Origin of the sequence: Mesorhizobium sp. B3-1-7, from assembly GCF_006439385.1 — a bacterium.
Taxonomy (GTDB): domain Bacteria; phylum Pseudomonadota; class Alphaproteobacteria; order Rhizobiales; family Rhizobiaceae; genus Mesorhizobium.
The window spans coordinates 1-57034 of sequence record NZ_VFTL01000014.1; the positions used below are offsets into that span (position 1 = coordinate 1).

Consider the following 57034-nt stretch of genomic DNA (forward strand, 5'->3'; position numbering starts at 1 on the left):
TTGTGGCCAAACTGAACTGGGACAGCGGCCGTCTAATGCAGAGAAGGTATACGCAAGCGGGACAACAGTGCCGCCAGTTCGGCCTGCCGGCACGTCCCCGTTTTCGCAAAGACAGCCCGCAGCTGCGTTCGGGCAGTCTCCCGGCTGCCCAATTTTGCGCTCGCTGTGCGAATGCCTTCTCCGGATGCCAATTGCGAGGCTAGGCGGGCTTCCGCTCTTGTCAGCTTGAAAGTCAGCCTCAGCAATTGCTCATTTAGAACCGGTTCGGTCATAAGATTTGTGAAATACAGCAGAATGTCGCCTCCACTGAACAGATCATGCCCTAGTGCAGTCATGGGCATCATCTCCGCTATGAGCCAGGGGGAACCCTGGCGTGCAATGACGACAGGTTTGGACCGAACCGACACAACCGAAACGGCGGCTCTGAGGAAGCCCTGAAGACGGGCGTCACTCGGCTGATCGATCGCGCGGATTCGGCCGCGTCGGACAACGAGGTCGGAGCCGAACAGGGCCGCTGCGCGTTCGTTAAACCGCCTCACGCATCCACGACTGTCTAGCAGCACTGCGCCACAATTGAGCCGATCAAGAGTAGCTAGGCTCGGACCGACAGACAGTTCCCCGAACTTCTCTGCTGCACTGATGACCCGGCTCAAGTCCGGCGCCACCCTCAGGAAATGGTCAGCTTCGCTCGGGTAGAACGGTCCGATATGAGCATCGCGGTACAGCGACACACACCATTTGCGGTTGTTCACCACTGTGCCGACGGAGGCCCACCATTCTCGGTGTCCAGGACGGGCGATCTCTCGATAATAAGGCAGAACCTTCCGCTCCTCCGGAGTTGTGATTTCGTCCTCTTCCGATCGACCATCGGGTTGACGCGCTGAGATGATGTGCTTCGTTCCACGCCGCGCTGCACAAACAGGACAGGCACGAGGCCGACTGTTCGCTGTCGCGGTAAGCTTAACAATGTCGATGTCGGCCGCGGCGGAGCCGGTTGCCTCGGTGGATCTCGAACTGGTTCTTAGCGTCGACGTATCTTCTTCAATGAGCGAGGCGGAACAACGGCTGCAGCGGCAAGGCCATATCGAAGCGTTCCAGGATGCCAAAGTTTGGCAGTCAATCAAATCCGGCCGGCGCGGCAGAATCGGCATAACCTATGTCGAATGGGCAGGCCCGAACCACCAGAGCGTGCGCATTCCATGGACTATTCTAGAAGGGCCCGAAGATGCCGCCGCCTTCGTCCAGGCGCTGCGGGCCCAACCAATCGTCAGAGGGCTCGGCACATCAATCTCGGGGGCGCTTCTGTTGGCGGGCAAGCTGCTGGCGGGTGGGCCCGCAGGCGATCGCCAAGTCATCGATGTTTCTGGAGACGGGCCCAACAATGCCGGTCTACCTCTGCAACCGGTGCACGACGCGCTCATAGCCGACGGCGTGACCATCAATGGACTGGTGATCTCGCTGCACCACACGACACGCTCGATAGCTTTGGGCCGGGCTTTGTTGAGTTCTATTATGAGAGCTGTGTTATTGGCGGTTCCGGGACGTTCATTGTCACCGTCGCGAGCACAGCCGACTTTGCAAACGCGATCCGAAGCAAGCTCGTGAATGAAATTGCGGGCTTGCCCGCAAGCGCACACGCTGCAGCTTATAAGGTTCACTTAGGACCGCTTGTCGATTGCGACACGGTCGGAGAGGCACCTGGACGATAATGAGCCCCTATCGGATATTTCGCAGCCACCCATTTGTCACGGGCGTAACCAAACGGGAGCCGGAAGGCTTCACCCGTGCGCATACGCCTCGAGTCGGGCCCAAAATCGGCGCTCGATCCCCACGGGCCGCTGACGATCACACGCCGTAGGTGCGATCCTTCGGCAGGAGAGCAAGGGCTTTGCTCCTCTCTTTCCGTTATCAACCGGTCGCTGAAAATCCGGCCCTTCTCGGACTCTCCTTCGGGAGAGTCCACTGCTCTCCTGACCAATGTGAAAAGGGCGTACAAAGTGGAGGCACCGAAATGTCCGTAAGCGCAAACAAGTCAGTTCGGTGCTGGAGCAGGTTCGTGGCCCTGAGACCGGTTCAACAGGGGCGGCCGAAGGAGCATCAGCATAGCGCCGCCGTAAGGCGGGATGCGGGACCGACAGCCCCGGCGAAGGGCGCCATATGATGACGACCAGTCCGGTTCCAGCGATACTGGTTTCGATGTGATCGATACCAAATGAAATCGGGTGAGAAATGCCGCGGAATCGTGCGTCGCGAAGCCAATTTCTGGATGCTGATGGCATCTAAAAGCCAAATACGATAGCCTCAACTCACCCATTGCAGCGAAGCCGGAACTGGCAGCTGGATGAGTGGGGGGAAAGGCGGTAGCGCTCTCCCGCTACCATTTCCCTACATTTTGGCTTTCGCGCACGCGGTCAGCCCTTGCGTTCCTGCAGGATGTTTCCGCCGTCCACGACGAGAACGGCGCCGTTGACATAACTGGCTGCGTCGGATGCCAGGAACAGCACGGCGGCCGCGACTTCCGCGGGGCTGCCGGCGCGGCCTAGCGGCGTGTTCCGGGCAGCGACAAGTTCCTCCGGCGTCGAGGCGCCCGTCGCGATCCACCCCGGCGCCACGGCATTGACGGTGACGCCGCTGCGGCCGACCTCCAGGGCAAGCGCATGCGTCAGGCCGACCATGCCGGCCTTGGCAGCGGAATAGGCGGCCTCGCCTTCATTGGATACGTAAGGCCCCGTCACCGAGGCCATGTTGACGACGCGCCCATGGCCGCGCTGCACCATGCCGGCCAGAAATCCGCGCGTGCTCAAAAAGGCGGTTTTCAGGCTGACATCGATGCCGCGGTCCCATTCGCTTTCGCTGAGATCGAGAAACCGCCGCTGCAACGCCGGCTGGGCGACGGTGCCCATCCCGGCATTGTTGACGAGGATATCGATTTCGCCGGTTTCGGCACGTAACCGCTCGACATCGCCGGAGAGCGTCAGGTCGGCCATGAAAGCGCGGACATCGAGCCCCTCCCCCCGCAGTTCCGCCGCTCGTTGCTCGACGCGTTTGGACGAAGCGGTGATGGTGACCGAAACACCTGCCTCGCCCAACGCACGCGCGATCGCGATACCGATGCCGTCGGCGGCGCCCGCGCCGGTCACCAGCGCCTTGCGGGATTTGCGAAACACGACCATTTGCCCTCCAGGATGCAGGTGCCGACATGCCGGCGCGGCCAATCACGCCCGCGATGAGCCGTACCGGTTCAATAACCGGCGGTGACGCCGAAATCGATCGAAAGCGCTGCCCCGGTGATCGGCGCCGCGCCCGGCTGGCAAAGATAGTGGATGAAGGAAGCAATCTCCTCCACCTGGATGAACCTTGCTCTGTCCCCTTGCGGATAGTGCCCGAGAAGCCGGCGCTTGTAGCCGTCGGGGTCGTCTGCGCCATAGGTTTTGGCCTGATATTCGATCATCGGCGTTGCCGTGTCGCCGGGGCAGACGGCATTGACCCTGATGCCTTGCGGGGCGAGCTCCAGCGCGAGAGCCTTGGTCAAAAGCACCAGCCCGCCCTTCGAGGCGCAATAGACGGCCGCCCCATTGTTGCCGACAATGCCGGCGTCGGAGGCAATGTTGACGATCACGCCTTGCGCGGCCGACAGATGCGGAATGGCGGCCGAGATCAGGAAGAACGCGCCCTTGAGATTGACGTCCAGCACCAGGTCCCACTGCTCCTCCTCGACCTCGCTTGCCGGCCCCTCCAGCCAGACGCCGGCGGCGTTGACGAGGATGTCGATGGCGCCGCCCCATTCCTTGGCCTTGCCCACCACCTCGCGGCAGGCGTCGACGGAGCGGATGTCGAGCGGCAAACCGATCACGTCCGCCCCGGTCGCGGCAATCTTCGCCACGGCGGCGTCGAGCTTGGGGCCGGCAAGATCGGCGAGCGCGATCCGCTCGCCGTCAGCGGCGAAGCGCAGTCCGGTCGCCAGACCCATTCCCCCGGCGCCGCCGGCGATGAGGATCGTCCTGCCAGCCATTCGATAACCTCCATGCAACGCAGCCCGGCAAAGGCAACCACGTCATTGGGCCATGTCGCATGGACCAGCCAGGCAAAACAATGATCTCAGCGCGCCGTGCCGCGCGCGATCATCCCAGCTCGAGCGTCGTGACGCCGAAAACCGTCGAGGGGGCGTTGCCGGGCTTGCCGCCCTTGTACATGCGTGTCGTCGTAAAGCCCGGAACCAAGCCGGCGGCTTGAAGCATGGCGGTGAATTGAACCTGGCCGGCCGGCACGTCGATATGCAATTCCTCGCCGGCCGTTGCGTCCGGGAGGTCCGCCACCATCGCCAGGGCCACGTCCGTCGCGTCGGCGAACAGCGGCCCGATCTTGAAACCCTCCCGGCATCGGCGCGCCACGCCGTAACCGGCGATACCGTCGGATCCGGCTGAGAGCAGCGCAATCCGCGGCTGCCGTAGCCACTCGCCAAGGAAGGCCTCGCGCGGCGCCGGGAAGCACTGGCGATCATAGGCGAACATCTCGGCCATGTCGCCAACCGTCACCGGCCGCATGTCGCCACCACCGGGCAAGCCGGCGGGGCGGCCGCTGTGGCGGACGGTCTCATAGGCTGGCACGAAGCCCATGCGCTGGTAGTTGGCCCGCTGCTCGACTACCCCGTCGAGACCGATGATGCGGTTGCCGAGGCGCGCCATGCCCGCGTCCCAGACCGCTTTGCCATGGCCTTCGCCACGCCGGTCGAGCCGGCATATGTAGAGGCCGATGAAGCCGAAGCCCGAGCCGTACGCGACAGCCGAAATGCCGGCCACCATCTCGCCGCCGACAAAAGCGCCGATGAATCCATCCGGATCGGCCGCCCGAAACGCCGTGGCATCGTGTATGCCCGGATTCCAGCCCTCCCTCGCCGCCCAGTCGACAAGCGTTTCCACTTCGCTGGCGGTCAGGGTCCGGATTGTTCTCGGCATCGTTTCACTCTGTGGCATGGGCTGCGCCATGGCCGGCCATCAACCGTCACGATAGGCCGCCGGCCGCGGGCTGCAAAGGCCGCGCGGATTATCGGCCGACGCCAGCCGCCCCCCCGCGGCCCCGATGGCGCGGAACCTGTGCCTGCTTGGCGGGACTCGTCGATTCAACGCAGGGCCGCGGCCCGGCTATTATCGGGACGGCTTTCCCGAACCGGTGCAAAGAGTTAGCAAGGAATGCACCACTTATTCGATCGTTGTTCCAATAGGCAACTGGACACAATCGGCGAAGACTGGGAATCTTCATTTGTCGTTGCTTGGAATCGCATGGAGTGCCGCAGGAAATGCCGCTGAGTGCCGCAGAGATCGCCCGTCATCCAGCAGCGCTTCGCGGTGTCCAGGAACAGGCCAAGGCGCTCATCCATATCTACGAAACGAGCCCGCGGCTAGCCGCCGTGTTTGCCACCCAGCAGCGTTGGCTGCTCGGCCATGTCGGCTTGGCGCTGCATTTCCGGCGCGATCCCGAAGACCGCCGCACCGAAATGACGATGGCACGTTTCATCGAGGTCGTACGCCGCAATTCGGTGGCCAGCCGCAACACCGCCGAGGCGTTCGTCAAGGAGATGCTGCACTACGACATCGCCGAATATATTTCGGCCAGCGGCGATGGCCGCGCCCACCCCATGCGGGTCACGGCGGGCACCATCGAGACTTTCACCGGCTGGATTTACGCGCATCTGACGACGCTCGACCGCATAGACGGCGGAACCCGGCTGGCGGCCTTCCTCGAGCGGCCCGAAATGCTGCCTGTCTTGCAGCCGCTGATCGCCGACGGATTGCTCGCCAGCGACGGCGTGCGGGAGCCCGGAAAGACTTTTTCGTTATTTATCTGGCTGAACAACGGCGGTATCGTCATGGACTGGCTGATGTGTGGCATCGATCCGGAGGACGTCCATCTCGACAAGATACCGACCGGCGTTATCTCGGTCAGCGAATTCGCGCACTGGCTGAAGCTCTCACGCACGCATCTGGCGCGCAAACTCCATGATGCCGAGGCGCTCGGCAGCATCGGCTGGGTCGGCCAGCGCGGTCATTCCGTGATGTGGGTTTCGAGGGCTTTCTTCGACGAGTACATGGCCGTCCAGGCAGCCAAGCTCGCCGTCGTCGACGAGGCCTTCGAAGCCTGTATCTCAGCTCCGCAACGCCGCTGACAGCCGGAGATCGGCGCAACTCGCGCAAAACCGGCCCGCTACTGGCAGGCGCCAGCCAAAACTGCTATCCGCAACTTGCGAGCATGACAGCATCTTTGGGTGGAAGCTGGGAGGGTGCGTTGACCTATGAAGACATTGCCGGTCACCCGGCATTGCCCGCTTGCGTGCGCGCGCAAGCCATGGCGATGCAGCAGGCCTATCAAGGAAACCCGCGAGCCTCCTCGGTCTTTGCCACCCAGCAACGCTGGCTGATGGCGCATATCGGTCTTGCCCTGCATTTCCGCCGGGATCCCAGCGACTATCGAAAGGAACTGACCGCGGCGCGTTTTGCCGACGTTACCGTTCAGCATGCGGTGGCAAGCCGAAACACGGCTCATGCCTTCATCAAGGAAATGCAGCACTATAATTTCCTCGAGACCGGGCCGACGGCCGATGACGGCCGCATTCGCCCCCTGCAACTGCCCGCCATGACCCTGGAGCCGTTGATCGGCTGGATCCAGATCCATCTGAGCACGCTCGATGCCCTTGACGGCGGGAACCGGCTGGAAACCTTCCAGGCAAGGCCGCAGATGCTTGCCAAGCTGCAGCCGCTGATCGCGGACGGCCTGATTTCCTCCGTGCCGGTGCGCGAGCCGCAACAGACTTTCTCGCTGTTCACCTGGCTCAACAATGGCGGCGTCGTCATGGACTGGCTGATCTCCGGCGTCGACCCGCGGAATGCCGGCCAGGAGCGCATCCCGACGGGCGTCCTCTCCATCGGCGACTTCGCCAAATGGCTGAAGCTGTCGCGCACCCACCTTGCGCGCAAGTTGCGCGACGCCGAGGCGCTCGGCAGCGTCGGCTGGCTCGGGCAGCGCGGCCATTCCGTCATGTGGATCTCGAACGAATTCTACGGCGAATACCTCGCCGCGCAGGCGGTCAAGCTCGCCATCATCGACGCGGCTTTCGCCGCCACCGCGACGCAAGGGATGGGTTGACCGCTTCTATCCGGCCTTCAGGATGGCGGAAAAACGCGGATCGAAGGCCCGGCTGATCGGCTCTGCCGCGGCGCCCACCGCGATCGCCCAGGGATCGGTGGTGCCGAGTTGCAGTCGAGGCAGGCGCCGGACGGGACGATCCGCGATCGACGGCAGCAGCGGATGCATGGCTTGAAGCAGGAGCCGGGCCAGCGCCTCGGGCGCGCTGCTGGTGAGGATGACGGTTTGCGGATCGAAGATCGTCTCGATCAGATGCACGCTCCAGCGCAGGTCGGACGCGGCTTTCTCGACCCAGCCCATGACCCGCGGATCCCGCGCAAGCGCCAGCGCGCCGAGCGTCTCGTAGAGACCCCTCTCGGTGGGGTCGAGGCCAAGATGCTGGTAGAGCGAGGCCAGCGATGCACGGTGTTCGAGCGGCGTGGAACCGGGGCCGGCCGGCGCAAGCAACGCCATGCCGATCTCGCCCGCATTGCCGTTGCCGCCGCTATAGAGTTCCCCGTTGAGAATCAGCCCGGCGGCTATGCCGTAACCGACATAAAGGCAGACGGCGTGATCGACGCCATGCGCCGCGCCGACGATCCGCTCCGCAGTCGCGCAGGCCGCCGCGTCGTTCTGCAGGCCGACATTGAGCCCAGTGCCGGCCGCAAGCGCCTGCACTAGGGGAAATTGCTGCCAGGCCGGCATCATCCATTTGTTGTCGGGGTTCTTCAGCCCGAACGGTCCCGGCATGGCGACGCCCAACCCGACCAGCCGCCGCTCGGACTGGGCAAACAAGGAAGCCAGCTCGCGCCTGACGCGGTCGACGAGGCCGAGGATGATCTTGACGCCCGCCGAAGGCTCGTCGAGCGGCAGCCCCGCCTCGGCGCGCGCGATCACCTTGCCGACGAGGTCGACCACCACGACGCGCGTCAAATGCCGGTCGATCTGCAGCCCGATGGCGAAGGCTCCCTCGGGAACCAGCCGGTAGGGTGTGAAGGGCTGCCCCCTGCCCTTGCGCACCGCATCCAGCGCGACAACCAGCCCGTCGCGCTCGAGATCCTCGATGATGTTGGAAACCGCCTGCTTGGTAAGCTGCGTCGCCCGCGCCAGGTCGGCGCGCGAAAGCGCGCCGTTGAGCCGCAGCGCCTCGATCATGACGCGGCGGTTATGCGCGCTGGTACCCTCCTGGTTGGTGCCGCTTTTGGCACGGATCGGGCTGATGTCGTGCACCGCGTTTCCCCTCTTGACTCCATTAAAGGATTGATCGACTAATTAAGTCAAGCGAATTGACTTAATAGGTGAGACCCCTGCTGCTCTACAAAAAGACGGCAAAAGCTTTTGGGCTCCGCCGCAGGCCGTTGGGGACGGATCCGGTCAGACGCGATGCGAATTTGGGGAAGCGGCGCAGTCCTGGCCGCCCACTCGCAGTTGTCGAAAATGGGAGAAAGACAAATGCTGAAATCGATCGGTAAGACACTTCTGGGCGCGGTGTTCGTCGGCGGACTGCTCGTCCCGCACGCCTTTGCTGAAACCACCTTGAACGCGCTCTTCATGGCCCAGGCCGCCTATAGCGAGGCCGACGTGCGCTCGATGACGGAGGCCTTCACCAAGGCCAATCCGGACATCAAGGTCAATCTCGAATTCGTCCCCTATGAAGGCCTGCACGACAAGACCGTGCTCGCCCAAGGATCCGGCGGCGGCTACGACGTGGTGCTGTTCGACGTCATCTGGCCGGCCGAATATGCGACCAACAAGGTGCTGGTCGACGTGTCGTCGAAGATCACCGACGACATGAAGAAGGGCGTGCTGCCCGGCGCCTGGACCACCGTCCAGTATGACGGCAAGTACTATGGCATGCCGTGGATCCTCGACACCAAGTATTTGTTCTACAATAAGGAAATCCTCGAAAAGGCCGGCATCAAGGCGCCACCAAAGACCTGGGAAGAACTCGGCCAGCAGGCCAAGGTCATCCAGGACAAGGGCCTGCTGAAGACGCCGATCGCCTGGAGTTGGTCGCAGGCCGAAGCCGCCGTTTGTGACTACACCACGCTGGTCAGCGCCTATGGCGGCGACTTCCTCAAGGACGGCAAGCCCGACTTCCAGAACGGCGGCGGCCTATCGGCGCTGAAATACATGGTCGACAGCTACAAGTCGGGCCTGACCAATCCGAATTCGAAGGAATTCCTGGAAGAAGACGTCCGCAAGGTGTTCGAGAACGGCGATGCCGCTTTCGCGCTGAACTGGACCTACATGTACAACATGGCCAACGATCCGAAGGACTCCAAGGTCGCGGGCAAGGTCGGCGTGGTGCCGGCGCCGGGCGTTGCCGGCACCAGCGAGGTCTCGGCCGTCAATGGCTCGATGGGCCTTGGCATCACCGCGGTGTCGAAGCACCAGGACGAAGCCTGGAAATACATCGAGTTCATGACCTCGCAGGCGACGCAGAACCAGTATGCCAAGCTCTCGCTGCCGATCTGGGCCTCGTCCTATGACGATCCGACCGTCACCAAGGGCCAGGAAGAACTGATCGCCGCCGCCAAGCTCGGTCTCGCCGCGATGTATCCGCGCCCGACCACGCCGAAATATCAGCAGCTGTCGACGGCACTGCAGCAGGCGATCCAGGAATCGCTGCTCGGCCAGACGGCGCCGGAAGACGCGCTCAAGACCGCTGCCGAAAACAGCGGCCTCTGATCCGGCGTTCCCCGACGGGCGGGCGGCCTCATACAGGAGCGCCGCCCGTGCTATTTCTGACCGGATGAAGGAAGAGAGGCGCCATGTCAGGCACCTGGATGACGACTCGCGCGTGGCTGTTGATGCTGCCGCTTCTGGTGATCATGGTCGCCGTCATCGGCTGGCCGTTAGTCGATACGGTCAGACTCTCCTTCACCGACGCCCAGCTGGTCGGCACGGCTGGCAATTACGTCGGCTTCGACAACTACACCAAGATGCTGACGAGCTCGAACTTCAGCCGCACGTTGGTCACAACCACCTGGTTTGCGGTCATCTCGGTCGCCGCCGAGATGGTGATCGGCGTGCTTGCGGCTCTTCTGCTCAATCAGGAATTCCGTGGCCGCGCGGTCTTGCGCGGGCTGATGATCCTGCCATGGGCGCTGCCCACCGTCGTCAACGCGACGCTCTGGCGGCTGATCTACAATCCCGAATATGGCGCGCTGAACGCAGCCTTGACGCAACTCCATCTCCTCGATGACTATCGCTCGTGGCTGGGTGAGCCCGGCACGGCGCTCGCGGCGCTGATTGTTGCCGACTGCTGGAAGAATTTTCCGCTTGTCGCGCTGATCGCGCTCGCCGCCCTGCAAGCGGTGCCGCGCGACATCACCGCAGCGGCGCTTGTCGATGGCGCCGGCCCGTTCAACCGCTTTCGTTTCGTCATCCTGCCCTATCTCGCCGGTCCGCTGATGGTGGCGCTGGTGCTGCGCACCATCGAGGCCTTCAAGGTCTTCGACATCATCTGGGTCATGACCCGCGGCGGCCCGGCCAACAGCACCCGCTCGCTGTCGATCCTCGTCTATCAGGAGGCCTTCTCCTTCCAGCGCGCCGGCTCCGGCGCATCGCTGGCGCTGATCGTCACCTTGCTCGTCACCGTGCTCGCCGTCGCCTATGCGACGCTGGTCAGGAAGACCGCGGGGAGTGCCGCCTGATGGAACGCAAGAGCCCGGTCTTCACCGCTTTCATCTATGTCTGCGCGATCCTGCTCGCCGCCGTGATCCTGGCGCCGCTTGCCTGGCTCTTCGTCATGAGCATATCGCCGGCGGCCGATCTTGCCGCCAAGCCGCTGCGCTGGTGGCCGCAGGCGGCCGACTTCTCCCGTTACGCGCAGCTCCTGTCGACCGCCGAAAACAGCGCCGGCGCCGCCTTCACCGCTTCGCTGCGCAACAGCCTGGAAGTCGCCGGCATGGCGACGCTTGCCGCTATCGTCCTTGCCGTGCCGGCCGGCTGGGCTGTCTCACGCACGCCTTCGGTAGGCTGGTCGCTGTCGATGGTGATCGCCACCTATATGCTGCCGCCGGTGGCGCTCTCCGTGCCGCTTTACATGGGCTTGTCCTACCTCGGCCTGCTCAACAACGTCTTCGGCCTCGCGCTGATCTATCTGACGATCCTCGCGCCCTTCACCACCTGGCTGATGAAATCGGGTTTCGATTCCATCCCGCGCGAGATCGAGGCCGCGGCGATGATCGACGGGGCCGGGCTGCTCCAGACGTGGCGCATCATCACCTTGCCGCTGGCGGCGCCCGTCGTGGCGACATCGGCGCTGTTTGCCGTGCTGCTTGCCTGGGACGAGTTCTTCTATGCCCTCCTCTTCACCTCGGACCAGCGGGCAAAGACCCTGACGGTCGCCATCGCCGATCTCGCCGGCGGTCGCGTTTCCGACTACGGACTGATCGCCACCGCCGGCGTGCTCGCGGCCTTGCCGCCGGTGCTGATCGGCCTCGTCATGCAACGCGCGCTGATCTCGGGCCTCACCAGCGGCGGAGTGAAAGGATAATCATGACTGCAGAGAAGAAACGCCCGGCAGGGCTTGTCGCAATCGACCGCGAAATGGCGCGTCAGCGTGGGGATGCGCTTGCCTCGTTCGAGAGCAATCGAAAGGCCGCCGCCGAGGTCGCCGCCTCGATCAGGAAGAACGGCAGGCTCGTCCTGCTCGGCATGGGCGCCTCGCATGCCGTCGCGCGCGCGGTCGAGCCGCTCTATCGCGCGCATGGCATCGATGCCATCGCGCTGCCCTTGTCGGAGCAGCTTGGACAGCCGCTTCCGCTTACAGGCCGGACCGTGCTCGTCACCTCGCAATCCGGTGAAAGCGCCGAAGTCCTGCGCTGGTTCTCCGAAACGGATCCGCAGGCTGACACCTTCGGCCTGACGCTGGAGGCCGGTTCCTTCCTCGGCCGTACGGTGCCTTGCCTCGTCGGCGCCGGCGGCTCCGAGCTTGCCTTTGCCGCGACCCGCAGCCTGACCGTGACCTTCGCCCTGCACCTCGCCATTCTCGCCGCGCTCGGCGAGGACCCCGCCGCCGCGCTCGCGGTGCTCAAGGCGACGGAGACGGTCGAGACCGATGCCGCGCTCGAGGCGCTGAGCACGGTCGCGACCGTCGTGACCTCCGGCCGCAGGCTGCAGGGCGTGGCTGAAGCCCTTGCGCTCGGCTTCACCGAATTGTCGCGCCTGCCTTGTTTCTCGCTCGAAGGCGGTCAGCTGCGCCACGGGCCAATGGAGATGCTGGGTCCAAGCATTGGCGTCGTGCTTTTCCGCGGCGATGACCCGACCGCCGACCTCGTCACCACGATGGCCCTGTCCGTCGTCGAGACCGGCGCGCCGCTGATCGTATTCGACGCTTCGGGCAAACCGCCGATCGCGGGTGCCGCGACACTCGCCTTCAAGCCCGCCACGGGCTTGGCGGCGATCTTTGCCATGCTGCCGGTTGCGCAACGCCTGATGATCGCCTTCGCCGATTCCCGCGTCGAGAATGCCGGAACGCCGGTGCGCACCACCAAGATCACCAGGAGCGAGTAATGCGGCCGCTCGTGGTGATCGGCAACGTCAATGTCGACCTGATCGTCGGCCCGGTCGCGCCATGGCCGAAAGCGGGCACGGAGACTGTCGTCGATCACGACGACCTGCGCGTCGGCGGCCAGGCCGGCAACACCGCGCTTGCCTGGCAGGCGCTGGGCATCGACTTCGAGATCGCCGCCAACATCGGTGACGACCAGTTCGGGCGCTGGCTGCGCGAGGCCTTCGGATACCGGGCGCAGAATTGGCCGGTTCGTCCCGAAGGCACGACATTGTCGGTCGGCATGACCCATCCCGATGGCGAGCGCACCTTCTTCACCACGCGCGGCCACCTGCCCCGGTTCAGCCTGGCTGACGTGCTCTCCGTGCTGGACGGCAATCGGCTTGCTGGCGGCTACGCGCTGCTCTGCGGCTCTTTCCTCACCGACGACCTGACGCGCGATTACGATGCTTTCTTCGACTGGGCCGAAGCGCATGGCATCGCCGTTGCGCTCGACACAGGCTGGCCGATCGACGGCTGGACGCAAGCGAACTGCACCGCCGCGCGCGGCTGGCTGTCGCGCTGCGCCCTGGCCCTCTTCAACGAAGTCGAGACGACCACGCTAGCCGGCCTGGCAAGTCCATCGGAAGCCGCGCGCAAGATCCGCGACGGCATGCGGGACGAAGCGACGGTCGTCGTCAAGCGCGGGCCGGACGGCGCGATCGCCATCGGCGCCGACGGCGAGCTCATTCAAGTGCCGGCACCTCGAGTCGCCGTCATCGACACGATCGGCGCCGGCGATGTCTTCAACGCCGCCTTCCTGGCGGCACTGGCACAGGGGCAATCGTTGGTGAAGTGCCTGTCCGCCGCCATCCAGGTGGCCTCGCGCGCCATCTCAACCTTGCCCCGCGATTATCGCGGACCGATCCAGTTCGAGGATGCTGTTCATGAGCGCGCTTGAAATTCGCGATGTCCGCAAGAATTACGGCAGCGTCGAGACGCTGAAAGGCATCGACATCGCGCTCGAAAATGGCGAGTTCCTGGTGCTGCTCGGTTCGTCGGGTTGCGGCAAGTCCACTTTGCTCAACATCATCGCCGGTCTCGCCGAGGCAACCAGCGGCGATGTGCTGATCGGCGGCAGGTCGGTGCTTGGCGTGCATCCGAAAAACCGCGACATCGCCATGGTCTTCCAGTCCTACGCGCTCTATCCGAACCTCACCGTCAGCCGCAACATCGGCTTCGGCCTTGAAATGCGCAAAGTCCCCGCCGCCGAGCGCGACAAGGCGGTGCGCGAGGCGGCAAGATTGCTGCGGATCGAGAACCTGCTCGACCGCAAGCCCGGCCAGCTCTCCGGCGGCCAGCGCCAGCGCGTCGCCATCGGCCGCGCTTTGGTGCGCAAGCCGCAGGTCTTCCTATTCGACGAGCCGCTCTCCAATCTTGACGCCAAGCTGCGGCTGGAAATGCGCACCGAACTGAAGCGCCTGCATGAGATGCTGCGCACCACGGTCGTCTACGTCACCCATGACCAGATCGAGGCGATGACGCTGGCGACCCGCATCGCCGTCATGCGCGACGGCCGCATCGAACAGCTGGGCACGCCGGAAGAAATCTACAACCACCCGGCGACGCTCTATGTCGCGGGCTTCGTCGGCGCGCCGTCGATGAACATGCTGGAAGCGACCGTCGAGGACGGCAAGCTGGCGATTGCAGGCACCGATGCGCGGCTGGCGATTCCGGCTCGCTACGCCGAGGCGGCCCGCAACAGTGCATCAGTTGTGGTCGGCATCAGGCCGGAAGCGCTCCGCCTTGGACCGGGCAGCGGCGCCGAACTGTCGCTGCCGGTGGAGATTGACGTCGTCGAACTGACCGGCCCCGAACAGGTCACCACCGCCCGGGTCGGCGCGCAAAGGCTGACGGCGACCTTGCCGCCGCAAGCCCGTGTCGCCAAGGGCCAGCCATGCGCGTTCGTCTTCGATGCGGACGCGCTCCGCCTCTTCGATCCGGCCACCGGCAAGGCTTTCTGACCAATCGCCCGCCTTCCGCCTGCATGGCCTGATCGATAGGCGGGCCGGGTCAGCTCGCGGGTGAGGGCTGACCCGTCGCTCGTCCTCAATCGATGTCGAACGACACACCCTGCGCCAGCGGCAGCGCCTTGGAGAAGTTCACCGTGTTGGTGGCGCGGCGCATGTAGGCCTTCCAGGCGTCCGAGCCGCTCTCGCGACCGCCGCCCGTCTCCTTCTCGCCACCGAACGCCCCGCCGATCTCGGCGCCCGAGGTGCCGATGTTGACGTTGGCGATGCCGCAATCCGAACCGTCGACGCCCAGGAACCGCTCCGATTCCTGCAGGTCACGGGTGAAGATCGACGACGACAGGCCCGCCGCCACCGCATTGTGCAGGTCGAGCGCCTCGTCGAAATCGGAATATTTCATCACATAGAGGATCGGCGCGAAGGTCTCTTCCGTCACCGGCGAAACCTGCTTCGGCATCTCGACCAGCGCCGGATGCGCGTAATAGGCGTCCGGATGGCCGTTCTCGACGCGCGCGCCGCCGGTCACCTTGCCGCCATGCGCCTCAGCTTCCTTCAGCGCCTTCTGCATGTTGTCGAAGGCGGCCTTGTCGATCAGCGGGCCGACCAGCGCCTTGCCTTCCAGCGGATTGCCGACCGAGACGGACTGATAGGCCTTCTTCAGCCGCGGCAAGAGCGCGTCATAGACGCTGTCATGCACGAACAGGCGTCTGAGCGTCGTGCAGCGCTGGCCGGCCGTGCCCATGGCGCCGAAGGCGATGGCGCGCAGCGCCATGTCGAGATCGGCGGTGGGCGTCACGATGCCGGCATTGTTGCCGCCGAGCTCCAGCACGGCACGGGCAAAACGCTTGGCGAGCCTAGGACCGACCTCCCGGCCCATGCGCGTCGAGCCGGTAGCCGAGACCAGCGGCACCTTGGGATGGTCGACCAGCACCTCGCCGGCGACGCGGTCGCCGATCAGCACCTGCAGCAGCCCTGCCGGCGCATCCTTGCCGAAACGCTTGACGGCGCGCTTGAAGATCGCCTCGCAGGCAAGTGCGGTCAGCGGGGTCTTTTCCGACGGCTTCCACACCACCGCATCGCCGCAGACGAAGGCAAGGGCTGCATTCCACGACCACACCGCGACCGGGAAGTTGAAGGCAGAGATCACGCCGACGACGCCGAGCGGATGCCAGGTCTCCATCATGCGGTGTCCGGGACGCTCGGTGGCGATCGTCAGGCCATAGAGCTGGCGCGAAAGGCCTACGGCGAAGTCGCAGATGTCGATCATTTCCTGCACTTCGCCGAGACCCTCGGACGGGATCTTGCCGACCTCGATCGACACCAGGCGGCCGAGCTCGTCCTTATGCGCGCGCAATTCCTCGCCGAGCAGACGCGCCAGTTCGCCCCGCTTCGGCCCCGGCACCAGCCGCCAGTCCTGGAAGGCCTTGTGTGCGGCATCGATGGCCTTGCCGGCATCGGCCGCCGAAATCGACTTCAGCGCCGCGATCTGCTCGCCCGTCACCGGGCTGCGCACGATCAGGTCGCCCCCCGAAAGCGCATCCCCGGCGACGCCCAGTTTCTCAAGAAGTGAAGCGGTTTCCTTCGCTAACGTCATTTTTGTCCCTTTCATATCCCGCCGCTCATAGGGCGGGCGTGGAAGCTATGCGCCACGTCCGTGCCGTCGGGCACAGCCGGGCGCTTTCATGGCGTGGCATTACGCGTTTCGGGGGAAAACCGCTACCCCGGTATGGTCCAAGGCCGGATTGCGAAATTGGGCCAGACGGCGAAGCCGGATCAGCGCGCTTTTTGGAAGGAAGACTTCTCAGTGCTTTCCTTGATCAGCCGGTCGATATGCATGCGGATATGCGCCGCCTCGGCCGCGGTGTTGGCCAGGGCGATGGCGCGGTCGAAGGCGACACGCGCCTCGTCATTGCGCCCAAGCTGCATCAGCAGCCCGCCCCTCAGCCCGAAGAAGTGGAAATAGCCCGACAGCCGCTCTTCCAGCGGCTCGATCATGGCAAGTGCGGCTTCCGGGCCGCGCATCTTGCTGACCGCGACCGCGCGGTTCAGCGTCACAACGGGCGAGGGCTGCATCTGCTCCAGCAGACCGTAGAGCAGGTCGATCTCGGTCCAGTCTGTATCTTCCGCCGTCGCCGCCCGCGCATGCAGCGCCGCGATCGCCGCCTGAACCTGGTAGGGGCCGGGCTTGCGGTGGCGCAGCGCCTTGTCGACCAGCGCCAGGCCCTCGTCGATCATCTTGCGGCTCCATAACGAGCGGTCCTGGTCCTCGAGCAGGACGATCTCGCCATTCTCGTCGAAACGCGCCGGCGCCCGCGCGTGCTGCAGCAGAAGCAGCGCGGTCAGCCCCATGATCTCCGGCTCGGCCTGGAAGAGCCTGAGCAGCAGACGGGCAAGCCGGATCGCCTCCTCGCAGAGCGGCGCGCGGGCTGGCGCCTCGCCGCCATTGGTCGAATAGCCTTCGTTGAAGATCAGATAGATCATCGCGGCGACAGCGGCGAGCCGCTCCGAGCGCTCGACCGCGCCCGGCGTCTCGAACGGCACGCCGGCGTCGGCAATGCGCGCCTTGGCGCGGGTGATGCGCTGTTCCATGGCGCTCTCGCCGACCAGAAAGGCGCGCGCGATCTGCTTGACGGTGAGGCCGGACACGATGCGCAGCGCCACCGCGATCTGCTGCGTCGCCGGCAGATCCGGATGGCAGCAGATGAACAGAAGCCGCAGGATATCGTCGCGATAATGCGCGCCGTCCAGCCGCTCGGCCATATCGCCTTCGGCATCCTCGAGATCGGAAATCTGGTCCTCTTCCGGCATCGGCGCCTGCTTGGCGCGCTTGCGCACGGCGTCGATGCCGCTGTTGCGTCCGACGAAGATCAGCCAAGCGACGGGATCGCGCGGCGGACCGTTCTTCGGCCAGTTCTTGAGTGCCCTCAGGCAAGCATCCTGGAAAGCCTCCTCCGCGGCGTCGAGGTCGCGGAAGTAGCGCAGCAGCGCGCCCATCGCCTGCGGACGGGCGTTGCTGATTGCGGTGCTTATCCAGGCAAGCTCCGTCATACCGCTACCTTTGTCGGATTGAAGATCGAAACCGGCCGGATCTCGTAGGAGCCGCCGCTTGGATTGACCTCGGAAAGCTCGCGCGCGAATTCGACGGCTTCGTCGAGATCGTCGCATTCGAGCGTGTAGAAGCCGAGGAACTGTTCCTTGGTTTCGGCGAACGGGCCGTCCAGCACGACCGCCTCGCCCTTGACCTTTCTCAGCGTGGTCGCCGCGGTCGTCGGCAGAAGGCGCGCCACGGGGCCGAGCCGGCCCGCCTTGGCGTATTTGTCCTGCACGTTGAGGAGCTTTGCCATGACCTCGTCGTCCTGTTCCTTGCTCCAGGAGCAGACGACGTCTTCGGAAGCGTAGCAGAGGATGGCGTAGAGCATGGTGCGTCCTTTCCGCATCAAAGGACGCGACACTAGGACCCTTCCCGACACAAGGTCGATAAAAAAAATTATCGAGGGATCCCGGACTTGGCTGCCTTCGCGCCTGCCTGTCAGGCGCCGCGCGCCTGCAGCCATCTGAGCACCAGCGTTTCTTCCTCGTCGAGGCCGGATATCCGGCGTTTGCGCTTGTTGGCTCCGGCCATTTCGTCAAGCAAGCGCCCTTTGCTCCATGCCTCGAACACCAGCGGATGGATGTAGCATTTGCGGCAGACGGCACGGGTATTGCCCAACCGTTCGGCGACCTTGTCGACGACACTGTTGATCATCCGTTTTTGCTGCGTCTTGCTTTCCGGCAGCTCGGTCCCGGCAAACAGCGACGCCGCATGGATCGTGCCGCCCCAGGTGCGGAAATGCTTTGAGCTGAAATCGGCGCCGGATGCCTCGCGAATGTAGCGGTTGACGTCCTCCGAGCGCACCGGGCACCGGTCGCCATTCTCATCGAGATATTGGAACAGCTTCTGCCCGGGCAGGTCCTGGGCGCCGCGCACGATCTTGGCGATGCGGCGATCGACCAGCTTCAGCTTCCATTCCTTGCCCGACTTGCCCTTGAACGCGAAGCGCAGGCTGGAGCCCGTGATCTCGACATGGCGGTCGCGCAGCGTGGTCAGCCCGAAACTCTTGTTGTCCCGCGCATAGGCGGCGTTGCCGATGCGGATAAGGGTGTTGTCGAGCAACCAGACCACCGAGGCGACGACGCGCTCCATGGGCAGACCGTGGCGGCGCAGGTCCGCATCGATCTGCAGCCGCAGCGCGGGCAGGCCTTCGGCGAAGGCGACGAGGCTGGAATATTTGACGCCGTCGCGCTCCTCGGTCCATTGCGGGTGATAACGGTACTGTTTGCGGCCGCGCTGATCCCGGCCTGTCGCCTGGATATGGCCGTCCGGATCGGGCGAGATCCACACATCCGTCCAGGCCGGCGGAATGACGATCGCCTTGATGCGGGCAAGGGTCTGCGCGCTGACCGCGCGTCCGTTCGGACCGGCATAGGAAAATCCCTTGCCTTTTCTCAATCGTCGGACGCCGGGATCGGCATCGCTCACATAGCTGAGCGACGCGCGCTCGGCCGAATCTTGCGCACCGTTCCTTCGAGTCTCCTCGTTCCGCGTTGAACGGTCCGAGGACAATTGTGAATGCTGCAACATGCCGGCTCCGCGAATTATCCGTAGATAAAGCCGCTCGCCGATGACTGGTTCCGGATGCAAACGGCAGCGCACATCATCGACGCCGTCGCGTCAGGCTGCCACCGGGATGACGTCGACCGCCTGCTCGCCGACTTGACCACCGGTCGTTTTCAAGACGCCGACGATCGGCGCAACGTCGGAATAGTCGCGGCCGTAGCCGACGGTGATATGGTCGTTGCTCGCCCGCATGCCGTTGGTCGGGTCGAACTCCTGCCAGCCGGCGTCGCGTCCGCACCAGGCCTTGACCCAGGCATGCATGGCGTCCGCGCCTTCAAGCCGCGGCTTGCCCTTCGGCGGGATCGTGCGCAGGAAGCCGCTGACATAGCCGGCCGGGATGCCAAGCCCGCGCAGGCCGGCGATCATGATATGCGAGAAATCCTGACAGACGCCGCGTTTCAGCGCAAAGGCGTCGCTGGCCCGGGTCTGCACGGTCGTCGCCTTGCCGTCATAGGTGAAGTCGCGATGAATGCGGTTGCAGAGATCGACCGCCGTGGCGACGGTTGACCCCGACAAACTGTCCCGCGCATAGGCCGTGATTGCCGCGTCGATGCCTACATGATCGCTGGCAGCGAGGAAATGATGCGGCGCGGACGGCGAGAGTGAGCGCACCAGATCCAGCTCCGACCTCAGCCCGTTTATATCGGGCGAGACATCGAGACCCGGCTCGGGCCGCGAGACCGAAACGCGCGCGCTCATTCGGATGTCGAGCGTCTCATGCGCGTCGCGAAAGGCGATCGATGTGACGTTGTTGCCGAAGAAATCGGAAAAATCGGCACGTTCGGCCGGCGACGGCTGGAAGGACAGCGAGGCCGCGATCACGCGCTGCACGCCGGCGATCGTCTGCGGCATGACGCGCACCTGGTGCCGTCCGCCGCCGGCGGCGGCGGCATAGTCGTAATGCAGATGGAGTTTGATGTCGTAGTGCATTAAAGCAATTCCAGCAAAAGTGCGCAGTGGTTTTGCGTCCGGAATTGCGCAAAAACAAAGAGATAGAGCATTGGAGGCGATCCTTTTCGCTGGAAATGCTCTAACCGAAATAGCCTCTGGCGAGGCTGTTGTAGAGAGCGCCGATCTGGCCGGCCAAGTCGTCGAGCACCTTGGCGCTCATATCCGACGGCTCCATGACGGCGATTGCCGTGTTGAGCTGCAGGATTTCCTTGGCGGCGGGCGACATATGCCCCTCGCCGCCGATCGAAGGCAGCATGGCGATCTCGGCCTTCAGCCGCTCGAGCTGGAACAGGATCGAGCGTGGGTTGAGCGGGTCGAGCGCGAGCAGGTCGATCACCGTGCGCCGCCCGGCCTGCACCGGATACTGCCGGCGATGGGTCATGACGCTGTCGCCGATCTCCAGCATCATGTCGAGCGCCCCTTCCGGCGCCCCATTCCTTGTCAGCCGGCTGAGCGTGCCGGCGATCTGGATGCCGCGCTCCAGCCTGCGGCCGATCTCCAGGAAGCGCCAGCCGGTGAAGCGGTACATGTTCTCGTGCAGCAGGCCGGAAAAGCCGGCGAGCTTGCGCAGCATCACCGTCATCGCCCGCGTCGCGTCGTCTCCGGGCGCGACCGTCTCCGCGAATTTGTGGATGGTCTTCGACAGATCCTTCAGCGCCAGCCAGCCGTCGGGAGAGAAGCGGTCGCGAATCTGGCCGGCGCTGTAGACCGCGCTGTCCAAAGTGCCGATCAACCCTGGCGGTATCGCCGTTTCGGCCTCGATGCCGAACGGCTCGAGATAGTCCCTGATATCGGCGAGCAGCGGCATGTCCGGATCGGAGGTCTCGGCAAGCCGCACGTGATAGGCGCGCAGCACGCGCACCGTATCTTCGGAGCGCTCGATATAGCGCCCGAGCCAGGTCAGGTTCTCCGCTGCGCGGCTGGGCAGGCTGCCCGGCATGGTGCGCGTGAATCCGTCATGCTCCTGCGGCAAGAGCGTCTCGCGCTCGACCGGCCTGTCGCTGACCACCCAGACATCGGCCGCCTGGCCGCCGCGCTGCATGGCGATCGCCGTCGGGTCGAGCGAGAAGCCGACGCGGGCGAAGCCGCCGGGCATCACCGTCCAGCCTTCCGGTGTGCGCGCCAGATAGACGCGCAGACTGGCGGGGCGCGGCTCAAGCACACCGCCGACGAACACCGGCGTGGTCGAGAGTGTCACCGCTTCCTGGCCGACAAAGCCGGCGCCGTCGGCTTCGATCCGCGCGACAAGCTCCGCCCGTTCCCCCGCCGAAAGCGCCGAACCGAGGCTGGTCGCGCCATCGTCCTCGAAGGCGAGCCGCGTCGACAGCGCCGGGCCGACCACCATATGGTCGATGTTGGCAAGCACGTGGTCGCGTTCGTTCTGCTGCCCGCACCACCAAGTGGCAACGTTCGGCAACGACAGATCTTCAGCTTGCAGTTCCCGCGCGATCCTGGGCAGGAAGGAAAGCAAGGCCCGCGTTTCCACCAGGCCGGAACCCAGCGCATTGACAGCCGAAACGGCGCCGCGCCGGATCGCCTCGACCAGCCCGGGCGTGCCGATCTGCGAGTCCGGCCTGAGCTCCAGCGGATCGGCGAAGGCCGCGTCGAGCCGCCGCCACAGGACGCCGATCGGCAGCAGGCCTGAAACCGTTCGCACCATCAGCCTGCCGCCGGATACGGTCAGGTCCTCGCCTTCGAGCAGCATGATGCCGAGATAGCGGGCGATATAGGCATGCTCGTAATAGGTTTCGTTGAGTGGTCCCGGCGTCAGGATGGCGACACGGCCGCCCGATTCCCTCGCCATGCCGTTCAGCGCATCGCGGAAACGGCGGAAGAAGCCGGCCAGCCGATGCACATGCATCTCGCCATAGATATCCGACAGCGCGCGCGTGGTGGCGACGCGGTTCTCCAGCGCGAAGCCGGCGCCGGACGGCGCCTGGGCGCGATCGCCCAGCACCCACCAGCGCCCGTCCGGGCCACGGCCGAGCTCGAAGGCGACCATATGCAGGAAATGCCCGCTGGCCGGCCGGACGCCTGCGACGGGGCGCAGATATTCGGAGCTCGCCGCGATCAGCCCGGCAGGCAGGATCCCCTTCTCGATCAGCCGGTTCGGCCCATAGATGTCGGCCAGGATGGCCTCGAACAGGTCGGCGCGCTGGACGAGGCCGGCACTGATCTCGGCCCATTCCTTCTCGTCGATCAGCAGCGGGACATGCGCGAGCGGCCATTCCCGCTCATTGGCCCCTGCCTGCTCATAGACGCGGTAATAGACGCCGGCGTCGCGCAGATACTGGTCGGCGCGGGCAAACCGCTGCCCAAGCCGTTCCGCGCCCAGATCGTCGAGCGCGTCGATGAAGAAGCGCCAGGCCGGACGCGGGCTGCCCGACGCGTCGACCATCTCGTCGACGACGCCTTCGATCGGCCGGTAGCGCTCCAGCAGGCCCTGCGCCCGCGGCCTGCCGCCTGCCCGTCTCTGATTCCCCTTGGCCATTGTCGATCAGAATCTCGCCGGCCGCCTGAGGTCAAGGGTCATGGGAAACTCTTCAGAAGCTTCTTCGTTACGCAGCACATAACCGCCCGGCGTATGACCGCGCGGTTCGAATCGGGCAAGCCGCCGCGCTTCGGCCTCGTTGCCGTTGACCGGGAAGGTGTCATAGCTGCGCCCGCCCGGATGCGCGACATGGTAGACACAGCCGCCGACCGCGCGGCCTGACCAGCGATCATAGATGTCGAAGACCAGCGGCGTGTTGACCGGCAGCGCCGGATGCAGGCCGGAGGCCGGCTGCCAGGCCTTGAAGCGCACGCCAGCCACCGCGGCCTCGCGGTTGTCTGTGACTTTCATCGGCACGATGCGGCCGTTGCAGACGATGGCGTGGCGCTCCGGATTGAGGCCTTCGGTCCGCACCTGCAGTCGCTCGACCGAGGAGTCGACAAACCGGACAGTGCCGCCGATGGCGCCCTGCTCGCCCATCACGTGCCAGGGCTCCAGCGCCTGCCGCAATTCCAGCTTGACGCCGGCTTGGCTTACCTCGCCGCAGAACGGGAAGCGGAATTCGAGCTGGGCCGCGAACCATTCGGGGCGGAAGTCGAAGCCGTTCAGCTTCAAATCCTCCAGCACGTCGAGGAAATCCGCCCAGACATGATGCGGCAGCATGAAGCGGTCGTGCAGCGAGGTGCCCCAGCGCGCGAAACGGCCGTCGAGCGGGTTCTTCCAGGCGCGCGCGATGATGGCGCGGACCAGCAATTGCTGCGCGAGCGACATGCGCGCATTGGGCGGCATCTCAAAACCGCGGAACTCGACCAGCCCCAGCCGCCCGGTAGGCCCATCCGGCGAGAACAATTTGTCGATGCAGATTTCCGAACGATGCGTGTTGCCGGTGACATCGGTCAAAAGGTTGCGGAACAGCCGGTCGACCAGCCACGGCAAAGGCGCCGCGCCCTTGTCGGGATACGGCACCTGCGCCAACGCGATTTCCAGCTCATAAAGTGAATCGTGCCGCGCTTCGTCGATGCGCGGCGCCTGGCTGGTCGGGCCGATGAACAGGCCGGAAAACAGGTAGGACAGGGACGGGTGCCGCTGCCATTGCAGCACCAGGCTCTTCAACAGGTCCGGCCGGCGCAGGAACGGGCTGTCGTTCGGCGTCGCGCCGCCAACCACGACATGGTTGCCGCCGCCGGTGCCGGTGTGGCGTCCGTCGATCATGAACTTGTCGGTGCCGAGCCGCGACTGCCGCGCCTCCTCATAGATTGCCGTGGTCGTCGCCACGCAATCCCGCCAGTTGGCGGCTGGGTGGATGTTGACCTCGATGACGCCCGGGTCGGGCGCGACGCGGATGACGTTGAGGCGCGGATCCTGCGGCGGGGCGTAACCCTCGATATGCACCGGCAGGCCGATGGTCTTGGCCGCGTTCTCGGCCGCCGCCACCAGTTCGAGATAGTCTTCCAGCGCCTCGACCGGCGGCATGAACACGCACAGCCGCCCGTCGCGTGGCTCGACCGAAAGCGCGGTGCGCACCGCGCCACCGATCTCCGTGATCTCCTGCTCGACGCGATCCTGCTGGCCGGTCGCGGCGGTGAAGGACACGGCCTGCTGGCGGCGCGCCATTTCGTCGGCGCCTTCAGGCTCCGCCGTGGCGGCCCCCGGCAAGATAGCCTCGCGCGCCGGCAGCGGCCCACGCGGCAGCGACGGATCGACCGGCACAATATAGGGGAACTGCGCCGGCGGCACGTAAGGCAGCGTGCCGAGCGGCAGGCGGTAGCCGACCGGGGAATCGCCCGGCACCAGGAACAGGCGGCCGCGCCGCGTCTTCCATTTCTCCGAGCGCCAGCGCTGTCCGGCGGCCTGGCTGTTCCAGCGCTGCACCGGCAGCACGTAGCCCGACGGCTTGGTCAGCCCGCGCTCGAAGACGCGCGCCATGCGGCTGCGCTCTTCCGGGTCTTCCAGCTTGGAATTGGACGGATCGACATTGTCCGGCAGCTTGCCTTCCTTGAGCAGCCATTCGCCAGGATCCTCATAGGCCTCGCTGACCATCGCCCTGTCGATGCCGAGCTCGCCGGCGATCGCCTTGAGCAGGCTCTCGGCCTGCTGCGGCCCGACCTTCGCGTCACTCTTTTCGCGTGCGATCAGCGACGGGTCGCTCCATACCGGCTCACCGTCGGCGCGCCAGTAGAGCGAGAAGGTCCAGCGCGGCAGGCTCTCGCCCGGATACCACTTGCCCTGGCCGTAATGCAGGAAGCCGCCCGGCGCGAAGCGCTCGCGCAGCCGGCGGATGAGCTGGTCCGCCTTGTCGCGTTTGGATGGACCGACGGCCGCCGTGTTCCATTCCGCGGATTCGAAATCGTCGATCGACACGAAGGTCGGCTCGCCGCCCATGGTGAGCCGCACGTCGCCGTCTTTCAGCACCGCGTCAACCTTTTCGCCCAATCGATCGAGCGCCTGCCAGCTTTCGTCCGAGAATGGCTTGGTGATGCGCGGATGCTCGGCGATGCGGTCGACGCGCATGTCGAAGCCGAATTCGACATTGGCGAAGCTCGCCATGCCGGAAATCGGCGCGGCGTTGCGAAAATGCGGCGTTGCGGCGAGCGGCACATGGCTTTCTCCGGTGAGCAGGCCGGAAGTCGGGTCGAAACCGATCCAGCCGGCGCCCGGAATATAAACCTCGCACCAGGCATGCAGGTCGGTGAAGTCGACAGCGGTTCCCGGCGGTCCGTCGAGCGAGACGAGATCGGGCTTCAACTGGATCAGATAGCCGGAGACGAAGCGCGCGGCGACGCCCAGATTGCGCAGTATCTGCACCAGGAGCCAGCTCGAATCCCGGCACGAGCCCTTGCCGGCGGCCAACGTCTCCTCGGGCGAATAAACACCCGTCTCCATGCGCACGATATAGGCGACCTCGCGCTGCAGCCTTGCATTGAGGTCGACGAGGAAATTGACGGTGTTTGCCGGGCTGCGGTCGATTGTCCGAAGGAATGCCGACAACAGCGGCCCGGTCGGCTCCGGTTTCCGGTAGATGGCGAGGTCTTCCCTGATCTCTTCCGGATAATCGAACGGAAAGGTCTCGGCGCTCTCCTCGACGAAGAAGTCGAACGGATTGTAGACCGTCATGTCGGCGACGAGGTCGACCTCGATCTTCAGTTCCGTCACCGGCTCCGGAAAGACGAAGCGGGCGAGGAAGTTGCCGTAGGGATCCTGCTGCAAGTTGACGAAGTGGTTTGCCGGCTCGACCTTCAGCGAATGGCTGAGCACCTTGGTGCGCGAATGCGGCGCCGGCTGCAGCCTGATCACCTGGGGACCGAGCACCACCGGCCGGTCATATTTGTAATGGGTCAGGTGATGGACGGCTGCCAGAATTGCCATGGTGCCCCGGAGCTCGGCGTTTCAGTCGCCGAACCCTGGCATAAATGCTGGCCATTCTCCAAGCAGAGATGTTGCGCTGCACCTAATTTAAGCAGCGTTGCCAGCTTAGAAAAACGCCTGGATACCCGTCTGCGCCCTTCCGAGGATCAGCGCATGCACGTCATGCGTGCCCTCATAGGTATTGACCGTCTCCAGGTTCTGCGCGTGGCGCATCACATGGTAGCCGATCTGGATGCCGTTGCCGCCATGCATGTCGCGCGCCTGACGGGCGATATCGAGCGCCTTGCCGCAATTGTTGCGCTTGACGATCGAGATCATCTCCGGCGCCATCTTGCCTTCGTCCATCAGCCGGCCGACGCGCAACGAGCCCTGCAGGCCGAGCGCGATCTCGGTCTGCATATCGGCGAGTTTCTTCTGGAACAGCTGCGTGCCGGCAAGCGGCTTGCCGAACTGTTTTCTGTCGAGGCCGTATTGCCGCGCCCGGTGCCAGCAATCCTCGGCGGCGCCCATCGCGCCCCAGGAGATGCCGTAGCGTGCCCGGTTGAGGCAGCCGAACGGACCGCCGAGGCCCTTGGCGTTGGGCAGCAGCGCTTCCTCGCCGACCTCGACGCCTTCCATCACCACTTCGCCGGTGATCGAGGCGCGGAGGCTGAGCTTGCCGCCGATCTTCGGCGCGGAAAGCCCTTTCAGGCCCTTTTCCAACACGAAGCCGCGGATCTCGTCCTTGCCGTTATCGCCCTTCAGCTTCGCCCAGACGACGAACACGTCGGCGATCGGCGCGTTGGATATCCACATCTTGGAGCCGGAGAGCCTGTAGCCATTCGCGGTCTTCTCGGCGCGCGTCTTCATGCCGCCCGGATCGGAGCCGGCATCCGGCTCGGTGAGGCCGAAGCAGCCGATCCACTCGCCCGACGCTAGCTTCGGCAGGTATTTCTTGCGCTGCGCTTCCGAGCCATAGGCATGGATCGGATACATGACCAGCGAGGACTGCACGCTCATCATCGAGCGATAACCCGAGTCGACGCGTTCAACTTCCCGCGCGACCAATCCGTAGGTCACGTATCCGGCGCCAAGCCCGCCATACTCTTCCGGAATGGTGATGCCGAGCAGGCCCGCCTCGCCCATCTCGCGGAAGATCGACGGATCGGTCTTCTCGTCGGCATAGGCTTCCTCGATGCGCGGCGCCAGCTTGTCGGCGGCGAAGGCGGCAGCGCCGTCGCGCACCATGCGCTCGTCCTCGGAAAGCTGGTCCTCGATGAGGAAAGGATCGTTCCACACGAAGGCATTCTTCTCGGCGGCCATGACTCGCTCCCGGTATTTTTTGATGTGCCCGGCTTATCCGCCCGTGCCAGCGAAAAATCAAACAAAATTGCATCACGGATCAATGAGCGTTAGTAATAGATCATGAGTGTCCAGCGCCGCCTTCTACCCAATACCGCCGCTCTTGCCGCCTTCGAGGCAGTGGCGCGTCTTGGCTCCTTCACCGCAGCCGCCCGCGAACTCGATCTGACGCAAGGTGCCATCAGCCGGCAGATCAGCTTGTTGGAAGAGCAGTTCGGCCGTCGGCTTTTCGAACGCGACAGCCGCAATGTCCGGCTATCGGCCGCGGGCGAGATCTATGCCGAAGCGGTGCGCTCGGCGCTTGGCCAGTTGCGCGACGCAGCACTTGGATTGATGAGCAATCGGCATAGCGGTGTCCTCAATGTTGCGATCCTGCCAACCTTCGGCACGCGCTGGCTGATGCCGCTGATCCCGGATTTCGTCGCCCGCCACCCGGACATCATCATCAACTTCGCCACCCGCATCGGACGGTTCGATTTCGCCCGCGAACGCTTGGACGCCGCGATTCATCACGGCATGCCGGACTGGCCGGAGGCAGACTGCACGCTTTTGGTGCGCGAAACCGTGATGCCTGTGGTTTCGCCCGAATTCCTGGCCAGCCGCGCCATCGCCAAGCCGGCCGATATCGGCCGCACGCCGCTGCTGCATATGGCAACGCGCCCCGGCGCCTGGAGCGAATGGTTCGAGCATGAGGGGCTCGAGGCGCCGACCGGTCCCGGCATGCAGTTCGAGCAGTTCGGCACCGTCGCCCAAGCCTGCATGGCCGGGCTCGGCGTCGCGCTGTTGCCGGAAATCCTGATCGCCGGCGAACTGCAGCGCGGCCAGCTGGTGCCAGCGCCAGGCCGGCCGATGCAAAGCCGCAGCGCCTATTATCTCGTCGTGCCGCACGACAAGCGCGGCTATCCGCCGGTCGCCAGCTTTCGCGACTGGCTGTTGGGTCAGATCGGCAAGGAGCCGGCTGTCCTGGCGTGGTAGCTACTTGCGCTTCATCGCCTCGGCCAATGCCGCGCCGAACGCGCCCTGCGCCGGCCGTTCCGGCTGCCGCTGCGGCACCGGCGAACGCGGTGGCGATTTGCCGCCGCCATTGTCGCGTGGGCCTCTCGGCGCTCCGCCCTCGCCCCCATCCTTGCGCATCGATAGCGCGATGCGCTTGCGCTTGATGTCGACATCGACGACGCGCACTTTCACCACGTCGCCAGCCTTGACCACCTCATGCGCGTCCTTGATGAAACGGTCGGCCAATTGCGAGACGTGCACCAGACCGTCCTGGTGCACGCCGATGTCGACGAAGGCGCCGAAGGCCGCGACATTGGTGACGGTGCCTTCCAGCAGCATGCCGGGCTTCAAATCCTTGATGTCGTCGACGCCTTCCGCGAAGGTCGCGGTCTTGAAGCCTGGGCGCGGGTCGCGTCCGGGTTTTTCCAGCTCGGCGATGATATCGCGCACCGTCGGCAAGCCGAAGCGCTCGTCGACGAAGACGCGCGGGTCGAGCGCCTTGAGCGCTGCGCTGTCGCCCATCAGGGCGCGCACGTCGCGGCCGCAGGCGGCAACGATCTTCTTGGCAACCCCATAGGCTTCCGGGTGAACCGACGAGGCGTCGAGCGGCTCGCTGCCATTGGCAATACGCAGGAAGCCGGCGGATTGTTCGAACGCGCGAGGTCCGAGCCGCGCCACCTTGAGCAGGTCCTTGCGGTTGGCAAACGGCCCGGTCGTGTCGCGATGCGCGACGATCGCTTCAGCAAGCGATGGGCCAAGGCCTGAAACGCGTGCCAGCAGCGGCGCCGACGCCGTATTGAGGTCGACGCCGACGGCGTTCACCGCGTCCTCGACCACCGCTTCCAGGGAACGGCCGAGCCGGTATTGGTCGACATCGTGCTGATATTGGCCGACGCCGATCGACTTCGGCTCGATCTTGACCAACTCGGCCAACGGATCCTGCAGGCGCCTGGCGATGGACACCGCGCCGCGCAGCGAGACATCCAGGCCCGGGAATTCCGCCGCTGCCGTGGCCGAAGCGGAATAGACCGAGGCGCCGGCCTCGCTGACGATGACCTTGAGCGGCTTCGGTCCGGCACCGGCCGGCAGGTCCGCCAGCATGTCGGCAACCAGCTTTTCGGTCTCGCGGCTGCCGGTGCCGTTGCCGATCGAGATCAGCTCCACCTTGTGCTGGCGGATGAGGGCGGCAAGTTCGGCCTGCGTGCCGCGCACGTCGTTCTTCGGCGGGAACGGATAGACAGTCGTTGTCGCCACCAGCTTGCCGGTGCCGTCGACAACCGCCACCTTGACCCCGGTGCGGATGCCTGGGTCGAGCCCCATGGTCGGCCGCGAGCCGGCGGGCGCGGCCAGCAGCAGGTCCTTCAGGTTGCGGGCAAAGACATGGATCGCCTCTTCCTCGGCCCGCTCGCGCAGGTCGCGCATCAGATCGAGCGTCAGATGCAGCGACAGTTTTATCCGCCATGTCCAGCCGGCCACGTCCATCAGCCATTTGTCGCCGGGCCGGCTGCCGCCGATCGCATAGGCATTGGCGATCATGCGCTCGACCGGCTTGACCGGCGATTGATCGTCGGCATCGACCTCGATGTCGAGCGACAGCACTTCCTCGTTGCGACCGCGCAGCATCGCCAGGGCGCGGTGGCTTGGCACATTCGCCCAGCGCTCGACATGGTCGAAATAGTCGGAGAATTTAGCGCCCGCTTCCTGCTTGCCGTCGACGACTTTTGCGCGCAGGAAGGCGCGTTCCTTCATATAGGCGCGCAGCTTGCCGACCAGATCGGCATTTTCGGCGAACTGCTCCGACAGGATGTCGCGCGCGCCTTCGAGCGCCGCCTTGGCGTCGGCCACCTCGTCCGTGACATAGGCGAGCGCAAGCTCGGCCGGCACCGCCGAACGGTCGGCCAGGATCGCCTCGGCGAGCGGCCCAAGCCCACGCTCCTTGGCGATTTCAGCCTTGGTGCGCCGCTTCGGCTTATAGGGCAGATAGATGTCCTCGAGCTCCGCCTTTGTGGCGGCCGCGGCGATCTTGGCTTCCAGCTCCTCGGTCAGCTTGCCCTGCTCTCGGATCGAGCTGACGATCGTCTCGCGCCGTGCGTCGAGCTCGCGCAGATAGCCGAGCCGCTCGGAAAGGTCGCGCAATTGGGTGTCGTCGAGCCCGCCGGTGACCTCCTTGCGGTAACGCGCCACGAACGGCACCGTCGCGCCCTCGTCGAGCAGCCCGATTGCCGCCGCGGCCTGCTCCGGCCGCGCGCCGATCTCGGCCGCGATGATTGCTGCGATGCGCTTGATGTCCGATGCCATGCTGGTTCCTGCAGAAAAGAGCGGCGACCATAGGCCGGGATGCCGGCCGCGCCAACCGCGCCGGCTTCATCCAGCAAGGAAGGTCCACAGGAAAGACGCTGAGCCCGGCCGCCAGGCCGGATCAAGCTATTCGGCTCAACGCCGCGAGGAATGCCACAATGTCCTCGTCCAGCTTGTCGTCCACTGGCTCCGGCTGCGACGACATCTTGGCGATGACCACTTCCGCCTTCGGATTGACGTAGAGCCACTGGCCGTGGATGCCGATGCCGCAGAAGGCGCCGCTGTCATTGCCGGTCTGGTACCATTTGTTGCGGTAGCGCCCCTTCGGGAACAGGAACGCCATCGTGCCGCGCTGCCAGGCTTCATGGCTGCCGCCGGTGGCGACCGTGTCGCGCACCCAGGCTTCCGGGACGATGCGGCGGCCGTTCACCGTGCCGCCCTGCCGCATCATCTCGCCGATACGGGCAAGGTCGCGCGGCGTCATCGACATGCCGCCGGCGGTGCGCGCCGTGCCTTCCATGTCGACCGTCACCGACATTTCGCTTGCGGCACCGAGCGGCTGCCACAGTTTTTCGCTGAGCAATTGGCTGACGCGCATGCCGGAAGCGCGCTCGACCAGGATGCCGAGCACATCGGAATTGGGTGAGCGGTAGCGATAGGTCTGCCCGTGCGGCTCGGCAAGGCGCTGGATCGTCATCAGGAACGCCGCGAGGCTCTCCGACCCGCCGCCGGGGTTCCACAACGTCGAGCGGCGGTAGCGGGCGAAAGCGCTCTCCGGATCGAGATAGGCTTCCTCGAAATCGAGGCTGACCGTCATGTCGAGCACGTTGCGCGCGCTGGCATCGCCATAGGCCGAGCCCCTGGCTTCGGGAATGTATTCTGTAACCGGCGCGCTGGGGTCGAACACTCCTTCGCCCTCCAATATGCCCGCCAGGATCGCCGTCACCGACTTGCTGATCGAAAAGATGATGTGGCGGGCTCCGAACGGCATATGCGGCGCCGACCAGTCGCCGACCAGCTTGCCCGCCTTGAGGATCGTCAGCCCGTCCGTGTCGGAACGCTTCAGGAAGCTCTCGACGGTTTCGCTGCCGCCGGCGAGCGGTATCTTTTCCTCAAGCAATGCGCCGAGCGATTTCGCCTGCTCCTCGCCGCGGGGCGCCGCCGCGACATGCGCGCTTGGCACCAGTTCGCCGACATTCTGGAAGGACCATCGGTTGAACGGTGCCAGCCGCCAGGTTTCGAGCCGCACATCCTTGCGGGCAAAGCCGTACTGGGCCTCGAACGCGGTCTTGCCGGTCATGACACTCTCCCGGATTTTACTTGCGGTTTCAGGCCAGAGCGGCGGCGATGGCGTGCACCGCCTTCTGCGTCGCCACCGAATAGGCGGAGTTGACGAAATCCGGATAGGTCGAAAGCTTCACCACGACCATCCTGTGTTCCCAGCTCATATGGATCAATTGGCCGAACACGCCGCGGCACATCAGCGAGCGCGAGCGCGAATCCTCGATCCAGAACTGGTTGCGGTAGCTGCCGTCCGGCAGGCTCGGGCTGAAATTCGGCCCATGCTTGCCGATGCGCGTCGTCTCGATCCACTCGGCCGGGATCACGCCGCCGCCATTGTCGAGGATCAGTTGTCCGAAGCGGCCATAGTCGCGCAGCGTCGCGTTGAAGCCGCCATCGGCCAGCGCGTAGCCGGCGCTGTCGACGGTGAAGCAGGCGCTCTCGTCGGCGCCGAGCTTCTGCCAGAGTTCTTCCGAGACGAGCTGCGCCAGGCGCTTGCCGCTCACCCGTTCCATGATGAAGGCGAGCACGTCGGTCTCGATCGAACGGTATTCGAAGGCCTCGCCATGCGGGCGCACTCTGCCCTTCAGCCGCAGGATCAGCTCGAACAGGTGCGACGGCCACGCGAAGTCCGGATCGCTGCCCGGCGGGATCGGCTTCCAGCCGGTCGCGACATCGACCTGGCCGATCTCGGAATATCGGTCGGTGTATTCCTCGGAAAAGCGCACGCCCGTCGTCATGTCGAGCACGTGCTGCACGGTGGCGCCGCCCCAGCCGGTCTCGCCGAGTTCCGGCAGATAATCGGTGACCAGCTTGCCCGGATCGATCAGGCCGCGCCCGACCAGGATGCCGCACACCGCGCCGGTGACCGACTTCGCCATCGATTGCGACAGATGCAGCGTGCGCTCGTCCATGCCGTTGAAATAGCGCTCATAGGCGATCTTGCCGTCCTTCAGCACCAGGAAACCGTCGGCATAGGTTTCGTCGAGCAAGCCGGCGAGCGTCGTCGGCGCTCCGTTGCTGTCGCCCACCGGCAGGTCGTCGAGATCCACCTCCGCGCGCTCGAGGCGATGGCGATGGCCGCTGCCGCGCCAGACCTCGACCGTCGGCAGGAATTCGCGGATGTGCTGGAAGGCCCAGCGGTTCCACGGCGGCCGGTCCCAATCGAGCTTCGGCGGCACCAGCTTCGGCGGCGAGCCATGCATGATCGGCGGCCGCGGCTCGGAGTTGCGATAAGACGTCATAGTGTCCTCCCGGCAGACACAAGAAAGGGAGGCCGGAGCCTCCCCTCCTTCATGCGTTCCGGCAAAATTATTTGCGCAGGTTGGTCCAGATCTTGTTGTAGATCTCCACCACGTCCGGCGAGCACGGCGGCACGAATTCCGGCGTCGGCGAGCCGGCCGGAGGGCTGATTTCCGGCGAGTTGGCGAATTCCGTAGGCAGGAATTTGTGGCTGCCGGCGATGCCATTGTCGTAGCCGGCGAACTCCGAGATCAACGCCGCGTTTTCGGGCGCCATGACGAAGTCCTGGAACAGCTTGGCGTTGTCGAGGTTCTTGGCGCCCTTCAGCACCGCGACATTGTCCATCCAGCCTTCGATGCCTTCCTTCGGATAGGCGTACTTGATCGCCGGTATCTTCTGGCGCGAGCGGTAGCTGGCGCCGTTCCACTGCTCCGACACGATGACGTCGCCGGAGGTGATCTTGGTGATGGTATCATAGCTGAAGGTCTTCCACGACGGCTTGGCGGCCATCAGTATGTCGTTGACCTTCTTCAGGTTGGCCTTGTCGGCGCCGCAGCGCGGCACGCCGGCATAGCGCTCGGCCGCGTGCATGACGGTGTTGACGTCGTCGAGCACATTGATCTGGCCCTTGAGCTCGTCCGGCGGGTTGAACAGGATCGCCAGCGTATTGATGTCGCCCTTGAACTTGTCCATGTTGACCGAGAACGCCGTCGTGCCGAACTGCCACGGCGCGGTGTAGTGCCGGCCGGAGTCCCAATAGACGTCGACGAAGCGCGGATCGATGTTCTTGCCGTTCGGCATCGCGTTGGGCTCGGTCTTTTCGAGCAGGCCCTCTTCGACCATGATCTTCACGGTGTAGTCCGACGGCACGACGATGTCGTAACCGGAATTGCCGGCACGCACCTTGGACAGCATGGTTTCGTTGGAATCGTAGTCGTCCAGCGTCACCTTGACATTGTACTGCTTCTCGAACTTTTCGATCAGCTTCGGGTTGGTGTAGTCGCCCCAGTTGTAGATATGCAGTTCGCCGTCGGCGAGCGCTGGCACTGCCGATAGCAGAACGGCCGCGGAAACGGCCGCCATCAGTTTTGCAGACATTTTATGTTCTCCTTGCCTTCCCATTGTTGTGTTGGAGCCCGTGGTCATTTTGCGCGCCGTCGCGCGATCAGGAACGAGACCGAGACGAACAGGATCGACACCAGGAGCAGGATGGTGGAGATGGCGTTGATCTCGGGCGTCATCGGTCGTCGGATCTGGTTCCAGATATAGAGGGGCAGCGTCGTCTGGCCGGGGCCGGCGACGAGCTGCGTGATGGTGAAATCGTCGAAGGAAACGATGAAGGCAAGTGCCGCGCCCGACATGATGCCGGGGACCAGCAGCGGTAGCGTGATGCGCCTGAACGCATTCCACGGCGTCGCATAGAGGTCCGCCGCCGCATATTCCAGCGTCAGGTCCATGTCCTCCAGCCGCGCCCTGATCGGCATATAGGCGAAGGGGATGCAGAACACGGTGTGGGCGAGGATCAGATTGCCGATGCCGAAATTGAGCCCGAGCGTGCCGGCGATCAACGCGAAGAAGGAAAGCGTCGCCACCGCCGTGATGATCTCCGGCACCATCAGCGGCAGGTTGATGACCATGAAAGCGGCCGCCAAGCCGCGCCACGGTTTCACCCGCGTCATGCCGATGGCTGCAAGCGTCGCGCAGATCGTCGAAACGATCGTCGCGGTCACCGAGATGATCAGCGTGTTGCGCGCCGCGCTGTGGAACTCCTCGTTGCGCAGCGCGCTGCCGTACCAGTTGAGCGTGACGCCTTCCCAATGCGTGACCAGCGAGCCGCTGTTGAACGAGAAGATCATCAGGATCAGCACCGGCACGTAGAGCACCAGCAGGCAGATGATGGCGATCGAGCGGAAGCCCGGCTGGTCCTTGATGTCCATGACGCGGGGCTCAGCCATGCTGCACTTTCCCCGACGTGTTGCGGACATAGAAGAACAGCGCGACCAGCACCGCCGCCATCAGGATCAGCGCCTGCGCGCAGCCGAGCGGCCAGTTGCGCCCCGAGCCGAATTGCTGCGCGATGAGATCGCCGATCATCAGGTGCACGCCGCCGCCCAGGATCAGCGGCGTCACATAGGCGCCGAGCGCCGGGATGAAGACGAGCAGGCAGCCGGCGATGATGCCGGGCTTCGACATCGGGATGATCACCCGCCACAGCACCTGCCGGCGCGTCGCGTAAAGATCATACGCGGCTTCGATCAGCCGGAAGTCGAGTTTCTCCAGGCTCGAATAGAGCGGCAGCACCATGAACGGCAGGAAGGCGTAGAGCAGGCCAAGCTGGATGGCGAAATTGGTGTAGAGCATCGTGATCGGCTTATCGATCACGCCGAGCGCCAGCAGCGCGTTGTTGATCAGGCCCTCGTCGCGGATGATGAACATGATCGCCAGCGTGCGGACCAGAAGGTTCGACCAGAACGGGATGGTGATCAGAAGCACCCACCAGTTGCGCTGCGCCGGCGGCCGGGTGGCCATGAAATAGGCGGTCGGGAAACCGAGCAGCAGGCAGATCACCGTCGTCACCACCGCGAACAGGAAGGAGCGCAGGTAGATGATCAGGAAATCCGACGTGAACTGCAGCGTGTCGTCGAAAATGTCCCGTTGGAACAGGAAGTTCAGATAGGCATCGGTCGAGAACTGCCACTGCACGCCGCCATAGGGCGCGGCGACCAGGAACGAATAGACGCAGATGATGAGGAGCGGCAGCACGCCGAATATGCCGATGATGATCAGCGCTGGCAGCGACAGCAGCCGGTTGCGCCGCGCGCTGGTTTTCACCGCCTGGGCTTCGAACAACGCGGCGTTGGAGAGCGTGGTCGGGGAGAGCGTGGCTGTCGTCATCAGTCTTTCAGGACGCGGGCGGCGTCCTCCTCGAACTGGATGCCGACCTTCGCGCCGGTCTCGTAGGTGACCGGCGCCGAGCGGCTGTTCTGGTGGCGCACGATGAAGTTCTCGCCGCCGTCGAGCTTGACATGATAATGCGTGTCGGTGCCGAAATAGACGATGTTGGAGAGCGTCCCGGCGACCGTGCCCTTGGCCGGATCGGGTACCAGGTCGGCGTGCTCGGGCCGCACCACCAGCGTCACCTCGCCGGTCGGATCGAAGCCTTCCGGATAGCCCGCGGCGATCGTCGCGTTGCTGGCGAACTTGACCGTCGCCACGCCGGGCTTTTTCGACACCACAGTGCCAGGCAGGAAATTGGTTTCGCCGATGAAGTCGGCAACGAAGCGTTCGGCCGGCCGGTCGTAGATGTCGCGCGGCGTGCCGACCTGCAGGATCTTGCCGGCCGACATGACCGCAATGCGGTCGGACATGGTCAGCGCTTCTTCCTGGTCATGGGTGACGAAGATGAAGGTGATGCCGGTTTCGTTCTGCAGCCGCTTCAATTCGATCTGCATTTCCTTGCGCAGCTTGTAGTCCAGAGCAGAAAGCGGCTCGTCGAGCAAAAGCACCTTCGGCTGCGGCGCCAGCGCCCGGGCCAGCGCCACGCGCTGCTGCTGGCCGCCCGAAATCTGGCTGGTGCGGCGCGCCTTCAGCGCCTCCATCTTGACCAGCTTCAGCATCTGGGCGACGCGCGCTTCGGTCTCTCCTTTCGGCTTGCCGAGCATTTCCAGCCCGAAGCCGATATTCTGCGCCACCGTCATGTGCGGGAAGAGCGCGTAGCTTTGGAAGACAGTGTTGACCGGGCGCTTGAAGGGCGGCAGCGGCGCGATGTCGCGCCCGTGCAGCAGTATCTCGCCGGCGGTCGGGAAATCGAAGCCGGCAATCAATCTCAGCAGCGTCGTCTTTCCGCATCCGGACGGGCCGAGCAAAGTGAAAAACTCGTTTTCGCGGATCGACACCGACACCGTGTCGAGAGCGGCTACCTGGTTTTCGCCGGTGCCAAAGACCTTGCGAACACCGCGAACTTCAATCGCGTTCTTACCCGGTTGTTCCGGCACGATTACCCCATTGAGAGAGCCTGCTCTTGTCGGCAGGTGTGTTCCTGTTTGATTGTCACCACAAGCCGGTCGGCTTGGCAACTGCGGAGCAGTGACTCGATCCGAGTCCCTATTCAATTAAGCAATTCCTATGCCATCGTTAGGCTTGGTAGGTGATCTTGCCCCCGCAGATGGTGGTCACCGGACGCACGGTGTGCAGCGCTTCCGGCGCGGTCGCCTCGATATCAGCCGACAAAACGACGATATCGGCGAGATATCCGGTTTTGAGGCGACCCTTGCGATCTTCCATGAACTCCGCATAGGCGCCCTCGACGGTGTAGCCCTCGATTGCTTCCTGCAAGGAGAAGCTCTGGTCCGGCATGCCTTCTGCCCAAGGCTTGCGCATCACTGCCGCCTGGATGGACAGGATCGGATCGACCGGCGAAACCGGCCAGTCGGACGCGAACACGACGCGCGCGCCGGCATTTTTCAGCGTGCGCCAGGCATAGCTCAGCGCCCACTTGTCGCGGCCGATGCGCGAGATCGTCGGCTCCATCGGGAAGTTCAGCGCGCCCGGCGGATGCGCCGGCTGCATCGACGCCAGAACGCCGAGTTCGGCGAAGCGCGGCACGTCGGAGGCCGTGATCACCTCGATATGCTCGATGCGATGGCGGCTGTCGCGCCTGCCGTTCTTCTTCAGCGCCGCCTGGTAGCCGTCGAGCACCGCCCTCACCGCGCCGTCGCCGATCGAATGCACGGCGATCTGCAGGCCGCGCCTGTCGGTCTCGACCGCCACTTCGGCGAAATGCTCCGGCGAAAACAGTGGTTCGCCGCGCCATCCGGGACGGTCGGCATAGTCGTCGACCATCACCGCCGTCCAGGAATCCAGCACGCCGTCATAGAAGACCTTGACCATGCCGGACGACAGCCATTCCGAATTGTAGCTCGCGGCCATCCGCGAGGCTTTTTCCAGCATGTCCAGCTTCATGAAATTCTTGAAGTGGAACGGGATCTTGGTGCGGCAAAGCAGCCGTCCCTCTTTTTCCAGCCCGGCCAGCAGCTCGAGCTGGTAGAGATTGCCGTCCATGTTCTGGATCGAGGTGATGCCATGCTTGGCGCACCATTCAAGGCCGCGATGCATCAGGTCGCGATCGGCCGCCAGTTCCTTCGCCGAAGGATAAGGATCCGGCTCGGCGCCCTCGAGGCCAAGCCGCGTCCGGTTTGCCCCGTAATGGTCGAGGAGCGGCCCGAAGGCCTCGCCTTCGCGCAGCTCGCCCGCGGCAAGTCCGTCGGCGCCCATGACGATCTCGTTGCCCTGTCCGACCAGCCTGCCCTGCAGCAGCCCGGCCTCTTCCAGCGCCTTGGTGTTCGCCCACATCGTGTGGTGGTCCGAAGCCGACATGGCGAAGGGACGGTCGGGAATGATGCGGTCGAGATCGTGGCGCGTCACCGGCTCCGGCAGGATCGCGTAGTCGACGCCGGCCCCGATCAGGAGCCTGGCGTCCGGGCGCCTGGCGGCGAAATCCTGGATCGCATCGCGCAGCGCGTCGAAGCCGTGCACGCCCGCCAGATGCAGGTTATCGAGCTCGGCCGCGCCGCCGAAGAGATGCATATGCGCTTCGATGAAGCCTGGCAGGACGGAGCCGCCCTGGGCGTCGACAACCTTTGTCGCCGGCCCCTTGAGCTCTTCGATGGAAGCGCGGTCGCCGATGGCAATTATGACGCCGTCCTTGACGGCAACAGCCTCGGCGGCGGGATTGTCATCGTCCATGGTCAGCACTCGGCCGTTGACGACCACCAGATCCGCACCACCATCCGCAACCGACATCGCGACTCCACATTTTGCTGAGGGATCGACAACGCCACGTCCGACGAGCCGCCGCTCCACCGGGCGACGCCGTGAACAAAAGCCGATGCCGATGCGCCGTCTTCGAAATTCCCCTTGTTATCGTGGAAGACAGCGTGGATAAAGAATGCGACTGTTTATTCGCGTTTGTCAACAGCCGGAATCTGGAATGTATAGTGGACTGCACCGCGCGCCGATGGTGAGGCCGAGCGGGGAACGGGGGCAACGAGCAGTGAAGCGCAGTCTCGACCGCAAGACCAAGATAGCGCTCGAACCGCGCAAGCAGCCGCGGCAGCAACGGTCAAGCAAGGTGGTCGACAGGATTCTCGACGCGGCGCTGATCCTGACGCGCGAGCAAGGAACCAGAACGCCGACGACGCTCGCCATCGCGCAGCGCGCGGGCTTGTCGGTCGGTTCGGTTTATCAGTACTTTCCCAACAAGGAGGCCATTCTTCTGGACCTGGCCCGGCGCTGGCTGTCGTCTTTTCCTGAGGTCATCCAGAAGCGCATCGACGTCCCCCGGCCAACCGACCGCGACGAATTTCGGCGCGAAGTGCGCAAGCTCTTCATCGACACGTCCAGGCTCTATCTCGACAACGCCACGTTGATGCCGGTGATCGAGGCCATATCCGGCAATGCCGACCTGAGGCCGATCCAGGACGAATATGACAAGGAGATCATCGCCCTCTACGCCGCCTGGCTGCAGCATGTGAATCCGGCTCTCGAAGACAAGATCGCCAGCCGGCTCGGCGTGCTGATGATGGAAGTCGGCCATGTCTGCCGGCTTGTCGGGCTGAAGAAGGACCGCAGGACATTCGACCTCATCGAGGACGATGTGGAGGCCATGTGGCTCGCTCTGGTGACCCCCCATCTCAATCTCGACTGAATTTCGCACCTCCAACTGATTTCGCACTTCCAGGGGAATTTCTATGAAAACTGTCTATTCGCCGCTTCATGCCGGCCATTCAGGCCAGATGGAACTGGTCACATCGGCGATCGTGCCGGGTTTCGAGAAACCGTCGCGGGCCGAATTCATCAGGGCGCGGGTGGAGAGCGAGAATCTCGGGCCGATCATCGGACCTACCGAGCACGACCTAGCCGCCGCCAAACGCGTGCATGAATCCCATTACATCGACTTCCTGCCGACGGTGTGGCCGCAATGGGTTGCCGCCGGCTTCAAGGGCTCGGCCATGGGCTTCACCTGGCCGACGCGCGGCCTGCGCGGCGACGTGCCGCCGAAGCGCGTCGATGCCTTGCTCGGCTATTATTCCTTCGACGCCGGCGCCACCTTCGTCGAAGGCACCTGGGCGGCGATCAAGTCCTCCTATGACGTCGCGCTGACCGCCGCCGCACTGGTCAAGGGCGGCGAGCGCACCGCCTTCGCGCTCTGCCGCCCGCCCGGCCATCACGCCGGCGCCGCCTTCATGGGCGGCTACTGCTTCATCAACAACGCCGCCGTCGTCGCCCAGTGGTATCGCGACCAGGGCGCCAAACGCGTCTCGATCCTCGATGTCGACTACCATCACGGCAACGGCACGCAGGAGATCTTCTACCGCCGCGGCGACATCCAGGTCCTCAACCTGCATGGCGACCCGATGGTCGAGTATCCCTTCTTCCTCGGTCATGCCGACGAGCGCGGCGAAGGCGAAGGCGAAGGTTTCAACGTCAATTACCCGATGCCCTTCGGCACCAACTGGGACGACTGGAGCGCGTCGCTGGAGGACGCCTGCGCCAGGCTCGCGGCCTACGCCCCCGATGTCGTCATCGTCTCGCTCGGCGTCGACACTTTCGAGAAGGATCCGATCAGCCAGTTCAAGCTGAAGAGCGAGGACTATCCCAAGATCGGCCGCCGCATCGCCAGGCTCGGCCTGCCCACGCTGTTCGTCATGGAGGGCGGCTACGCCGTCGAAGAGATCGGCATCAACGCCGTCGGCGTGCTGACCGGCTTCGAGGATCGCTAATGCGTGTCGCGCAAAAGTGTGCAGCGGTTTTGCGCTAACGACATGCATGAAAACAAAGCCTTAAAGCGCGTCGCCTGAATCCGTTTCAGCGCGACGCGCTTTAAGCCAATCCCCTTGAAGGAGATACGCCCTTGGATGCAACCGGGAGCGTATTTTTGCGACCCCCGCCGCGAAATCATCGGCTCAATTCGACTGTGAAATCACCGCCAAGTAACGCGAAGACCGGCTGCTGAGTCGCAAAGCGAGTCCACCGGATTCGATTTTGTCAAATCGCGTTTGATGTCGGATTCATCTGCGGGTAGATTAGACCCGAATCAGCCGGTCCATGGGGGGCGCGGCGACCACCCAAAGTCTCAAGTTCCGGCGCCAGGCTGGTACCAGACGCGGACGGTTTCGCGTTCCCTAGAGGGATTCGGCGCGGTTGGGCGCCGTTCGCGCCCGTGGGTGTGTCTTCGTAAACGTGACGCGTTTCGGGTCCGGCCGCTGGTTTTGCCAGCACCGGGCACAAGGATCGATTCCGGCAAGAATCCAAGAATTAAAATGAGCAGTTCCGCCGCGCTTCTCCAACCCGACGCTTCAGGCTCGCGCCTGACATCGCGCGGCGATCTCACCAGTTTCTTCATGCAGCTTGCCGCCGATATCGGCGCCGACAGCTACATGCTGGTCGCCATCGTGCACGACCAGGACCGCAACGATGCGCGCATCGTCTCCTCGAACTGGATCTTCGACGGCATAGAGCTGATCGGCAAAAGGCTGATTGCCAACCTGGCGCTGGGCCCCTTGACCGTGGCGCCGGGCGTACGCCCGAAGCCGCTGGTGGCGGCGCACGCGCCCGATGCCGGCGCATTGCTGACCGGCGAGGAAGCCCGCCTGCTCGACGTGCTCGGCCACGCCGAAATCTATTCGTTGCGGCTCAATGTCGGCCGGCAGCGCCTGTTCGTGCTGTTCTCAGCCGCCGAGGCGGGCAAGATCGACCTGGCCGCCCTGATGAAGGCGCAGATCAAATGCTGCTACGCGCTTTCCAGCATTCCGCAGCTGATCGCCGCGGCGTCCATGCAGGATCCGCTGTCGGACCGCGAGCGCGAATGCCTGTTCTGGGTTTCGGAAGGCAAGACCACCGACGAGGTGGCCGTCATCCTCGGTGTCTCGTCGAACACCGTCAACAGCTACATCACGCACGCCATCCAGAAGTTCGCGGCCAGCAACCGCGCGATGGCGATCGCGACCGCGATCAGGAGCGGCATCATTTGAAGCACGCACAGGTCAAAGAGGCCGCCGCGGCCCTTTTCAACGATCAATGCAATCCGTTCGGCGCCTTCTCGCTCGGCTCGGAGACCCATCACGCGGTCACCATTCCGGATGCCGTGCGTCGCTGCCGCTGGATCGCCGTCGATATCAACGCCTCGGACTTCGGCCTCTATTTCGTCAGCCCGTCGCCCGAGCGCGCGCGTCTCGTGGCGTGTTTCGATTCCGACTATCCCGGCACCGCGGTCGCGACCAAATTCATCTCCGGCGCCAATGGCGAGGATATGGTGCGCCACAGCCGCATCTCGACGGCGCCGCGCTGGTGGGCCGACGACGGCTCCGCCGGATCGCGGCACGCCTTTCAGCCGCTCGCCTGGGCCGAGCCGACCGCGCCGCTGGCGCCCGGCACCAACGGCATCGCCTTTCCGGTGCATGCCGATCGCGGCCAATGCGGGCTGGTCGTCTTCCTGGGCTCGGAGATCGCGCTGTCCGACGACATGCTGTGCGAGATCCATGCCCGCTCCTTCGCGCTTTTCGCGGCGGTCGCCCGCATCCGCCCTGGCGAGACCGGCAGGACGCGCTCGATCTCCAAGCGCGAGCTCGAATGCCTCAAGCTGACCGCCAACGGCAACACCAGCGAGGAGATCGCCAAACTCCTCAAGCTCTCGGTGCATACCGCCAATCAGTACCTCACCCAGTCGACGCAGAAGCTCAACGCGGTCAACCGCAACCAGGCGGTCGCCAAGGCGTTGCGGCTCGGCCTGATCGAATAGCTACACAGCTGCGGCGCTGTAAACGCGCTGCAGCGAGATTGGCTCGGCTGCAATCAAATCGTCACGGGAATGCGAGCGGCTCGGTCCTGCGGATGCGAGCCTCTTCGATCGCGTCCTCGAGCAAGGCCGTGTTGTGCTCGGGCGTCTCGCCGGGCTTCTCGAACGACACGTAGTTGACCACCACGGATGCCTCGTGCTCGGTCAGCGTCAGCTGGAAATAGACCGTCACGCCGCGAGGCCGAAGCTCGAGATCGAGCACGATGCGCGGGCTGCCGCTCCAGTCGACATGCGCCTCGCCCCCATGGCCGAGCCGCAGCTTGCCCGGCCGGAAGTAAAGCTCGGCCGCCGAGTCCACCAGGTCCGAGAGGCAGGCGAAATGCTCGAGCCGGATGAAGGCGATATAGTCGGCAACGTCGATGAGCCTCAATTCGCCCACCACGGGCTCGATGGCGCTGGCGACGATCAGCTCGCGGGAGTTAGCGTGTGGTTGCCGGTCCATGGATTAGCGGCGTCCGTTCATTGGGTTGCTTTGCGCGTGGCCTTCTTCGAGTAGACGATCCGCACCAACTCGGCGACGGCCTGGTAGAATTGCGACGGGATCACGCTATCAACCGAAACTTGCTTGTACATGGAGCGCGCAAGCGCCACGTCCTCGAAGATCGGGATGTTGTTCTCCCTGGCGATCTCGCGGATCTTGAGCGCCACCAGGTCCTGCCCCTTGGCCAGCACGATCGGCGCGGAATCTTCCTCCCGCACATATTTCAGCGCGATCGAATAGTGCGTCGGGTTGGCGATCACCAGCGTCGCGCGCGGCACGGCCGTCATCATGCGCTTGCGCGCCCGGTCGCGCGCCAGCGAGCGCAGCCGCGACTTGACGATCGGATCGCCTTCCGACTGCTTCATCTCGTCTTTGACTTCCTGCTTGGTCATGCGCAGGTCGCTCCGCCAGTGGAAACGCGACCAGACGATGTCGACCACCGCGATTAGCCCCATGACGAAGACGATCGCCACCAATATGTCGACGAAGATGCCGCGTATGACCAGACCGAACGAGACCGGATTGGTGATCATGCCGGCGAGCAGCTTGCGATGATCTTCCGAGAGCGTGAAGCTCAACACCGCGATAGCGAAGCCGAGCTTGGCCAGCGACTTCAGGAATTCGACCCACCCCTGCACGCCGAACATCCGGCTCCAGCCCTTGGCGATCGAGATGCGCGACAGCTGTGGCCTGATCCGTTCGCCCACGATTTGCGGCATGTTCTGGAACACCGAGGCGCCGATGCCGGCAACCGTCAGCAGCACCAGCAGGCTGACGACGGCGCCGCCGATCTCGACCATGACCTGCTTGTAGAGCGAGATGACGTCGGTCTCGGTGTCCATCGGCCAGGCTTCCGGCTTTTCCAGGAACGTCGACAGGAACATGCCGAGATCGACGATCGCGTCCTTGGCATAGAAGACGGCGAAAACCAGTATGGCGAGGAAGGACGCAAAGATCGCGGTCTCACGCGAATGGGGCAGCTTGCCCTGTTCGATCGTGTCGCGGATCTTCTTTTCTGTGGCTTCCTCTGTTTTGGAATCCTTGTCGACCGCTTCAGCCATGGCGCTCTGACCGGGTGATTATCGTCAAGCGGCTTCGGCGGCGGCGGTCTGCGTCGAGGGCAGCTCGAAGGCTCCTTCGCGCGATAGCCGGATGGCGGCGACCGATATGCTCTTGCGCGCCGCCATGATGTCGGCAAGCGCAATGCCTTCCGATCCCTGTCCGAGTTCGGATTCGATCATGCGGCGAGAGCGCGCGCCGATCGCCGAGAGCGCCGATTCGGCGAGTTCCGGCGCCGCGCCGCGCAGCGCCAGCGTGACGAGCTCGGTCGATAGCCCGTCGAACAGCAAAACCCGGGCTTTCTGCGGCAGCAGCGGCAGATCGTCGAAGGCGAACAGCCGCGACCTGACGCCGACGAGATCGGGCGTGCCGAGATCCTCCAGATCCTGCATGAGGTCGTCCAGTTCCGGCTTCGCCATTTCGTTGAGCATGCTGGCGACGCGTTCCTGGCCGGCGGACGTGTCCCTGCTGGCCTTCTGCGACAGCACGCTCACGCGCAGCTGGTTCTCGACGATCCGCGATGCCGCGTCCGGGATGTTGGCCATTGTCACCATGCGCTTGATGATCTGGCTGCGCATCGGTTTTTCCATGGTGAGCAGCACGTTGGCGGCCGTCTGCGACGCGAGCTTCGAAAGCACCATGGCCGACGTCTGCGGATGCTCGCCGGCAAGGAAGCCGCCAAGCCGCGCCGGCTCGAGCTTCTCAAGGTCCGGCCATATCGGCGGCGGTCCTTCCGGAACCGGCTCGAACTTCTTTTCGCCCATGATGGCACTCATCTCCTCGGGCGACAGCGATTCGTTCAGGATCGTATCCATCCGGTCGGCTGAATCGAGCAGGCCGGCTCCCTCGGTGAACTCGGCTTCGAACTCGGCGACGATGCGCTCCAGGTCGGCCTGTGGAATGGTGCGTAAGAGACGCGCGCCCTCGATCAGCGCCTTCAACTCGTCCTGTTTGAAGAATTTGAGCAGGCGGCTGGCCGCGGGCTTGCCCATGGCCACCAATATGGCCGCCGCCTTTTGCGGACGTGTGAGCGCCAATGCCGTCGTCATGCGTGCTGTCCTCGCTGCCGATTGGTCCGCTCGCCGGCCATTCTCAGGCGCTCTTCGTCGCGGCGATGATTTCGGTGAGCCGGATGCCGAAACGCGTCGGATCGCTTTCCAGCACCGTGATCTCGCCGCGCGCTATTCTGCGGCCGTTGACCACCACGTCGACCGGCTCGCCGATGCGGCGATTGAGCGCGACGGTGGAACCCTTCTGCAGCGCCATCAACTCCGACACGGGCATCTCCGTGCTGCCGAGGATGATCTGAACGTCTACCGGAATGGTCATGATGATCGAGGAATTGGCGCCAGACCGAAGCGCAGCATCCGGACGGCCCTCCTCTTCACGGAGCACGCCGCGCAGTTCTTCGATAGCGCGATCAAGCTGCTCGTTAGGTTGGCCGGTTTCCGTTTCGGCCTCGGCTTCCACATTTGTCGCTGCCATGCTTCGTCTCCATGAATCCCGGGCCTGGCGTCAGCCCGGCATCAGTCCGTCGATGAAATCCTGCCCGGCATCATGCGGATGACTGATGCGGACGGTGTAATTCTGCCCCAGCTTGCCGAACTCGCAGACAAACAGTGTCTTGTCGCGGGCGCTGAGCCTGGCGTTGAGCTGCGCGTTCTCCTCGAATTCGATCACTTGGCCGGGTTCGAACGCGGCGAGGTCGCCGAGCGTCAGCCGGGCGAGCGGCATCGTCGCTTCGAGCCGGACGGTCGAGCGCATCACCTCTTCGGAGAAGCGGGCCCGCCAGTCGAATTCCGTGGTCTCGCCGTCCTCGCCCGTGGCGACGTCGCCGCTGCGCGAGGAAAGCAGCAGGCGCTGCGGGATCATCACCGTGAGCGTGCCGCTGTCGGACGGCGTCGACAGGCCATAGACGATGCGCACGGCGGCGCCGTCGCGCAGCACCCGCCGCCTCGCATCGTTGCCGGACATTGCTTTCGGCACCGGCAGGCGCAGGTCGAGCGAACGTTTGCCGGATCCGTTGAGTGCCGTCGCGACCTCCTGGAACACGCTGGTCGCGACGTCGGCCTCGATCTGCGACAGGTCGCGCTCGATCGGCGCCACTGGCTGGTCGGGATCGCCGCCGAATAGCGCGCTCACCATGACGGCGACCGCTTGCGCATCCATCACCAGCGTCATGGCATCGGCCGAGGCCGGCGAGGCAACAACGGTCAGCGCAAAGGCATCGCCGGCGCGCGAACGCGCCTCGGGAACGCGGCCGACCTCCACCACTTGCAGATCGACGATCACTGGCGCGCCGAGCTCGCCCGCAAGCGCCTTCTGCAACACCGGCAGCGCCCGCTCGGCCATGCCGCGGCCGACGCCGATCACCTGCGCCGCCTCGCCGCTGTCGCCGACGAGCCGCTCGATGATCAACTCCCGGGTTTGCGAAGGACTGCCCGGACTTGTCATGACGGCAGGCGGCCCTGTCTCGGATGCAGCATGCTCAGGCCGCCTTCTTCTCGGCGGAGCCGGCGTTCATGGTGCTCTGCTCCACCGCGTCGATCGTCGGACGCTCGTAGGAGGATATGGTCTTGCGGCCGAATTCGATCGCCACCTGCGGCAAGGCGCCGTTCATATACGCAAGCAGCGTCTGCTTGACGATGATGTAGAGGCGATTCTTCTTTTCGCGCACCGTCTTGATCTTGGTGGCGACCGGACCGACCACCGCATAGGACAGGAAGATGCCGAGGAAGGTCCCGACGAGTGCCGCGCCGATCAGGCCGCCGAGGATTTCGGGCGACTGGTCCAGCGCGCCCATCGCCTTCACCACGCCGAGCACGGCCGCCACGATGCCCAGCGCCGGCAGGCCGTCGCCGACCGCGACCATCGCGTGATAGGCTTTCAGCTTGTCGGTGCGGATCGTCTGGATCTCTTCGTCCATCAGCGCTTCGATCTCATGCGAGCGGGCATTGCCGATGATGATGATGCGGCAGTAGTCGCAGATGAAATTCGTCAGGTCGTGGTTCTTCAGCACGGTCGGAAAAGCCTGGAAGATGGCCGACTCCTCCGGATTGTCGATATGCGCCTCGACTTCGCTGCGCGACTTCGAGCGCAGTTCGCGCATCAGGCTGTGCAGGACGCCCAGCGTCTCGAGGTAGTCGCGCTCCTTCGGCACCGCCTGCTTGAAGGCTTCGAGAATACCCTTGCCGGTATCCTTGACCGTCTTCATCGGATTGGCGACGAGGAAGGTGCCGAGCGCAGCGCCGCAGATCACCACCGCTTCCCATGGCTGCATCAGCACATGCAGATGCCCGCCCATGGCCATGAAGCCGCCGAGGACGCAGCCGAGCGTCACCACAAGTCCGATCAGAATGCCCACGACAGGTCCTTCCGCATGTCACGTCGTGATCAGGGATAGTCCTCGTGCCTTGTGTGAGGCTTGAATCGAAGGCCGCGAACGCGATTCAGCTTCGCGCAAGGAAGTGACGTTATTGTGCAGGGATAGCTTCGGCCGGAGGCGTATCCTTGCTCAGTACCTACACCAGCTACCAGTTGATCGCGAAAGACATCAACAAATCGATCGTCCAGGTTGAGAAACAGCCGACGGTCGATCGCGATACGCAGTATTATCTGGCCAATATCGGCAAGGTTACATCGATCGACGATTTCGTAAACAATGATCGCCTGTTCAAATATGCCATGAAGGCTTACGGGCTGGAGGACATGGACTATGCCAAGGCCTTCATGGTCAAGGCGCTGAAGGAAGGCATCTCCGACGCCGACAGCTTCGCCAACAAGCTGACCGACAAGCGCTACGCCCAGTTCGTCGCTGCCTTCAACTTCGCGGCCGATGGCACCAGTGCGACGATCTACAACCCGACACAGCAGCAGGTTACGGCGAACTACGCCACACAGGCCGAGATCGCCGGCCTTGATCCGGATTCGGACTATGTAAAAGGCGAGACGACCTACTATCTCGCCAACATCACCAAGGTGAAGTCGATCGACGATCTGATGTCGAACGACCGGCTCTACACTTACGCGCTGGCCGCGTTCGGCCTGGATTCGGCCACCGAGGACAAGGACCTCGTCAAGTCCGTCCTGCAAGGCGGCGTGAAGGATCCCGACAGCGTCGCCAACCAGCAAACCAACAAGGCCTATGCCGGGCTCGCCGCCGCCTTCAACTTCGCACAGTACGGCGACACGACCACCACTCGCGTTGCGGCGCAGCAGCCGACCGTCGACATGTATCTGCGCCAGACATTGGAGGAGAATGCCGGCCAGACCAACGAAGGCGTGCGGCTGGCGCTTTATTTCCAGCGCAAGGCGCCGGACATCACCAGCTGGTACGACGTGCTCGCCGACACCGCTTTAGCCAGCGTGGTCCGCGCAGCGCTCGGCCTGCCCGATTCCTTTGCCACCGCCGACATCGACAAGCAGGCGCAGCTCTTCGAGCAGAAGCTCGACATCAACGACTTTACCGACCCGGACAAGCTCAGCAAGTTCCTGACCCGCTTCACCAGCATGTACGAGATCAACCACCCGACCTCGACGGCGGTGACGTCTGTCAGCGTGCTCTTCGCGCAGCCGACCAGTGTCGGCATCTCCACCGATCTGATGATGGCCATGCAGCAGTTGAAGTTCTGAGAAGATCATGCAGGACAGTCTTTACGTCGCCCTTTCCTCGCAGATCGCGCTCGAGCGCCGTCTCGACACCATCGCCGATAACGTCGCCAACGCCTCGACCATCGGCTTTCGCGCCACCGGCGTGAAGTTCGAGGACGTGGTCTCGGGCACCGGGCCGAAGTCGGTCTCCTTCGCCTCCTCCGGCAAGACCTATCTTTCCGGCGCGCATGGCGCGCTGACCGAAACCGGGAATCCGTTCGACTTCGCCATCCAGGGCGACGCCTGGTTCGCCATAGAGACGCCCGCCGGCACGGTGATGACGCGCGACGGCCGCTTCTCCATGAACGAGAACGGCGAACTGATGTCGATCGAAGGCTACCCGGTGCTGGACGGCGGCGGCGCTCCGATCCAGCTCGATCCGCGCAACGGCCCGCCCAAGGCGGGCGCCGACGGCTCGCTCAGGCAGAACGACCAACTGGTCGGCGCCATCGGTCTCTACAATTTCGACCCCGGCGAGAATTTCGTCCGCTATGGCAATTCGGGCATCGTTCCGGCGCGCACGCCCGAACCCGTCACCGATCGCTCGGACGTCGGCGTCGCTCAAGGGTTTCTGGAAGAGTCGAACGTCAATCCGGTGCTGGAAATGACCCGGCTGATCCAGGTGCAGCGTGCTTTCGAGAACACGGCGGCGCTGATGCGGCAGACCGATTCCTCCACCGACGACGCGATCAAGACGCTTGGCTCGAAGTGACGGCATGACGAACGGCTCGTCCCTGTTGCGCGCTTCCGATAGCCCGGCGGATACCGGACGTGCCGACAGGCTGGCCGCGCTCGAACGCGTCTGGCGGCGGTTCGACGATCCGCAGGTGCTGCTTTCGCGCGGCGGCCGCGTCGTCGAGATATCGCCGACACATTACAAGGTCCGTGGTCTGTCCGGGATTGCCAGGCTCGGCGACATCGTCGAGCAGCGCGGTAAGGCCGGCGCACGCCGCGGCGAGATCGTCAAGATCGGCAGCGACGAGGTGGTGGTCGCGCCGTTCGAGCGCAGCACCGATGCCGGCATCGGCGATGCCGTCTTTCGCCGTGGTCCGCTCGCGGTCACGCCGCATGTCTCCTGGCGCGGGCGCGCGATCGACGCATTGACCCGCGTCATTGACGGTGGTCCGCCGCTGATCAGGCCGAATGCAGCCAATGCCGCGCATAGCGCGACGCCTGGCGCCCTGGCGCGCCAGCGCGTCGGCACCGGCTTCCTCACCGGCGTCAGGGTGATAGACATCTTCACGCCGCTCTGCTTCGGCCAGCGGCTTGGCATCTTCGCCGGTTCCGGCGTCGGCAAGTCGACGCTGCTTGCGATGCTGGCCGGCGCCGAGGCCTTCGATACGGTGGTCGTGGCGCTGATCGGCGAGCGCGGCCGCGAGGTGCGCGAATTCCTCGAGGATACGATCGGCGCCCAGAGCATGGCCAAGACTGTCGCCGTCGTCGCCACCAGCGATGAAAGCGCCATGATGCGCCGGCGCGCGCCCGACACGGCCATGTGCGTGGCCGAGCATTTCCGCGACCAGGGCCATCGCGTGCTGCTGGTGCTGGACTCCATCACACGCTTCGCGCACGCGCTGCGTGAGGTGGCGACCGGAACGGGCGAGCCGCCGGTCGCGCGCGGCTATCCGGCCTCGGTCTTCACCGACCTGCCGAAGTTGCTCGAACGCGCCGGGCCGGGGGCCGAAGGCCCCGGGGTTAAAGGTAGGGGTTCGATCACCGCCATCATTTCCGTGCTGGTCGACGGCGACGACCACAATGATCCGGTCGCCGACTCGGTGCGCGGCATCCTCGACGGCCATGTCGTGCTCGACCGCGCGCTCGCCGAGCAGGGTCGTTATCCGCCGGTCAATCCGCTGTCGTCGATCTCGCGCCTTGCCGACAAGGCCTGGAGCGCCGAGCAGCGCATGCTGGTGACGAGGCTGAAATCGATGATCGCGCGCTTCGAGGATACACGCGACATCCGTCTGCTGGGCGCTTACCAGAGCGGCGCCGATGCCGAGCTCGACAACGCGGTGCGCCAGGTGCCGCTGATTTACGAGGCGCTCACGCAATCGCCGAGGGACCGCGCATCGGCCGATCCGTTCGCCGACCTCGCCCGCCATCTCAAGGGGAAGCTGAATGGCGATCAAGGAGACTGAATTCCAATACACCGAGCGCATGTTGCGCGACATGCTTGCCGAGGCCGAGGCGGCGGAACGGGCTGAGGCCGACGAGGCAAGAACTGCCAAGCAGAAGGCCGCGCTCGCCAGGACCGAGAAGGCAACGGCGCTTCCGACCAGAGCCGACAAGCCTCATCCGCCGCGGACATCCACCGCCGACATGGCACAGGCCAGCCGCGATTCGTTGCTCGATGGCCTTTTTCCCCGCACCGAATGGCCCGAGCCGCCGAAAGCCCAGTTCCCGCGCCTCACCGACAAGAGCGCCGACCGCCGCAGCGATTTAGTCATCGCCGCGCTCGGCATCACACTCGGCCTGATCTGCGCGCTGTTCCCCTGGTATATCTTCTTCAACCAGGAGCAGTTCGGCGTTCAGGCCATCAAGTTCGGCGGCAGCGGCAGCAACTCCGGACGCGCCGGCGGCGGCATCGTGGCCGAACGCAGCGGACCACTGACGGCCAAGGACGTTCCCAATGCCGATATCGACCTGTTCGCCACCGGAACGGTGCAGGACGATCCCGCGCCACCGCCCGGCGACCAGCCCTTCCCGACCGCCGCTTCGGAATTCAAGATGGTGCATGTCGCCAACGGCCGCGCCATGATCGAGGACGATACCGGTCTGTGGGTCGTCCAGCGCGGCTCGGTTCTGCCCGATTCCAGCCGCGTCGCCTCGATCGAGCAGCGCGGCGGCAAGTGGGTGATCGTCACCAGCACCGACAAGGTGATCCAGCTCACCAAGTAAGAACCCGGGCCTTACAGCTCGTCCCGCGCAAGGTCCGCGCAAGACTGGCCGCCTAGTCTTGTGCGTACTTGCCCGGGAGATTCCCATGGAACCCGTAAATCTTTTCGATCTTGCCACGCGGCAATCGCAATGGTTGGCCGTGCGCCAGTCGGCGATTGCCTCGAATATCGCCAATGCCAACACGCCGGGCTACACGGCCAATGACGTCGAGCCCTTCGAAAAGGTCCTCGACCGCACCGCGGTGACGCTTGCCGCCACGCAGGCTGGCCACCTTGGCGCCGAAACGGCCCATGCCGGCTTCAACGTCAGGCCGGAAGACGCTGACGGCGCGATCATGCCGTCGAAGAACACCGTGGTCCTTGAGCAGGAGCTGATGAAGGCCGGCGAGGTCCGCCGCTCCTTCGAGCTCAACACGGCGATCGTCAAGGCCTTCCATTCGATGATGACGATGGTGGTGAAGAGCTGATCATGGATGCGCTGACTGCAGCCCTCAAAGTCGCGGCTTCCGGTCTTGGCGCCCAGTCGGAGCGCCTGCGCGTGGTCTCGGAAAACCTAGCCAACGCCCAATCGACCGGCAGCACGCCGGGCGCCGAGCCCTATCGTCGCAAGACGATCACCTTTCAGTCCGAGGTCGACCGCGCAACCGGCGGCTCGCTGGTGGAAGTCAGCGCGATCTCCCGCGATCCTTCGGACTTCCCGATCGAATTCCAGCCTGGCAATGAAGCCGCCGACGACAAGGGGTACGTCAAGATGCCCAACGTCAACACGTTGGTCGAAATGGCCGACATGAGCGAGGCGAACCGCTCCTATGAAGCCAACCTGCAGGTGATCAAGCAGGCTCGCGATCTGATTTCCATGACCATCGACCTGATGAGGAACCAGTAATGATCGGCGGTATCGGGGCAATACAATTCAAAACGGCGGTCGATGGAGCGGAACAGGCTTCACCGGGTCTGCTGCAGGGCGGTGTCGAAACGCAGGCCGGCGAAAGCGTCGGCAGCACCTTCGCCGAAGTCCTCGGCCAGGCGGCGACGAAGACCGTCAACACGCTGCAGGGCGCAGAGCAGATGTCGATACAGGCGCTCAAGGGCGATGCCGACACGCGCCAGGTCGTCGATGCGGTGCTGAGCGCCCAGCAGGCGCTGCAGACCACCATCGCGATCCGCGACAAGGTCGTCTCGGCCTATCTCGAAATCAGTCGCATGAGTATCTAGGAGCGCGTCATGAAAGCCCTTGCGATCGCCGCCACAGGCATGAACGCCCAGCAGACCAACCTGGAAGTCATCGCCAACAACATCGCCAACATCAACACCACCGGCTACAAGCGGGCGCGGGCCGAATTCTCCGACCTGCTCTACCAGGTCGACCGCACGCAGGGCGTGCCCAACCGCTCCAACACCTCGCTGGTGCCGGAAGGCGTCTCGATCGGTCTTGGCGTCAAGACCACAGCGGTGCGCAACGTCCATACGCAAGGTGAATTGGCCAGCACCGGCAACAGCTTCGACCTGGCGTTGACCGGCAGGGGCTGGTTCCAGATCGAGGGTGCCGACGGCGGCACGCTCTATACCCGCGCCGGCGCTTTCAACACCAATGCCACCGGGCAGCTCGTGACCGCCGACGGCGCCAACGTCATTCCGGCCATCACCGTGCCGACCGACGCCGTCGAGGTGATCGTCAACAAGACCGGCCAGGTCTTTGCCCGCATCGACGGACAGACCGACCTGCAGCTGCTCGGCCAGCTTCAGATCGTCAACTTCGCCAATGAGGCGGGCCTGGCGCCGCTCGGCGACAACCTTTTCCAGGAAACGGCTGCCTCCGGCCCGGCCAATGTAGGCGTTCCCGGCGATCCGGGCTTCGCCACGATCCAGCAGGGTTATCTCGAGTCTTCCAACGTCGATCCAGTCAAGGAGATCACCGAGCTGATCTCTGCCCAGCGCGCCTACGAAATGAATTCCAAGGTCATTCAGGCCGCCGACGACATGGCCTCGGTGGTCTCCAAGAACATCAGGTAACGGATAATGGCCGGGCCGATCTCCTCCGCACTCCGTCGCGTCGCGCTGGCCACCGCCCTGGTGGCCGCCGGCATGCCGGCTTTCGCGCAGGACGCGACCGGCCAGTCGGCAAACCAGATCGCCGCCGGCCAGGCGGTCGGCGAGGCCGTGCTGATCCCCAACCGGGTCATCTATCCCGGCGAGACCATCGAGCCCGCCTCGCTCAAGCAGGTGACGCTCATCCCCGGCAAGCACAAGCCGGACGGCATGGCGACGCGCTCCGAGGAACTCCAGGGCAAGGTCGCCAAGCGCACGCTGCTGCCCGGCCGCTACATCCCGATCAGCGCCATCCGCGACGCCTGGCTGGTCGAGCAGGGCGCTTCCGTACAGGTCTATTTCACCGCCGGCGCGCTCACCATTTCGGCCGCCGGCATCACGCTGCAGCCAGGTGCTGCCGGCGACCAGATCAAGATCCGCAACATCGACAGCGGCAAGATCATCTCGGGCACGGTGATGGCCGACGGCACCGTCAAGGTCGGCGCTTCGTGATGCGCGTCCTTCTCCTTCTGCTGAGCGCGGCCATCGGCCTGCAGCCGGCATTGGCGGATGGGCTGACGCCCAAGGCCAAGCGCGAGCTCGCACAGAAGAACGGCGGCGTCTACGACGATCCGGAATACGATCCGGCCACCACCACGCGCATGTTCCGGGTCTCGACCGGGCCGAGCACACTGCCGCCCGGCCAGGTCGCCGCGCGCATCAAGGACATCGCCCAGTTGCAGAGCGCGCGCGACAACCAGCTCGTCGGCTACGGCCTGGTCATCGGCCTCGCCGGAACCGGCGACAGCCTGCGCAACTCGCCCTTCACCGAACAGTCGATCCGCGCCATGCTGGAGAATCTCGGCATCGCCACCGAAGGCGGCAGCGCACGCGCCAAGAACGTGGCCGCCGTCATCGTCACCGCCAACATGCCGCCCTTCGTCCAGTCGGGCAGCCGCATCGACATCGACGTCTCCTCGATGGGCGACGCCACCTCGCTCGCCGGCGGCACGCTGGTGATGACGCCGCTGAAGGCGGCCGATGGCGAAATCTATGCCGTCGGGCAGGGCTCGGTGATCGTCGGCGGCTTCACCGCCCAGGGCCAGGCCGAGCAGTTGACGCAAGGCGTGCCGACCGCCGGCCGCGTGCCGAACGGCGCCATCGTCGAGCGCTCGGTGCCGGCCGAATTCGACGACCAGGGCGTGTTGACGCTGCAATTGCGCAATCCCGATTTCTCCACCGCCATCCGCATCGCCGACGCCATCAACGATTACACCTCGCAGCGCTTCGGCATGCGGGTCGCCGCCGAGCGCGACGCCCGCACGGTGCAGATCAGGCGGCCGAAGAACATCTCCGCCGCGCGTTTTTATGCCGAGATCGAAAATCTGGTCGTCGAATCCGACGCCCCTGCCCGCGTCGTCATCGACGAACGCACCGGCACCATCGTCATCGGCAGCAATGTCAGGATCTCGCGCGTGGCGATCAGCCATGGCACGCTTACGGTGCGCATCACCGAAGCGCCGAAGGTGGTCCAGCCGGAACCCTTCTCCAGGGGCGAGACCGCGGTCGAGCCTTTCACCGCCATCGAGGCAAGCCGGCCCGACGCGCGCGTCGCCGTGCTCGACGGTCCCGATCTCGAAACGCTTGTATCCGGCCTCAATCGCCTCGGCGTGAAGCCCGACGGCATCATCGCCATCCTGCAAGGTATCAAATCGGCCGGCGCCTTGCAGGCCGACCTAGTTCTCCAATAGGCACGCCGATGATCGCGCTTTCCTCCCCAACACCCCGCCGTCACCTGAGCTTCTGCGCCATCGGAGCAATGGTTGCTCTGCTTGGCGGGACGGCCGCCCACGCGGACGAGGTGCGACAGGTGTTGCCGGGCGGTCAGGCGCCAGTTCAGCCGGCCCAGCTCACACACGAAAGCGCGCCGCTTCAGCCGGCTGCGCTCGCGGCCGGCAAGGCGCCTGACGAAAGCGAGGTCCAGCGCTTCTGCTCCAACATCGCCGACGCCGCGCGCGACCGCCGCTACGCGCTTCAGGCCGAGGAATTGAAGCAGCTGCAGGCCGGCATCGACGAGCGCATGAAAGCGCTCGAGGCAAAGCGGGCCGAATACGAGGAATGGTTGAAGCGCCGCGAAGTGTTCCTGGCGCGCGCCGAGGACGGCGTCGTCAAGATCTATGCCGGCATGAAGCCCGACGCCGCTGCCGAACGGCTGGCGATGGTCAATGCCGAGCTCGCGGCGGCCATCCTGATGAAGCTCGATTCGCGCAAGGCCGGCGTCATCTTGAACGAAATGGACCAGAAGGCGGCAGCGACGCTCACCGGCATCATGGCCAGCGCGGCGCGAAGGGTTGATCCGTCATGAAGTTGAAATTCTTTGTCCTCGTCGCGGTTGCGGCATTGTCCGGCTGCGGCACCAATTTCAAGGAGATCGGCCGGGAGCCCGCTCTGTCGCCGGTCGGTTCCGGCATCGGTGAGGGTGGTTCCGGCCCCTACAGCTACCCCGAGCCGCCTGCCTCGCGGCCGAAGAAATTCTCGCTGTGGGACGATCGCCAGAGCCGGCTCTTCACCGATCCGCGCGCGCTGCGCGCCGGCGACATCCTTACCGTCAACATCAAGCTCAACGACAGGGCCAATTTCAAGAACCAGAACGACCGCAGCCGCACCGCCGCGCGCAAGCTCGGCTACGACGTCAATCTCGGCTGGGAAAATGCAAGCACCAGCGGCAAGGGCGACGCCGGCCTGAGCTCCAGCACCGAGACCAATGCCGACGGCGAGATCAAGCGCTCGG

General features: G+C 64.6%; 52 protein-coding genes (1 of these 52 cut by a window edge). 26 read left to right on the forward strand and 26 right to left on the reverse strand.

The genetic code is table 11. The annotated features are described in order from the left end of the window. Nucleotides 1-966: 966 nt before the first annotated feature. Nucleotides 967-1605, forward strand: a complete 639-nt coding sequence (locus tag FJ417_RS13405; protein ID WP_181183211.1) for a DUF1194 domain-containing protein — start codon at nucleotides 967-969, stop codon at nucleotides 1603-1605. Nucleotides 1606-2411: 806 nt separating this feature from the next. On the opposite strand, the gene FJ417_RS13415 is transcribed toward FJ417_RS13405, so the two are convergent. The 3 genes from FJ417_RS13415 to FJ417_RS13425 form a co-directional block, all read right to left on the reverse strand. Then, nucleotides 2412-3167, reverse strand: coding sequence for an SDR family oxidoreductase (locus FJ417_RS13415; RefSeq protein WP_246687451.1), 756 nt, complete (start codon nucleotides 3165-3167; stop codon nucleotides 2412-2414). Nucleotides 3168-3241: 74 nt separating this feature from the next. Next, nucleotides 3242-4012 (reverse strand): SDR family oxidoreductase, encoded by a 771-nt coding sequence (locus tag FJ417_RS13420; protein WP_140653223.1) that lies wholly within the window; start codon nucleotides 4010-4012, stop codon nucleotides 3242-3244. Between the two features lie 109 nt (nucleotides 4013-4121). Continuing rightward, nucleotides 4122-4955: a GNAT family N-acetyltransferase gene (locus FJ417_RS13425; RefSeq protein WP_140783789.1), complete on the reverse strand. Its 834-nt coding sequence runs from the start codon at nucleotides 4953-4955 to the stop codon at nucleotides 4122-4124. Nucleotides 4956-5296: 341 nt separating this feature from the next. Between FJ417_RS13425 and FJ417_RS13430 the strand changes: the two genes are divergently transcribed. Both FJ417_RS13430 and FJ417_RS13435 read left to right on the forward strand, forming a co-directional pair. Beyond that, complete coding sequence (locus tag FJ417_RS13430) at nucleotides 5297-6163, forward strand: hypothetical protein (protein WP_140783790.1); 867 nt, start codon at nucleotides 5297-5299, stop codon at nucleotides 6161-6163. 83 nt (nucleotides 6164-6246) lie between these two features. Then, nucleotides 6247-7140, forward strand: a complete 894-nt coding sequence (locus FJ417_RS13435) for a hypothetical protein (RefSeq protein WP_140783791.1) — start codon at nucleotides 6247-6249, stop codon at nucleotides 7138-7140. A gap of 6 nt (nucleotides 7141-7146) precedes the next feature. Here the strand turns inward: FJ417_RS13435 and FJ417_RS13440 are convergent, their stop codons facing one another. Continuing rightward, a complete protein-coding gene (locus FJ417_RS13440) occupies nucleotides 7147-8349 on the reverse strand; it encodes an ROK family transcriptional regulator (protein WP_140645638.1) in 1203 nt (400 codons plus the stop codon). Nucleotides 8350-8571: 222 nt separating this feature from the next. On the opposite strand from FJ417_RS13440, the gene FJ417_RS13445 reads away from it, so the two are divergent. From FJ417_RS13445 to ugpC, 6 genes are all read left to right on the forward strand, one after another. Beyond that, nucleotides 8572-9810, forward strand: a complete 1239-nt coding sequence (locus tag FJ417_RS13445; protein ID WP_140783792.1) for an extracellular solute-binding protein — start codon at nucleotides 8572-8574, stop codon at nucleotides 9808-9810. A gap of 83 nt (nucleotides 9811-9893) precedes the next feature. After that, entirely contained in the window at nucleotides 9894-10778 is an 885-nt protein-coding gene (locus tag FJ417_RS13450; RefSeq protein ID WP_140645640.1) for a sugar ABC transporter permease, read from the forward strand. After that, a complete protein-coding gene (locus tag FJ417_RS13455) occupies nucleotides 10778-11623 on the forward strand; it encodes a carbohydrate ABC transporter permease (RefSeq protein ID WP_140645641.1) in 846 nt (281 codons plus the stop codon). The genes FJ417_RS13450 and FJ417_RS13455 overlap by 1 nt, the downstream gene beginning before the upstream one ends. A 2-nt stretch (nucleotides 11624-11625) precedes the next feature. After that, the gene (locus FJ417_RS13460) at nucleotides 11626-12642 is read left to right on the forward strand and encodes an SIS domain-containing protein (RefSeq protein WP_140783793.1); all 1017 of its coding nucleotides are present in this window, start codon (nucleotides 11626-11628) and stop codon (nucleotides 12640-12642) included. Continuing rightward, the gene (locus FJ417_RS13465) at nucleotides 12642-13580 is read left to right on the forward strand and encodes a PfkB family carbohydrate kinase (protein WP_140783794.1); all 939 of its coding nucleotides are present in this window, start codon (nucleotides 12642-12644) and stop codon (nucleotides 13578-13580) included. Before FJ417_RS13460 ends, FJ417_RS13465 begins: the two co-directional genes overlap by 1 nt. Further along, nucleotides 13567-14643 carry a sn-glycerol-3-phosphate ABC transporter ATP-binding protein UgpC gene (ugpC, locus tag FJ417_RS13470; protein ID WP_140783795.1) on the forward strand — a complete coding sequence of 359 codons (1077 nt, stop codon included), beginning with the start codon at nucleotides 13567-13569 and terminating at the stop codon, nucleotides 14641-14643. Before FJ417_RS13465 ends, ugpC begins: the two co-directional genes overlap by 14 nt. An 85-nt stretch (nucleotides 14644-14728) precedes the next feature. Here the strand turns inward: ugpC and FJ417_RS13475 are convergent, their stop codons facing one another. The 8 genes from FJ417_RS13475 to FJ417_RS13510 all read right to left on the reverse strand — a co-directional run bounded on the left by FJ417_RS13475 (nucleotide 14729) and on the right by FJ417_RS13510 (nucleotide 27416). After that, on the reverse strand, nucleotides 14729-16243 hold the full coding sequence (locus FJ417_RS13475; protein WP_140783796.1) for an aldehyde dehydrogenase family protein: 1515 nt from the start codon (nucleotides 16241-16243) through the stop codon (nucleotides 14729-14731). A 179-nt stretch (nucleotides 16244-16422) separates the two neighbouring features. After that, complete coding sequence (locus FJ417_RS13480) at nucleotides 16423-17697, reverse strand: RNA polymerase sigma factor (protein ID WP_140783797.1); 1275 nt, start codon at nucleotides 17695-17697, stop codon at nucleotides 16423-16425. After that, on the reverse strand, nucleotides 17694-18068 hold the full coding sequence (locus tag FJ417_RS13485) for a YciI family protein (protein ID WP_140783798.1): 375 nt from the start codon (nucleotides 18066-18068) through the stop codon (nucleotides 17694-17696). Before FJ417_RS13485 ends, FJ417_RS13480 begins: the two co-directional genes overlap by 4 nt. A gap of 110 nt (nucleotides 18069-18178) precedes the next feature. Then, the gene (locus FJ417_RS13490) at nucleotides 18179-19270 is read right to left on the reverse strand and encodes a DNA topoisomerase IB (RefSeq protein WP_140783799.1); all 1092 of its coding nucleotides are present in this window, start codon (nucleotides 19268-19270) and stop codon (nucleotides 18179-18181) included. A 90-nt stretch (nucleotides 19271-19360) separates the two neighbouring features. Then, complete coding sequence (locus FJ417_RS13495) at nucleotides 19361-20236, reverse strand: transglutaminase family protein (RefSeq protein ID WP_140783800.1); 876 nt, start codon at nucleotides 20234-20236, stop codon at nucleotides 19361-19363. 100 nt (nucleotides 20237-20336) lie between these two features. Continuing rightward, a complete protein-coding gene (locus tag FJ417_RS13500) occupies nucleotides 20337-22748 on the reverse strand; it encodes a circularly permuted type 2 ATP-grasp protein (protein ID WP_140783801.1) in 2412 nt (803 codons plus the stop codon). A 6-nt stretch (nucleotides 22749-22754) separates the two neighbouring features. Beyond that, a complete protein-coding gene (locus tag FJ417_RS13505) occupies nucleotides 22755-26114 on the reverse strand; it encodes a transglutaminase family protein (protein ID WP_140783802.1) in 3360 nt (1119 codons plus the stop codon). Nucleotides 26115-26219: 105 nt separating this feature from the next. Beyond that, nucleotides 26220-27416 carry an acyl-CoA dehydrogenase gene (locus FJ417_RS13510; RefSeq protein ID WP_140783803.1) on the reverse strand — a complete coding sequence of 399 codons (1197 nt, stop codon included), beginning with the start codon at nucleotides 27414-27416 and terminating at the stop codon, nucleotides 26220-26222. A 102-nt stretch (nucleotides 27417-27518) separates the two neighbouring features. On the opposite strand from FJ417_RS13510, the gene FJ417_RS13515 reads away from it, so the two are divergent. Beyond that, nucleotides 27519-28430 carry a LysR family transcriptional regulator gene (locus tag FJ417_RS13515; RefSeq protein WP_140783804.1) on the forward strand — a complete coding sequence of 304 codons (912 nt, stop codon included), beginning with the start codon at nucleotides 27519-27521 and terminating at the stop codon, nucleotides 28428-28430. Here the strand turns inward: FJ417_RS13515 and FJ417_RS13520 are convergent, their stop codons facing one another. From FJ417_RS13520 to FJ417_RS13555, 8 genes are all read right to left on the reverse strand, one after another. Continuing rightward, complete coding sequence (locus FJ417_RS13520; RefSeq protein WP_140783805.1) at nucleotides 28431-30749, reverse strand: Tex family protein; 2319 nt, start codon at nucleotides 30747-30749, stop codon at nucleotides 28431-28433. Between the two features lie 121 nt (nucleotides 30750-30870). After that, nucleotides 30871-32049 carry a serine hydrolase gene (locus FJ417_RS13525; protein ID WP_140783806.1) on the reverse strand — a complete coding sequence of 393 codons (1179 nt, stop codon included), beginning with the start codon at nucleotides 32047-32049 and terminating at the stop codon, nucleotides 30871-30873. Between the two features lie 28 nt (nucleotides 32050-32077). After that, complete coding sequence (locus FJ417_RS13530; protein WP_140783807.1) at nucleotides 32078-33274, reverse strand: serine hydrolase; 1197 nt, start codon at nucleotides 33272-33274, stop codon at nucleotides 32078-32080. Nucleotides 33275-33341: 67 nt separating this feature from the next. Continuing rightward, complete coding sequence (locus FJ417_RS13535; protein ID WP_181167048.1) at nucleotides 33342-34370, reverse strand: extracellular solute-binding protein; 1029 nt, start codon at nucleotides 34368-34370, stop codon at nucleotides 33342-33344. A 44-nt stretch (nucleotides 34371-34414) separates the two neighbouring features. Continuing rightward, on the reverse strand, nucleotides 34415-35227 hold the full coding sequence (locus tag FJ417_RS13540; protein ID WP_140653184.1) for an ABC transporter permease: 813 nt from the start codon (nucleotides 35225-35227) through the stop codon (nucleotides 34415-34417). Next, nucleotides 35220-36167, reverse strand: coding sequence for an ABC transporter permease (locus FJ417_RS13545; protein WP_140653182.1), 948 nt, complete (start codon nucleotides 36165-36167; stop codon nucleotides 35220-35222). The genes FJ417_RS13540 and FJ417_RS13545 overlap by 8 nt, the downstream gene beginning before the upstream one ends. Then, nucleotides 36167-37267, reverse strand: a complete 1101-nt coding sequence (locus tag FJ417_RS13550) for an ABC transporter ATP-binding protein (RefSeq protein WP_140648102.1) — start codon at nucleotides 37265-37267, stop codon at nucleotides 36167-36169. The genes FJ417_RS13545 and FJ417_RS13550 overlap by 1 nt, the downstream gene beginning before the upstream one ends. Before the next feature lie 139 nt (nucleotides 37268-37406). Continuing rightward, on the reverse strand, nucleotides 37407-39074 hold the full coding sequence (locus FJ417_RS13555) for an amidohydrolase (RefSeq protein WP_140783808.1): 1668 nt from the start codon (nucleotides 39072-39074) through the stop codon (nucleotides 37407-37409). A 250-nt stretch (nucleotides 39075-39324) separates the two neighbouring features. Here FJ417_RS13555 and FJ417_RS13560 point away from each other — a divergent pair, with 250 nt between their 5' ends. The 4 genes from FJ417_RS13560 (at nucleotide 39325) to FJ417_RS13575 (ending at nucleotide 43071) form a co-directional block, all read left to right on the forward strand. Continuing rightward, complete coding sequence (locus tag FJ417_RS13560) at nucleotides 39325-39978, forward strand: TetR/AcrR family transcriptional regulator (protein ID WP_140783809.1); 654 nt, start codon at nucleotides 39325-39327, stop codon at nucleotides 39976-39978. Between the two features lie 43 nt (nucleotides 39979-40021). Then, nucleotides 40022-41053: a histone deacetylase family protein gene (locus FJ417_RS13565; RefSeq protein ID WP_140783810.1), complete on the forward strand. Its 1032-nt coding sequence runs from the start codon at nucleotides 40022-40024 to the stop codon at nucleotides 41051-41053. Between the two features lie 540 nt (nucleotides 41054-41593). After that, nucleotides 41594-42304 carry a helix-turn-helix transcriptional regulator gene (locus tag FJ417_RS13570; protein WP_140642090.1) on the forward strand — a complete coding sequence of 237 codons (711 nt, stop codon included), beginning with the start codon at nucleotides 41594-41596 and terminating at the stop codon, nucleotides 42302-42304. Continuing rightward, nucleotides 42301-43071, forward strand: a complete 771-nt coding sequence (locus FJ417_RS13575; protein WP_140783811.1) for a helix-turn-helix transcriptional regulator — start codon at nucleotides 42301-42303, stop codon at nucleotides 43069-43071. Before FJ417_RS13570 ends, FJ417_RS13575 begins: the two co-directional genes overlap by 4 nt. Nucleotides 43072-43132: 61 nt before the next feature. Here the strand turns inward: FJ417_RS13575 and FJ417_RS13580 are convergent, their stop codons facing one another. Genes FJ417_RS13580 through motA form a run of 6 tightly spaced genes read right to left on the reverse strand, consistent with a single transcriptional unit; the run spans nucleotide 43133 to nucleotide 48032 of the window. Continuing rightward, the gene (locus FJ417_RS13580) at nucleotides 43133-43570 is read right to left on the reverse strand and encodes a hypothetical protein (protein ID WP_140642095.1); all 438 of its coding nucleotides are present in this window, start codon (nucleotides 43568-43570) and stop codon (nucleotides 43133-43135) included. Nucleotides 43571-43587: 17 nt separating this feature from the next. Continuing rightward, nucleotides 43588-44670 (reverse strand): flagellar biosynthesis protein FlhB, encoded by a 1083-nt coding sequence (gene flhB / locus FJ417_RS13585; RefSeq protein ID WP_140783812.1) that lies wholly within the window; start codon nucleotides 44668-44670, stop codon nucleotides 43588-43590. Between the two features lie 24 nt (nucleotides 44671-44694). Continuing rightward, nucleotides 44695-45717, reverse strand: a complete 1023-nt coding sequence (locus FJ417_RS13590; RefSeq protein ID WP_140783813.1) for a flagellar motor switch protein FliG — start codon at nucleotides 45715-45717, stop codon at nucleotides 44695-44697. 43 nt (nucleotides 45718-45760) lie between these two features. Further along, nucleotides 45761-46153 (reverse strand): flagellar motor switch protein FliN, encoded by a 393-nt coding sequence (fliN, locus tag FJ417_RS13595; RefSeq protein ID WP_140642101.1) that lies wholly within the window; start codon nucleotides 46151-46153, stop codon nucleotides 45761-45763. A gap of 30 nt (nucleotides 46154-46183) precedes the next feature. After that, the gene (locus tag FJ417_RS13600) at nucleotides 46184-47122 is read right to left on the reverse strand and encodes a FliM/FliN family flagellar motor switch protein (protein ID WP_140783814.1); all 939 of its coding nucleotides are present in this window, start codon (nucleotides 47120-47122) and stop codon (nucleotides 46184-46186) included. Between the two features lie 34 nt (nucleotides 47123-47156). Beyond that, on the reverse strand, nucleotides 47157-48032 hold the full coding sequence (gene motA / locus FJ417_RS13605; RefSeq protein ID WP_140642105.1) for a flagellar motor stator protein MotA: 876 nt from the start codon (nucleotides 48030-48032) through the stop codon (nucleotides 47157-47159). Nucleotides 48033-48178: 146 nt separating this feature from the next. Between motA and FJ417_RS13610 the strand changes: the two genes are divergently transcribed. The 12 genes from FJ417_RS13610 to flgH all read left to right on the forward strand — a co-directional run. Continuing rightward, the gene (locus FJ417_RS13610; RefSeq protein WP_140783815.1) at nucleotides 48179-49300 is read left to right on the forward strand and encodes a DUF1217 domain-containing protein; all 1122 of its coding nucleotides are present in this window, start codon (nucleotides 48179-48181) and stop codon (nucleotides 49298-49300) included. A gap of 7 nt (nucleotides 49301-49307) precedes the next feature. Beyond that, nucleotides 49308-50030, forward strand: coding sequence for a flagellar basal-body rod protein FlgF (flgF, locus tag FJ417_RS13615; protein ID WP_041012679.1), 723 nt, complete (start codon nucleotides 49308-49310; stop codon nucleotides 50028-50030). A gap of 4 nt (nucleotides 50031-50034) precedes the next feature. Next, complete coding sequence (fliI, locus tag FJ417_RS13620; protein WP_140642109.1) at nucleotides 50035-51456, forward strand: flagellar protein export ATPase FliI; 1422 nt, start codon at nucleotides 50035-50037, stop codon at nucleotides 51454-51456. Next, entirely contained in the window at nucleotides 51437-52216 is a 780-nt protein-coding gene (locus tag FJ417_RS13625; protein WP_140783816.1) for a hypothetical protein, read from the forward strand. The genes fliI and FJ417_RS13625 overlap by 20 nt, the downstream gene beginning before the upstream one ends. An 85-nt stretch (nucleotides 52217-52301) precedes the next feature. Continuing rightward, nucleotides 52302-52682, forward strand: a complete 381-nt coding sequence (gene flgB, locus FJ417_RS13630) for a flagellar basal body rod protein FlgB (protein WP_140783817.1) — start codon at nucleotides 52302-52304, stop codon at nucleotides 52680-52682. A gap of 2 nt (nucleotides 52683-52684) precedes the next feature. After that, entirely contained in the window at nucleotides 52685-53101 is a 417-nt protein-coding gene (flgC, locus tag FJ417_RS13635; protein ID WP_140642117.1) for a flagellar basal body rod protein FlgC, read from the forward strand. Continuing rightward, nucleotides 53101-53430 carry a flagellar hook-basal body complex protein FliE gene (locus tag FJ417_RS13640; protein ID WP_140783818.1) on the forward strand — a complete coding sequence of 110 codons (330 nt, stop codon included), beginning with the start codon at nucleotides 53101-53103 and terminating at the stop codon, nucleotides 53428-53430. The genes flgC and FJ417_RS13640 overlap by 1 nt, the downstream gene beginning before the upstream one ends. A 9-nt stretch (nucleotides 53431-53439) precedes the next feature. Then, nucleotides 53440-54228 carry a flagellar basal-body rod protein FlgG gene (gene flgG, locus FJ417_RS13645; RefSeq protein WP_140642123.1) on the forward strand — a complete coding sequence of 263 codons (789 nt, stop codon included), beginning with the start codon at nucleotides 53440-53442 and terminating at the stop codon, nucleotides 54226-54228. A 6-nt stretch (nucleotides 54229-54234) separates the two neighbouring features. Continuing rightward, nucleotides 54235-54756: a flagellar basal body P-ring formation chaperone FlgA gene (gene flgA / locus FJ417_RS13650; protein WP_140783819.1), complete on the forward strand. Its 522-nt coding sequence runs from the start codon at nucleotides 54235-54237 to the stop codon at nucleotides 54754-54756. Nucleotides 54757-54905: 149 nt separating this feature from the next. Next, a complete protein-coding gene (locus FJ417_RS13655) occupies nucleotides 54906-55994 on the forward strand; it encodes a flagellar basal body P-ring protein FlgI (protein ID WP_246687455.1) in 1089 nt (362 codons plus the stop codon). Nucleotides 55995-56062: 68 nt separating this feature from the next. Further along, nucleotides 56063-56608 carry a MotE family protein gene (locus FJ417_RS13660; RefSeq protein ID WP_246677140.1) on the forward strand — a complete coding sequence of 182 codons (546 nt, stop codon included), beginning with the start codon at nucleotides 56063-56065 and terminating at the stop codon, nucleotides 56606-56608. Then, nucleotides 56605-57034 carry the 5' portion of a flagellar basal body L-ring protein FlgH gene (gene flgH / locus FJ417_RS13665; RefSeq protein ID WP_140642128.1) on the forward strand. 275 nt of this gene lie beyond the right edge of the window, so 430 of the gene's 705 nt are visible here — the first part of the coding sequence; its start codon is at nucleotides 56605-56607; its stop codon lies off the right edge, out of view. The genes FJ417_RS13660 and flgH overlap by 4 nt, the downstream gene beginning before the upstream one ends.

Excerpts from the sequence above, each read along its gene's own strand:
- FJ417_RS13405 (WP_181183211.1), top strand. The coding sequence starts at position 967 with ATGTCGATGTCGGCCGCGGCGGAGCCGGTTGCCTCGGTGGATCTCGAA.
- FJ417_RS13420 (WP_140653223.1), bottom strand. The coding sequence starts at position 4,012 with ATGGCTGGCAGGACGATCCTCATCGCCGGCGGCGCCGGGGGAATGGGT.
- FJ417_RS13425 (WP_140783789.1), bottom strand. The coding sequence starts at position 4,955 with ATGCCGAGAACAATCCGGACCCTGACCGCCAGCGAAGTGGAAACGCTT.
- FJ417_RS13430 (WP_140783790.1), top strand. The coding sequence starts at position 5,297 with ATGCCGCTGAGTGCCGCAGAGATCGCCCGTCATCCAGCAGCGCTTCGC.
- FJ417_RS13435 (WP_140783791.1), top strand. The coding sequence starts at position 6,247 with ATGACAGCATCTTTGGGTGGAAGCTGGGAGGGTGCGTTGACCTATGAA.
- FJ417_RS13445 (WP_140783792.1), top strand. The coding sequence starts at position 8,572 with ATGCTGAAATCGATCGGTAAGACACTTCTGGGCGCGGTGTTCGTCGGC.
- FJ417_RS13450 (WP_140645640.1), top strand. The coding sequence starts at position 9,894 with ATGTCAGGCACCTGGATGACGACTCGCGCGTGGCTGTTGATGCTGCCG.
- FJ417_RS13455 (WP_140645641.1), top strand. The coding sequence starts at position 10,778 with ATGGAACGCAAGAGCCCGGTCTTCACCGCTTTCATCTATGTCTGCGCG.
- FJ417_RS13460 (WP_140783793.1), top strand. The coding sequence starts at position 11,626 with ATGACTGCAGAGAAGAAACGCCCGGCAGGGCTTGTCGCAATCGACCGC.
- FJ417_RS13465 (WP_140783794.1), top strand. The coding sequence starts at position 12,642 with ATGCGGCCGCTCGTGGTGATCGGCAACGTCAATGTCGACCTGATCGTC.
- ugpC (WP_140783795.1), top strand. The coding sequence starts at position 13,567 with ATGAGCGCGCTTGAAATTCGCGATGTCCGCAAGAATTACGGCAGCGTC.
- FJ417_RS13475 (WP_140783796.1), bottom strand. The coding sequence starts at position 16,243 with ATGACGTTAGCGAAGGAAACCGCTTCACTTCTTGAGAAACTGGGCGTC.
- FJ417_RS13480 (WP_140783797.1), bottom strand. The coding sequence starts at position 17,697 with ATGACGGAGCTTGCCTGGATAAGCACCGCAATCAGCAACGCCCGTCCG.
- FJ417_RS13485 (WP_140783798.1), bottom strand. The coding sequence starts at position 18,068 with ATGCTCTACGCCATCCTCTGCTACGCTTCCGAAGACGTCGTCTGCTCC.
- FJ417_RS13490 (WP_140783799.1), bottom strand. The coding sequence starts at position 19,270 with ATGTTGCAGCATTCACAATTGTCCTCGGACCGTTCAACGCGGAACGAG.
- FJ417_RS13495 (WP_140783800.1), bottom strand. The coding sequence starts at position 20,236 with ATGCACTACGACATCAAACTCCATCTGCATTACGACTATGCCGCCGCC.
- FJ417_RS13500 (WP_140783801.1), bottom strand. The coding sequence starts at position 22,748 with ATGGCCAAGGGGAATCAGAGACGGGCAGGCGGCAGGCCGCGGGCGCAG.
- FJ417_RS13505 (WP_140783802.1), bottom strand. The coding sequence starts at position 26,114 with ATGGCAATTCTGGCAGCCGTCCATCACCTGACCCATTACAAATATGAC.
- FJ417_RS13510 (WP_140783803.1), bottom strand. The coding sequence starts at position 27,416 with ATGGCCGCCGAGAAGAATGCCTTCGTGTGGAACGATCCTTTCCTCATC.
- FJ417_RS13515 (WP_140783804.1), top strand. The coding sequence starts at position 27,519 with ATGAGTGTCCAGCGCCGCCTTCTACCCAATACCGCCGCTCTTGCCGCC.
- FJ417_RS13520 (WP_140783805.1), bottom strand. The coding sequence starts at position 30,749 with ATGGCATCGGACATCAAGCGCATCGCAGCAATCATCGCGGCCGAGATC.
- FJ417_RS13525 (WP_140783806.1), bottom strand. The coding sequence starts at position 32,049 with ATGACCGGCAAGACCGCGTTCGAGGCCCAGTACGGCTTTGCCCGCAAG.
- FJ417_RS13530 (WP_140783807.1), bottom strand. The coding sequence starts at position 33,274 with ATGACGTCTTATCGCAACTCCGAGCCGCGGCCGCCGATCATGCATGGC.
- FJ417_RS13535 (WP_181167048.1), bottom strand. The coding sequence starts at position 34,370 with ATGTCTGCAAAACTGATGGCGGCCGTTTCCGCGGCCGTTCTGCTATCG.
- FJ417_RS13540 (WP_140653184.1), bottom strand. The coding sequence starts at position 35,227 with ATGGCTGAGCCCCGCGTCATGGACATCAAGGACCAGCCGGGCTTCCGC.
- FJ417_RS13545 (WP_140653182.1), bottom strand. The coding sequence starts at position 36,167 with ATGACGACAGCCACGCTCTCCCCGACCACGCTCTCCAACGCCGCGTTG.
- FJ417_RS13555 (WP_140783808.1), bottom strand. The coding sequence starts at position 39,074 with ATGTCGGTTGCGGATGGTGGTGCGGATCTGGTGGTCGTCAACGGCCGA.
- FJ417_RS13565 (WP_140783810.1), top strand. The coding sequence starts at position 40,022 with ATGAAAACTGTCTATTCGCCGCTTCATGCCGGCCATTCAGGCCAGATG.
- FJ417_RS13570 (WP_140642090.1), top strand. The coding sequence starts at position 41,594 with ATGAGCAGTTCCGCCGCGCTTCTCCAACCCGACGCTTCAGGCTCGCGC.
- FJ417_RS13580 (WP_140642095.1), bottom strand. The coding sequence starts at position 43,570 with ATGGACCGGCAACCACACGCTAACTCCCGCGAGCTGATCGTCGCCAGC.
- flhB (WP_140783812.1), bottom strand. The coding sequence starts at position 44,670 with ATGGCTGAAGCGGTCGACAAGGATTCCAAAACAGAGGAAGCCACAGAA.
- FJ417_RS13590 (WP_140783813.1), bottom strand. The coding sequence starts at position 45,717 with ATGACGACGGCATTGGCGCTCACACGTCCGCAAAAGGCGGCGGCCATA.
- fliN (WP_140642101.1), bottom strand. The coding sequence starts at position 46,153 with ATGGCAGCGACAAATGTGGAAGCCGAGGCCGAAACGGAAACCGGCCAA.
- FJ417_RS13600 (WP_140783814.1), bottom strand. The coding sequence starts at position 47,122 with ATGACAAGTCCGGGCAGTCCTTCGCAAACCCGGGAGTTGATCATCGAG.
- flgF (WP_041012679.1), top strand. The coding sequence starts at position 49,308 with ATGCAGGACAGTCTTTACGTCGCCCTTTCCTCGCAGATCGCGCTCGAG.
- fliI (WP_140642109.1), top strand. The coding sequence starts at position 50,035 with ATGACGAACGGCTCGTCCCTGTTGCGCGCTTCCGATAGCCCGGCGGAT.
- FJ417_RS13625 (WP_140783816.1), top strand. The coding sequence starts at position 51,437 with ATGGCGATCAAGGAGACTGAATTCCAATACACCGAGCGCATGTTGCGC.
- flgB (WP_140783817.1), top strand. The coding sequence starts at position 52,302 with ATGGAACCCGTAAATCTTTTCGATCTTGCCACGCGGCAATCGCAATGG.
- flgC (WP_140642117.1), top strand. The coding sequence starts at position 52,685 with ATGGATGCGCTGACTGCAGCCCTCAAAGTCGCGGCTTCCGGTCTTGGC.
- FJ417_RS13640 (WP_140783818.1), top strand. The coding sequence starts at position 53,101 with ATGATCGGCGGTATCGGGGCAATACAATTCAAAACGGCGGTCGATGGA.
- flgG (WP_140642123.1), top strand. The coding sequence starts at position 53,440 with ATGAAAGCCCTTGCGATCGCCGCCACAGGCATGAACGCCCAGCAGACC.
- flgA (WP_140783819.1), top strand. The coding sequence starts at position 54,235 with ATGGCCGGGCCGATCTCCTCCGCACTCCGTCGCGTCGCGCTGGCCACC.
- FJ417_RS13655 (WP_246687455.1), top strand. The coding sequence starts at position 54,906 with ATGTTCCGGGTCTCGACCGGGCCGAGCACACTGCCGCCCGGCCAGGTC.
- FJ417_RS13660 (WP_246677140.1), top strand. The coding sequence starts at position 56,063 with ATGGTTGCTCTGCTTGGCGGGACGGCCGCCCACGCGGACGAGGTGCGA.